The organism is Nitrobacter vulgaris, assembly GCF_002028545.1.
In the GTDB taxonomy this organism is placed as follows: domain Bacteria; phylum Pseudomonadota; class Alphaproteobacteria; order Rhizobiales; family Xanthobacteraceae; genus Nitrobacter; species Nitrobacter vulgaris.
Genome location: NZ_MWPQ01000037.1, coordinates 1 through 41,528, shown reverse-complemented (window position 1 = coordinate 41,528; position 41,528 = coordinate 1). Strand labels below are relative to the sequence as shown.

At 59.6% G+C, this 41,528-nt stretch carries 37 protein-coding genes; 20 read left to right on the top strand and 17 right to left on the bottom strand.

The window, feature by feature from the left end:
• Positions 1-344: 344 nt before the first annotated feature.
• Positions 345-719: a hypothetical protein gene (locus tag B2M20_RS08450; protein ID WP_079446608.1), complete on the bottom strand. Its 375-nt coding sequence runs from the start codon at positions 717-719 to the stop codon at positions 345-347.
• 464 nt (positions 720-1,183) lie between these two features.
• Here B2M20_RS08450 and B2M20_RS08445 point away from each other — a divergent pair, with 464 nt between their 5' ends.
• From B2M20_RS08445 to B2M20_RS08430, 4 genes are all read left to right on the top strand, one after another.
• Positions 1,184-2,995 (top strand): carbamoyltransferase family protein, encoded by a 1,812-nt coding sequence (locus B2M20_RS08445; RefSeq protein WP_079446607.1) that lies wholly within the window; start codon positions 1,184-1,186, stop codon positions 2,993-2,995.
• Positions 2,996-3,120: 125 nt separating this feature from the next.
• A complete protein-coding gene (locus tag B2M20_RS08440) occupies positions 3,121-3,426 on the top strand; it encodes an ETC complex I subunit (RefSeq protein WP_079446606.1) in 306 nt (101 codons plus the stop codon).
• Between the two features lie 103 nt (positions 3,427-3,529).
• Complete coding sequence (locus tag B2M20_RS08435; protein ID WP_079446605.1) at positions 3,530-5,134, top strand: carboxyl transferase domain-containing protein; 1,605 nt, start codon at positions 3,530-3,532, stop codon at positions 5,132-5,134.
• A 2-nt stretch (positions 5,135-5,136) separates the two neighbouring features.
• Complete coding sequence (locus tag B2M20_RS08430) at positions 5,137-7,137, top strand: acetyl/propionyl/methylcrotonyl-CoA carboxylase subunit alpha (protein WP_079446604.1); 2,001 nt, start codon at positions 5,137-5,139, stop codon at positions 7,135-7,137.
• A gap of 158 nt (positions 7,138-7,295) precedes the next feature.
• Here B2M20_RS08430 and B2M20_RS08425 read toward each other — a convergent pair whose 3' ends face one another.
• Complete coding sequence (locus B2M20_RS08425) at positions 7,296-7,643, bottom strand: DUF6481 family protein (RefSeq protein WP_079446603.1); 348 nt, start codon at positions 7,641-7,643, stop codon at positions 7,296-7,298.
• A 280-nt stretch (positions 7,644-7,923) separates the two neighbouring features.
• Between B2M20_RS08425 and ndk the strand changes: the two genes are divergently transcribed.
• Both ndk and B2M20_RS08415 read left to right on the top strand, forming a co-directional pair.
• Positions 7,924-8,346, top strand: a complete 423-nt coding sequence (gene ndk / locus B2M20_RS08420; RefSeq protein WP_079446602.1) for a nucleoside-diphosphate kinase — start codon at positions 7,924-7,926, stop codon at positions 8,344-8,346.
• Between the two features lie 38 nt (positions 8,347-8,384).
• Positions 8,385-9,212: a YjbE family putative metal transport protein gene (locus B2M20_RS08415; protein ID WP_079446601.1), complete on the top strand. Its 828-nt coding sequence runs from the start codon at positions 8,385-8,387 to the stop codon at positions 9,210-9,212.
• Between the two features lie 132 nt (positions 9,213-9,344).
• On the opposite strand, the gene purN is transcribed toward B2M20_RS08415, so the two are convergent.
• Both purN and purM read right to left on the bottom strand, forming a co-directional pair.
• Positions 9,345-9,998, bottom strand: coding sequence for a phosphoribosylglycinamide formyltransferase (purN, locus tag B2M20_RS08410; protein ID WP_079446600.1), 654 nt, complete (start codon positions 9,996-9,998; stop codon positions 9,345-9,347).
• A 24-nt stretch (positions 9,999-10,022) separates the two neighbouring features.
• Positions 10,023-11,096, bottom strand: a complete 1,074-nt coding sequence (purM, locus tag B2M20_RS08405; RefSeq protein WP_079446616.1) for a phosphoribosylformylglycinamidine cyclo-ligase — start codon at positions 11,094-11,096, stop codon at positions 10,023-10,025.
• A gap of 170 nt (positions 11,097-11,266) precedes the next feature.
• On the opposite strand from purM, the gene B2M20_RS08400 reads away from it, so the two are divergent.
• The 5 genes from B2M20_RS08400 to B2M20_RS08380 all read left to right on the top strand — a co-directional run bounded on the left by B2M20_RS08400 (position 11,267) and on the right by B2M20_RS08380 (position 17,835).
• Positions 11,267-11,809, top strand: a complete 543-nt coding sequence (locus B2M20_RS08400; protein ID WP_079446599.1) for a CDP-alcohol phosphatidyltransferase family protein — start codon at positions 11,267-11,269, stop codon at positions 11,807-11,809.
• Between the two features lie 64 nt (positions 11,810-11,873).
• Entirely contained in the window at positions 11,874-12,554 is a 681-nt protein-coding gene (locus tag B2M20_RS08395; protein WP_079446598.1) for a P-loop NTPase family protein, read from the top strand.
• A gap of 150 nt (positions 12,555-12,704) precedes the next feature.
• Positions 12,705-14,906 (top strand): RNA degradosome polyphosphate kinase, encoded by a 2,202-nt coding sequence (locus B2M20_RS08390; RefSeq protein WP_079446597.1) that lies wholly within the window; start codon positions 12,705-12,707, stop codon positions 14,904-14,906.
• A gap of 7 nt (positions 14,907-14,913) precedes the next feature.
• A complete protein-coding gene (gene ppx, locus B2M20_RS08385; RefSeq protein ID WP_079446596.1) occupies positions 14,914-16,425 on the top strand; it encodes an exopolyphosphatase in 1,512 nt (503 codons plus the stop codon).
• 99 nt (positions 16,426-16,524) lie between these two features.
• Positions 16,525-17,835: a hemolysin family protein gene (locus B2M20_RS08380; RefSeq protein ID WP_079446595.1), complete on the top strand. Its 1,311-nt coding sequence runs from the start codon at positions 16,525-16,527 to the stop codon at positions 17,833-17,835.
• Between the two features lie 40 nt (positions 17,836-17,875).
• Here B2M20_RS08380 and rnd read toward each other — a convergent pair whose 3' ends face one another.
• On the bottom strand, positions 17,876-19,024 hold the full coding sequence (gene rnd / locus B2M20_RS08375) for a ribonuclease D (protein ID WP_079446615.1): 1,149 nt from the start codon (positions 19,022-19,024) through the stop codon (positions 17,876-17,878).
• Positions 19,025-19,411: 387 nt separating this feature from the next.
• Between rnd and aspS the strand changes: the two genes are divergently transcribed.
• The 5 genes from aspS (at position 19,412) to B2M20_RS08350 (ending at position 25,277) form a co-directional block, all read left to right on the top strand.
• A complete protein-coding gene (gene aspS / locus B2M20_RS08370) occupies positions 19,412-21,184 on the top strand; it encodes an aspartate--tRNA ligase (RefSeq protein ID WP_079446594.1) in 1,773 nt (590 codons plus the stop codon).
• Between the two features lie 189 nt (positions 21,185-21,373).
• The gene (locus tag B2M20_RS08365; RefSeq protein WP_079446614.1) at positions 21,374-23,656 is read left to right on the top strand and encodes an NADP-dependent malic enzyme; all 2,283 of its coding nucleotides are present in this window, start codon (positions 21,374-21,376) and stop codon (positions 23,654-23,656) included.
• A 96-nt stretch (positions 23,657-23,752) separates the two neighbouring features.
• Positions 23,753-24,097 carry a hypothetical protein gene (locus tag B2M20_RS08360; protein ID WP_139372867.1) on the top strand — a complete coding sequence of 115 codons (345 nt, stop codon included), beginning with the start codon at positions 23,753-23,755 and terminating at the stop codon, positions 24,095-24,097.
• A gap of 76 nt (positions 24,098-24,173) precedes the next feature.
• Positions 24,174-24,800: a helix-turn-helix domain-containing protein gene (locus tag B2M20_RS08355; RefSeq protein ID WP_079446613.1), complete on the top strand. Its 627-nt coding sequence runs from the start codon at positions 24,174-24,176 to the stop codon at positions 24,798-24,800.
• A 120-nt stretch (positions 24,801-24,920) separates the two neighbouring features.
• Positions 24,921-25,277: a hypothetical protein gene (locus tag B2M20_RS08350; RefSeq protein WP_420799275.1), complete on the top strand. Its 357-nt coding sequence runs from the start codon at positions 24,921-24,923 to the stop codon at positions 25,275-25,277.
• Positions 25,278-25,452: 175 nt separating this feature from the next.
• Here B2M20_RS08350 and B2M20_RS08345 read toward each other — a convergent pair whose 3' ends face one another.
• The 3 genes from B2M20_RS08345 to B2M20_RS08335 all read right to left on the bottom strand — a co-directional run bounded on the left by B2M20_RS08345 (position 25,453) and on the right by B2M20_RS08335 (position 28,583).
• Entirely contained in the window at positions 25,453-26,001 is a 549-nt protein-coding gene (locus B2M20_RS08345; RefSeq protein WP_079446592.1) for a dihydrofolate reductase family protein, read from the bottom strand.
• A 23-nt stretch (positions 26,002-26,024) separates the two neighbouring features.
• A complete protein-coding gene (locus B2M20_RS08340; RefSeq protein ID WP_079446611.1) occupies positions 26,025-26,954 on the bottom strand; it encodes a polysaccharide deacetylase family protein in 930 nt (309 codons plus the stop codon).
• Positions 26,955-27,134: 180 nt separating this feature from the next.
• Positions 27,135-28,583 carry a L,D-transpeptidase gene (locus B2M20_RS08335; RefSeq protein ID WP_244553468.1) on the bottom strand — a complete coding sequence of 483 codons (1,449 nt, stop codon included), beginning with the start codon at positions 28,581-28,583 and terminating at the stop codon, positions 27,135-27,137.
• Positions 28,584-28,785: 202 nt separating this feature from the next.
• Here B2M20_RS08335 and B2M20_RS08330 point away from each other — a divergent pair, with 202 nt between their 5' ends.
• Positions 28,786-29,346, top strand: a complete 561-nt coding sequence (locus B2M20_RS08330) for a CreA family protein (RefSeq protein ID WP_079446591.1) — start codon at positions 28,786-28,788, stop codon at positions 29,344-29,346.
• Positions 29,347-29,388: 42 nt separating this feature from the next.
• On the opposite strand, the gene B2M20_RS08325 is transcribed toward B2M20_RS08330, so the two are convergent.
• The 6 genes from B2M20_RS08325 to yghU form a co-directional block, all read right to left on the bottom strand.
• The gene (locus B2M20_RS08325) at positions 29,389-29,634 is read right to left on the bottom strand and encodes a DUF6719 family protein (RefSeq protein ID WP_079446590.1); all 246 of its coding nucleotides are present in this window, start codon (positions 29,632-29,634) and stop codon (positions 29,389-29,391) included.
• A 127-nt stretch (positions 29,635-29,761) separates the two neighbouring features.
• On the bottom strand, positions 29,762-30,061 hold the full coding sequence (locus B2M20_RS08320) for a hypothetical protein (protein WP_079446589.1): 300 nt from the start codon (positions 30,059-30,061) through the stop codon (positions 29,762-29,764).
• A 336-nt stretch (positions 30,062-30,397) separates the two neighbouring features.
• Positions 30,398-31,075: a DUF2161 domain-containing phosphodiesterase gene (locus tag B2M20_RS08315; RefSeq protein ID WP_079446588.1), complete on the bottom strand. Its 678-nt coding sequence runs from the start codon at positions 31,073-31,075 to the stop codon at positions 30,398-30,400.
• A gap of 49 nt (positions 31,076-31,124) precedes the next feature.
• On the bottom strand, positions 31,125-31,652 hold the full coding sequence (gene fabA / locus B2M20_RS08310; protein WP_079446587.1) for a bifunctional 3-hydroxydecanoyl-ACP dehydratase/trans-2-decenoyl-ACP isomerase: 528 nt from the start codon (positions 31,650-31,652) through the stop codon (positions 31,125-31,127).
• Between the two features lie 163 nt (positions 31,653-31,815).
• Entirely contained in the window at positions 31,816-32,496 is a 681-nt protein-coding gene (fabG, locus tag B2M20_RS08305) for a 3-oxoacyl-ACP reductase FabG (protein WP_079446586.1), read from the bottom strand.
• Positions 32,497-32,544: 48 nt separating this feature from the next.
• Positions 32,545-33,417, bottom strand: coding sequence for a glutathione-dependent disulfide-bond oxidoreductase (yghU, locus tag B2M20_RS08300; RefSeq protein ID WP_079446585.1), 873 nt, complete (start codon positions 33,415-33,417; stop codon positions 32,545-32,547).
• Positions 33,418-33,590: 173 nt separating this feature from the next.
• On the opposite strand from yghU, the gene B2M20_RS08295 reads away from it, so the two are divergent.
• From B2M20_RS08295 to B2M20_RS19495, 3 genes are all read left to right on the top strand, one after another.
• A complete protein-coding gene (locus tag B2M20_RS08295) occupies positions 33,591-34,388 on the top strand; it encodes an HVA1 family protein (protein WP_079446584.1) in 798 nt (265 codons plus the stop codon).
• 31 nt (positions 34,389-34,419) lie between these two features.
• Positions 34,420-34,815 carry a hypothetical protein gene (locus B2M20_RS08290; protein WP_087881139.1) on the top strand — a complete coding sequence of 132 codons (396 nt, stop codon included), beginning with the start codon at positions 34,420-34,422 and terminating at the stop codon, positions 34,813-34,815.
• 162 nt (positions 34,816-34,977) lie between these two features.
• A complete protein-coding gene (locus tag B2M20_RS19495) occupies positions 34,978-35,133 on the top strand; it encodes a hypothetical protein (protein WP_158081515.1) in 156 nt (51 codons plus the stop codon).
• Positions 35,134-35,333: 200 nt separating this feature from the next.
• Here the strand turns inward: B2M20_RS19495 and B2M20_RS08285 are convergent, their stop codons facing one another.
• The 3 genes from B2M20_RS08285 to B2M20_RS08270 form a co-directional block, all read right to left on the bottom strand.
• Positions 35,334-36,212: a P63C domain-containing protein gene (locus B2M20_RS08285; protein ID WP_079446583.1), complete on the bottom strand. Its 879-nt coding sequence runs from the start codon at positions 36,210-36,212 to the stop codon at positions 35,334-35,336.
• A 634-nt stretch (positions 36,213-36,846) separates the two neighbouring features.
• Positions 36,847-40,590: a vitamin B12-dependent ribonucleotide reductase gene (locus B2M20_RS08275; RefSeq protein ID WP_079446581.1), complete on the bottom strand. Its 3,744-nt coding sequence runs from the start codon at positions 40,588-40,590 to the stop codon at positions 36,847-36,849.
• Between the two features lie 709 nt (positions 40,591-41,299).
• The coding region (locus B2M20_RS08270; RefSeq protein ID WP_139372866.1) for a BA14K family protein at positions 41,300-41,528 on the bottom strand (229 nt) is incomplete at its 5' end.

The following is a 41,528-nucleotide window of genomic DNA, read 5'->3' as shown; positions in this document are numbered from 1 at the left end:
TTAGCCAAAAGTAATCGCGACTCATGAGGGGCCTCCTGTCGGAGACCGTGAATCACAAACTCAGCGCAGAAGGAATCATTTTATGGGTCCAGACCCTAGTTCGCGAAGGTGTTGAATGAACCACCGGTGCGTGCAGATACCGGTTCGCGTGAAGAAAACGCGTCAGATTAAGATCTGAGAGCTTCGCCTCTGAATTTTCCATCAGAAGCGGAAAGGCTCCAAGGCAGCATGATCGCATTCATGCGTCAGACACAGGCGACGCATATTTTGTCTTGAAAGCATCCGCATTCAAAAAAAGGGGCACGCCAACCGGCGCACCCCCGTTGATACTTGCCGAGCGACGATCAGTATGGGCAGATCGTGCGGCCCCAGCGCGGGCTGAAGTAGCACCCGCCATAGCCCATACCAGCGCCGTAGCCTAAGCCGTAGCCCAAGCCGCCGTAGCCCCAGCCGCGACCGCGACCCCAGCCGCCGCCACGACCCCAGCCACCGCCGCGACCCCAGCCGCCGCCGCGACCACGGCCGCCGCCGCGACCCCAGCCGCCGCCACGGCCGCCGCCGCCGCGACCACCACCGCGCGCTTCCGCCGAAGTAGTCGATCCGGCGACCAGAACCGAGGACACGCCAGCAACGCTGATAAAATACACGCCAACCATCGCCGCTGCCGCCAGGACGCGAGTGATGATGCTACGTTGCGCGCTCGAACTTTTTTGAATCATCAAGTGAATCTCCAACTCTGTTTGGCACCGTCGTGAAGCAGACCTTGTATTCGGAACAATTATTGTCGCGAATCTAAGGCAATCAGTTTGCCTTGGTTTGGTGCATGATAAAATAACATTTCCAACGAACTTGAGCGTTGCCGCTAATCGAGACCAGGGTCGGCTTCCGCTCAGTCAAGGGTCGGCAGCTAACGTGTTAAGGTTCACGCAACGATGGCGAAAAAGACGCGATACTCACCATATAACAATCAATGGTTGTATATAACAACTTTTAGTTGCGTGCATTTTAAATCCAAGTTTTCTGGTCGAGCCGTCGTGAACTTCCTGTGCCGCAGAAGCGACGCAAAAGGGCAGGCATAAACGTGGCTCCCTTGATGGCGTCATGTTAGCCGCATCACCAGGTTGGGCTTCGCGAATACGAGGCGGCGCCCGAATCCTCCCTCGAGATTGCTCCGCAGAGGCTCATGTCAAAAAAGCACACCTATGTTCTCGGTCTCAACACCTATGATCACGACGTGAGCGCCTGCCTGCTTCGAGACGGCGCCGTTGCTTTCGCTATCGCCAAGGAACGGATCACGCGCGAAAAGCACGCCAGCGGATTCTTCAAGGAGGTCATTGACTACTGTCTCGGAGCCGAAGGCATCGCCATCGGCGACATCGATCTGGTGGTTCGCAATTGCTACATCCTTCCCGTTCCGGAAATGGAGGAGCGGCTGATCTATCAGGACATGCCGGGATTCCTTCCCCCCGAGGAGCGGCTGGACGCGCACGACCATCCGTATTTCCGCTCGCGTTCTGACAAGGTGGTGTCAATCTCACACCATCTGGCGCACGCCTATAGCGCCTTTGCGGCCTGCCCGTTCGATGAGGGCGCAATCATGATCGTCGACGGCGTCGGCAGCTATCGATCGGACGTGACCGAGCCCTATCCGGAAAGTGACACCGCATCGCCGCTCGCGCGCGAGTCGGAGAGCTACTACCAGTTCAGCGGCAAGTCGCTCGAATGCCTGAAGAAGGTTTGGATGGAGCCGGACCGCGGCTTTTTCAGCGACGAATTCTACAACATGCCAGGGCTCGGCGCGCTCTACAGCCGCGCTTCCACTTATGTATTCGGCGACTGGAATAAATGCGGCGAGCTGATGGGGCTCGCACCGTACGGACGCCGCGAGCAGATCAAGTCGCTGATGGACATCACCGACAATCGTCTCACGGTCCCGCGCTGGTCGGCCGAATTTAACCAGCCCTACATCGCTGAAGGTGGCGGAAAATGGGACAGCAGCCCCTCCATGCGGCATTGGGAGGATATGGCATGGCGGGTTCAGGACGACACAGAAAAGGTGCTGCTTGCCCGCGCCAATTGGCTTCGGGAAACCACGGGCGCGAAAAACCTCTGCATCGCCGGCGGCGTGGCGCTGAACTGCGTGGCCAATGGACGCGTCGCGCGGGAGGCCGGATTCGAAAACGTCTGGATTCAGCCAGCGGCGGGTGACGACGGCATCGCCATCGGCTGCGCTCTCTACGGTTGGCTCGAAGTGCAGAAGCAGCAGCGCGGCTTCGTGATGGAGCACGCCTATGTCGGTCGCGGTTATTCGGACGCCGAGGTCGAGGCCGCAACCCAGCGCTCGATCGTCAAGGTCCAGACGGCGGCGGTGAAAAGCTTAAATGTCTACGCCGAAACCGCGAAGCTTCTGGCGGATCAGAAGGTCATCGGCTGGTTTCAGGGGCGTTCCGAGTTCGGCCCGCGCGCGCTCGGCAATCGCAGCCTGATCGCCGATCCGCGCAAGGCCGATATGAAGGATATCCTCAACAGCCGGGTCAAGCACCGCCAGCCGTTCCGCCCTTTCGCGCCCATCGTGTTGGCCGAGCGCATGACCGATGTCTTCGAGGGCGACGAGGATTCACCGTTCATGCTGATCGCCAAGGCGGTTCGGCCGGAATGGCGCGACCGGATTCCGGCGGTGGTTCACGTCGACGGCACGGCGAGAGTGCAGACCGTACGCGAGAGCACGAACCCCGCACTCTATCGGCTGCTGAAGGAATTCGAGGAGCTGACCGGCGTTCCCGTGCTGATCAATACGTCATTCAACGTCAAGGGCGAACCGATCGTAGAGACGCCGCGCGATGCCATGCGCTGCTTCCTGACCACGGGCATCGATCATCTGGTGTTACATGACACGGTGGTTTCCAAGACAGGCTTGCACCGGATCATGGGACCGCTCGTCGGCGTCTACACCGACGTGGGCACCGTCGTCATGTCGAACCTCAGGCGAGCCTAAGGGGCCGCGGCGCCATTGCGCCGCGAAAACACCAGATTGTCAGGCCGCGACATAACGATTATATCCGATGGTGTCCGCCGGCTTTTCTGCCGGATCGGCCCGCTAGCAGCAGGTTATAGTGATCCATGACGGCACGTATCTTTAAGCCCGCCAAGAATGCGATGCAGTCGGGCGCTGCCAGAACGAAGGAATGGCAACTGGACTACGAGCCCGAGCAGGCAAGGGTGATCGAACCTCTGATGGGTTGGACCAGTTCCGGCGACATGAAGCAGCAAATCACGCTTCGCTTCGAGACCAAGGAGGATGCGATCGCCTATTGCGAGCGCAAAGGCATCCCCTATCAAGTGATAGAACCAAAGGTGAAGCCGGAGCGAAAAGCCGCCTACGCGGACAATTTTGCGTTTCGTCGCATCGAACCCTGGACCCATTAAGCGGGAGGATGGACCGAACCAAGGTTGACCTTACCCGGAAGGGCCGGGCACCCTGGCCGGATTAAGGCGCGCGTTTCACGCCTGCCAAGCATTCTGGACTGTCATGGCGCTCCGTTCCGGTGTCGATCCAACGTCGTCAGATTTCGCGCTCAACGTCGAGGCGATGAAAATTCTGGTCAACGAGTTGCGCGACAAGCTCGCGAGCGTCGCGGGCGGAGGCGGCGAGACCGCGCGCGCCCGCCACACCTCACGCGGCAAAATGTTGGCCCGCGATCGTGTCGACCTGCTGCTCGATCCCGGCACCGCGTTTCTCGAGCTGTCGCCGCTGGCGGCGAACGGCATGTACGGCGGCGACGTGCATTCTGCGAGCATTATCACCGGCGTCGGGCGCGTCTCGGGCCGCGAGTGCGTGATCGTCGCCAACGATGCGACCATCAAGGGTGGCACCTACTATCCGATGACCGTGAAGAAGCATCTGCGGGCGCAAGAGATCGCGCGGCAGAACAATCTGCCCTGCATCTACATGGTGGATTCCGGCGGCGCTTTCCTGCCGCAGCAGGACGAAATTTTTCCGGACGAGCGTCACTTCGGCCGCATCTTCTACAACCAGGCCAACATGTCGGCGACAGGCATTCCGCAGATCGCGATCGTGATGGGATCATGCACCGCGGGCGGCGCCTATGTGCCTGCGATGTCGGATGAGAGCATCATCGTCCGCAATCAGGGCACGATCTTTCTAGGCGGTCCGCCGCTTGTGAAAGCAGCCACGGGCGAGGTCGTTACCGCTGAAGAGCTGGGCGGTGCCGATGTGCATTCGCGCCAATCCGGCGTCACCGATCACTATGCGCAAAACGATGCCCATGCGATCGGGATTGCGCGCCGTATCGTTTCCACCCTGAAGCCACCGCAACACGCTGCGCTTAACATGCATGAACCGCGCGAGCCGCTGTTCGCACGGGAGGAAATCTACGGCGTGGTGCCGGCGGACGGTCGAAAGCCGTTCGATGTGCGCGACATCATCGCCCGCATCGTTGACGGTTCGGAGTTTGATGAATTTAAGAAGCTGTACGGCCAGACGCTGGTGTGCGGCTTCGCCCATATCTGGGGATATCCGGTCGGCATCGTCGCCAACAACGGCATCCTGTTCAGCGAAAGCTCGCTGAAGGGAACACATTTCATCGAGCTGTGCTGCCAGCGCGGCATTCCGCTGGTATTCCTGCAAAACATTACGGGCTTCATGGTCGGTAAGAAATACGAAGCGGGCGGCATCGCGCGCGACGGGGCCAAGCTTGTCACGGCGGTTGCGACCGCGGGCGTGCCGAAGTTCACGGTGGTGATCGGCGGCTCCTACGGCGCCGGCAATTACGGCATGTGCGGCCGCGCTTTCTCGCCCCGATTTTTGTGGATGTGGCCGAACGCGCGCATCTCGGTGATGGGCGGCGAACAGGCTGCGATGGTTCTCAGTACGCTGCGCCGGGAGAATATCGAAGCCAAAGGCGGCACCTGGTCTGCGGAGGAGGAGCGCGAATTCCAGGCACCGATCCGCGCGCAATACGAGAACCAGGGCAATCCTTATTACGCCACCGCGCGGCTATGGGACGACGGGGTGATCGATCCTGCCGACACGCGCCTCGTGCTGGGACTTGGATTGTCGGCGGCCGCGAACGCGCCGATCGAACCAACGACGTTTGGGCTGTTCAGGATGTGATCATGGCGAAGCGTCCGCATTATCGCCGTTTCAGCACGCTCCTGATCGCCAATCGCGGTGAGATTGCGTGCCGCGTAATCCGTTCCGCCCGAGCCATGGGTCTGCGCACCGTTGCCGTCTATTCGGAGGCGGATCGCGACGCGATGCATGTTGGCATGGCCGACGATGCCGTGTTGCTTGGACCCGCACCCGCCCGCGACAGCTATCTCGACATCGAGAAGGTGATCGACGCGGCCCGCAAGTCCGGCGCGGAAGGCGTCCATCCGGGCTACGGGTTTTTGTCGGAGAATGCCGGTTTCGCGCAAGCCTGCGCCGATGCCGGCCTCGTGTTCGTCGGACCGACAGCGGCGATGATGACCGCAATGGGGACGAAGTCGGACGCCAAGGCGCTGATGCAAAAGGCAGGCGTGCCGCTGGTGCCAGGCTATCACGGCGACGCGCAGGACGAAGCCACGCTGCAGGGCGCTGCGGACCGGATCGGCTATCCGGTTCTGGTGAAGGCGTCCGCTGGCGGCGGTGGCCGCGGTATGCGGATCGTGCGTTCGGCTGCGGAACTGACCCCGGCTATCGTCAGCGCCAGGCGGGAGGCCAAGGCGGCATTCGGTGACGACCGGATGCTAATCGAGAAATACGTTGAGAGCCCTCGGCATATCGAGGTGCAGGTGATCGGCGACAGCCATGGCAATCTGGTGTCTTTGTTCGAGCGTGAATGCACCTTACAGCGCAGGCACCAGAAGGTGATCGAGGAAGCGCCGTCGCCGACACTCGACGCCGCGCAGCGCGACAAGGTATGCGAAGCCGCGCGCAAGGCCGCCTCCGCGGTGAGTTATGTCGGCGCGGGCACCGTCGAGTTCGTATCTGACGGCAAGGACGTGTTCTTCATCGAAATGAACACCCGCCTACAAGTTGAGCATCCCGTGACCGAACTCATCACCGGAATCGACCTCGTGGAATGGCAACTTCGGGTCGCGTTCGGCGAAAAACTGCCGCTGACGCAGGACCAGATCAGACTGAATGGCCACGCCATCGAAGCGCGAGTCTACGCCGAGAACCCAAATAAGAGCTTCATGCCATCTGTCGGCCGCATCAAGACGTGGCATACGCCCCCGGAGGTGGATGGCCTGCGCATCGATGCCGGCTACCGTGAAGGCGATGCGGTTTCGCCGAATTACGATGCCATGCTCGCCAAAATAGTCGCATGGGCACCAACCCGCGAAGCCGCGATCTGCCGGCTCAACCGCGGCATCGAAGAAACCGATGTCCGCGGCGTCGTCACCAACATTCCGTTTCTATCCGCGCTGGTCACGCATGCGGACGTACGCGCCAACGCGGTCGACACGGGGGTTATCGAGCGTCATCTTCAAGACCTGACCCAGCCTTCAGCGGCACCGGGCGAGACCGAACTCGCGGCATCCGTCGCCGCTGTCCTACTGGCGGAAAGCAAGATGTCTCCAACGGACCAGGCATCGCCCTGGCGAACGGCGGGCTGGATGGTGGTCGGCCGACGTCGGCGGCGGTTCGTATTCCGTCAGGGTCAGGCCGAGCACGCGGTCACGTTCGTCTATGGCAATGGCCCGTACGAAATCCGGCTAGGAAAAAAGAATCTTGCATTCGCGTTTGCTGCGGACGACCGAGAAGGCATGATCCTCACGCTCGATGGAATACGAAGCCATGTTGTCTTCGTCGTCGACGGACGCGAACTCTACTTGCGGACACGCAATGGGCGGTTCGAGTTGCACTGGGTCGATCCCTTTGGCGAAGACGATGAGGAGCAGACCGGCGAAGATCGCATCGTCGCACCGCTTCCGGGCACAGTGGTCGCGTTGCTCGCGGAAGAGGGGGCGCTGTTGGAGAAGGGTGCACCCATCCTCACCCTCGAAGTCATGAAGATGGAGCAGACCTTGCGCGCGCCCTACGCCGGTAAGTTGAAGGAGCTTAAATGCAAGGTCGGCGATATCGTGCAGGAAGGCGCCGAACTCGCCGACATTGAGCCCGCGGCTTAGTCTGTCTCACGACCCGGAATTTCCATCCCCGTGACTTTTCCGTCAGGGTCTATTCTCAGGTAGAGACCAGACACGTCATCAGGCCGATTCGTCTCCGGCAGTTTGCCGCCGGCCGGTATACGGCAATGGTCCGGGACCAACGTCCGCTAAATTGCTGGCTACTTCTTCCGTCCCTTTCTGGCGGCATAGCGGGCATCGCGCGCCGCCTTGCGCTCGGCCTCAAGCGCCGCGGCGGCGGCGGCGGCTTCTTCTTTCTCCCGGGCGAGTTGCGCGGCGGCGACCGCAGCGGCCTCTGCCTCACGGGCTTTTTGCGCGGCCTTCTCGACTTCGCGGGCTTGCCGCGCCTTCTCGCGTGCAGCCGCCTGGGCCTCGCGCTCGGCCTGTCTTTGCTTTACGGCGGGATCGTCGGGACCGGGCTTGGCGCGAAACTTGTCGAGAATATTTTTCCGGGCCTCCAGCGCCGCCTTTTGGCGGTCCGCGAAGCCGGGTTCCTTGAATCCACTCATCTATCGAAAGCCTGTTCGTTCATCGCAATAGCAGGGTGTGCGGGGGTTTATAGCAGCTTCGCCATCGCATGCGTTGTGAAAAACGCCTGCGCGCTTTGTTATCCATTATTGTCGCTCATTTTCACGAAAATCGCGCGATTTTCAGTGCGCGCAATCCCCGACGCGGGTTGTTTTGCCGCATTACCAGCCCTCCGGCGGCCTGCCGAGCGCGCTTGCCGTGAATGATGCACGCCGATATAAGCGCCGCAATTCCCACGACCGCTGAATCAAGGACGATATCATGGCGATTGAACGCACCTTTTCGATTCTCAAGCCGGACGCGACCGCGCGAAACCTGACCGGCGCGATCAACGCCCTGATAGAAAAGGCTGGACTGCGAGTTGTGGCCCAAAAGCGCATCCGCATGACCCGTGAGCAGGCCGAGACGTTTTACGCCGTGCACAAGACGCGTCCCTTCTTCGGAGAACTCGTCGACTTCATGATTTCCGGGCCAGTGGTCGTGCAAGTGCTCGAGGGCGACAATGCGGTCCTCAGGCATCGCGAGATCATGGGTGCAACCGACCCGTCCAAGGCGGCCGATGGCACCATCCGCAAGCTCCATGCGAAATCGGTCGGTGAAAACTCCGTTCATGGATCGGACGCCGCCGAGACAGCCGCGATCGAGATTGCCCAGTTCTTCTCCGGCAACGAGATAGTCGGCTAGGCCAGATCTGGCGGCGCTCGATCGAAGGGAAGCTGACGTTGGATTCGCTTCTGCACGTCTTCGATCTAACGACGATCGCATCGGCCTTCGAGCAGTTTCGAAACGATGTAGATGATCCGGCATTCTGGCTCGCCGTCGGCAAGATCATTTGGATCGATGTTGTCCTGTCCGGCGACAACGCGCTGGTGATCGCGCTTGCCTGTCGCGGGCTGCCTCCCCAACTGCGTTTTTGGGGAGTGGTGCTTGGCGCCGGCGCTGCGGTCGGCCTTCGCATCATCTTCGCCGGGATCATCACGACCTTGATGGGGTTGCCCTACCTCAAGTTGGCAGGAGGGCTCGCGCTGCTGGTGATTGCCGCCAAATTGCTGGTGCCGGAGAAAGAGAGCGAAGAGGGAATCCCGGCGACCAGCCATCTCTGGGCTGCCGTTCGGGTGGTGGTGGTCGCCGACTTCGTCATGAGTCTCGACAATGTGATTGCGATCGCGGCGGCGGCGAATGGCAGCGTGCCGCTGCTGATCATCGGGCTGGCAGTCAGCGTGCCTCTGATCGTGACGGGCGCCGCGCTGATCATGATGCTTCTGACGCATTTGCCCTTTCTGGTCTGGGCCGGATCGGCGTTGCTGGGCTGGATCGCGGGCGAGGTCATCGCAACCGATCCGGCGGTTGCGCCACAGCTGCATCAATTCTTCGACACGGGCGCGGGTACCTTTCTGGATACAGTCTTGGGGTGGTTCGGCATCGCACCGCAATTTGCCTCCGGCGGACCCGGAGGCGAGGTATTGTGTGGCGTACTAGGAGTTATGATCGTACTGATCGCCGGGGCGATCTGGCGCAATCGCACGTGGGCCGCCGATAAGCGCTTCTAAAGCGTGGATAGATTTGGTGGCGACACGTGGGCCGGTCTCCGGCGTAGTTGGGCGCGATCCCGCGGTCGGCTCGGCAATGTGCTCCCCGGTCGCGAGAGGCGTGTTGGACTCGTTTGATCCGACAGAACTTGGTCAGATCACCAACGGCGAGATCAGGCTATCGTCCAGACTGGCCTTTGCCGACGTATTACAGATGTCGCCATCCAGTCGCGTGCCACCACCCGCGACCAGCCGCAGCGCATCCGGGTAGATACGATGCTCGATCTCCAGCACGCGTGCGGCCAGTATCTCAGCTGTATCGTCGTCGCGGACGGTCACCGCGCCCTGCATGATGATGGGGCCGGCATCTGTTTCCGCAACAACGAAATGAACCGTGGCGCCAGAGATCTTCACGCCTGCGCGCAGGGCCTGACCGTGGGGGTCGAGTCCTCGGAATGATGGAAGCAGCGAGGGATGGATGTTGAGCATTCGCCCATGCCAACGTTGGACGAACTCAGCAGTGAACAGCCGCATGAAACCGCCGAGGCAGATGAATTCGATGCGCTTGTCGTCCAGAGCGGATTGCAGTTTGGCCTCGAACGCCACGCGATCCTTGCCAAATGGCTTGCTTTCAATGACGAGGGTCTCGATGCCGACTGCTCCAGCTCTGGCGAGGCCCGCCGCGTCGGCCTTATTGGAAATGACGACCGCGATCTCAGCCGGAAAGTTCGCGGCTTTCGCGGCTTCCACCAGCGCCATCATATTCGATCCGCGTCCGGAAATCAGGATGGCGACACGGCGTTTCATGCTCTCATTCCCTGCGGGGGCGTTCTACATCGCGAGATCGAGGTGGCCCTCGTAAATGACACGGCCTTCATCGCCCGCGACGATCACGTCACCGAGCAACGAAACGCGTTCACCGGCCTGCGCCAACACGTCCACGACTTGCTGAACCGCATCACGGCGCACGATCGCGATCATTCCGATACCGCAATTGAAGGTTCGAAGCATTTCGCGTTCGGCTATGCTGCCCTGATGCGCCAGCCATTTGAACACCGGAAGTACCGTCAACCTGGCGAGATCGATCCGCACACCGAGTCCTTCGGGCAGTACGCGAGGAATATTGTCGGTGAAGCCGCCTCCGGTGATGTGGGCAAGCCCTTTCACCGCGCCGGTTTCGCGGATCGCGCGCAGGCAGGATTTGACGTAAAGCCGGGTAGGGGTTAGCAGCGCGCCTCCCAAGGTCGTAACCGGGGCAAAAGGCGCTGGAGCGGCGAGGGCGGTTCCCGAAACTTCGACAATCTTGCGGACCAGCGAATAGCCATTGGAATGCACGCCGGACGACGCAAGTCCGATCACCGCATCTCCGGCAGCGATATCGCGGCCTGGCAACAGGGCGCCGCGTTCCGCCGCGCCGACTGCGAAGCCGGCAAGATCATAGTCACCCTCCTTGTAGAGGCCCGGCATTTCAGCCGTTTCGCCGCCGATCAGAGCGCAACCCGCCTCCCGGCACCCTTCCGCGATCCCGGCCACGATCGCCGCGGCCGTTTCGGGATCAAGCTTGCCGCAGGCAAAATAATCAAGGAAGAACAACGGCTCCGCACCTTGCACGACGAGATCGTTGACGGACATGGCGACGAGATCGATGCCGATGGTGTCGTGAATACCGGTTTCGATTGCGATCTTGACCTTGGTTCCAACCCCGTCGTTGGCCGCGACCAAAATCGGGTCCGTAAATCCCGCGGCCTTGAGATCAAACAGCCCGCCGAACCCACCGATCTCAGCATCCGCGCCGGCGCGAGCGGTCGCGCGAACCATCGGCTTGATGAGGTCAACCAGCCGGTTGCCGGCGTCGATATCGACACCTGCCCCGGCATAGGTAAGGCCATCGTTCTTGTCGGTCATGCAGCAGCGCTCGAAGACATTTTCCGGCTGGTTACGTCGGATTGCGGACTTGCGCAATGGCTCGCACGGGCTGTCCGCATATACTATGTAGACAAGGGCCGATCCCTGCGGCAAAGCCTTGTCTCCCGAAGGTTTTGTGCGGAAACCATCCGGAGCCTGGGAAACGTCGCGTGAGTATTCCAAATATCATTACGCTCGGCCGCATTCTGCTCGTGCCAGTCATTATCTGGGCTATCGCCTCCAATCAGATGGAAATCGCGTTTGCCATCTTTGTGGTTGCCGGCGTCAGCGATGCGGTGGACGGGTTTTTAGCCAAGCGCTTCAATATGGCAAGTGAACTGGGCGCGCTTCTGGATCCACTGGCCGACAAGGCGCTGCTGGTCTCGATCTTCGTGACGCTCGGCATCCTGGGGGCCGTTCCCATTTGGCTCGTTATCCTGGTGGTCTCGCGCGACATCATGATCGTCGGGGCCGTGATCGTGTCGTGGCTGTTCAACAAGCCGGTGCCCATGAAGCCGCTGCTGGTTTCGAAGCTCAATACGGGGGCACAGGTCGGGTTCGCGGCGTTGGTGCTGGCGGCGCTGGGATTCGGATTTGATTCCTCGCCCTATGATACCCTTCTGATGGTCGCCATTGCGGTCTTGACCCTGGTTTCCGTCTCTTTCTATCTCGTTGAGTGGGTGCGTCACATGAGCACCATCGATCCGAAATGAGATGGCACGGTGCGCGCAAGTTGGTGCTGGTGGTCCGGTGTAGAGTTTGTAGTGGAGTAGATGCGTGGCAGACCGCTCCCCCTCCCGTCAGCTCGCATTCGCGCTGCCGCACGCTGAAAGCTTTTCGCGGGACGACTTTCTGGAAGGTCACGCGAACGCGGCGGCGCTATCGCTGATTGAGAGCTGGCCGGAGTGGCCGAACAGGATCATGTTGCTGGCCGGGCCCGAAGGTTGCGGCAAAAGCCATCTCGCGACGATCTGGGCGGAGCAGGCGGGCGCGCGCTCCATAAGCGCGCGAAGCCTGACTGCGGCGACAGTACCAGCTGCTTTGGCGACAGGGGCGCTCGTCGTAGAGGACATTAATCCGCAAGCCTTCGACGAGCTTGCAATGTTTCACCTGATAAATCTCGCCCGTGAAGAGGCCGCGTTCGTGCTGATCACGGCGCGAGTCACTCCGGCCGCGATGGAGATCAGGTTGCGTGATCTCCGTTCGCGACTCCGCGCGGTGCCGGTCGTGACGTTGATGCCGCCTGACGATCAGCTATTCCGGGCGCTGATCGTGAAGTTCTCCGCGGACCGCCAAATGAACATCGACGAAGCGGTCGTCAATTATATCGCAACCCGGACCGAACGATCATTTGCTGCCGCTCGCCTCGCCGTCGAACAACTCGATACCGAATCGTTACGGCTTGGCAGACCTGTGACTCGCGCGCTCGCCGCCGAACTGCTGCGTAATCAGGACTGAAGCCATACGGCTCCGCATCCCTCCGGCTCACCCTTGACGTCACGACCTTCCGTAACATCAAATGTCATGGAAAGGTCATTGAGCTGGCCCATGGTTTGCAGCTGCGCCGCCGTGCCCGCACGACCAACGAGATACGGAACCGTCATATCAATGGATTCAGCTCAAACTATTGCTACCGAAGAAAAAAGGCGGGAGCCGCAACTGGACTCCGCAATCCGCACCAGCCCGGAACGGTTCATCAATCGGGAGCTGTCCTGGCTGCATTTCAATCGTCGCGTACTTGAAGAATCCGTCAATCCCGGCCACCCCGCGCTCGAACGCGTCCGCTTTCTGTCGATTTCCGCCAATAACCTTGACGAGTTCTTCATGGTTCGCGTTGCCGGTATCAAGGCGCAGGTCCGGGAAGGGATTACCGAGCGCAGCCCGGACGGGCTGCCGCCGTCGGAGCAACTTGTTCTCATCAACGAGACGGTCTCAAGGCTCGCGAGCGATCAACAGGCGATCTGGCGAGATCTCCGTAATGTGCTGACCGAAGTCGGGATCGTCCTGATCGATGGCAAGGACGTCACCAAAGCCGAGCGAAGCTGGATTGCGGATCACTTCCTGCACAATATTTTCCCCTTGCTGACGCCGCTCGCTATCGATCCGGCCCACCCCTTTCCATTCATTCCAAGTCTCGGCTTCACCATCGCGCTACAGCTCGCGCGCACCTCTGACGGTAAGCCGATGAATGCGTTGATCCGTATGCCGGGCAAGATCGACCGGTTTCTGAGGCTACCGCCGGCCAGCAAGGACGACCCCGTCAGATTGATCACGCTTGAAGGCGCCACCAGCCTGTTCATCAACCGACTGTTTCCAGGTTACACCGTCAAGGGACAGGGCGCGTTTCGCATCATCCGGGATTCCGAACTGGAGATCGAGGAGGAGGCGGAGGATCTGGTTCGCCTGTTCGAGACCGCATTGAAACGCCGCCGCCGCGGCTCCGTCATCCGGCTCGAGATCGAAGCCGCAATGCCGGCTGAGCTACGGGCATTCGTTCAGCGAGCGTTATCGGCGGCCGACGACGAAGTATTGTTGGTGGATGGCGTCCTGGCCATGAACGAGCTGTCGCAACTCACACGGCTCGATCGGTCAGACCTTGAATTCGTGCCGTACGTCCCGCGCCACCCGGAACGGGTGCGCGATCACGGCGGCGACGTGTTCGCTGCAATCCGGCAGAAAGACCTGATTGTTCATCATCCTTATGAATCGTTTGACGTCGTCGTGCAGTTCTTGCAGCAGGCTGCGCGCGACCCTGACGTGGTCGCGATCAAGCAGACGCTCTACCGCACCTCCAACAACTCGCCGATCGTGCGGGCGCTGGTGGAGGCCGCGGAGGCTGGTAAGTCGGTTACGGCGCTCATTGAACTCAAAGCGCGTTTTGACGAAGAGGCCAACATCCGATGGGCGCGCGATCTCGAGCGCGCCGGCGCCCAAGTGGTTTACGGCTTCCTTGAGCTGAAGACGCACGCCAAGCTGTCGCTGGTTGTACGCCGGGAAGGCGGTAGTCTCGCGACTTACGTCCACACCGGCACTGGAAACTATCACCCCGTGACCGCGCGCATTTACACCGACCTGTCTTATTTTACATCGGATCCGATTATCGGCCGTGATGCGGCGCGCGTATTCAATTACATCACGGGCTACGCCGAGCCGAGCGATATCGAAAAAATGGCCGTATCGCCTCTGACATTGCGAAACCGGATTCTCGATCATATTCGAGGCGAAACCACGTTTGCCCGTAACGGCAAACCGGCCGCGATCTGGATGAAGATGAACGCGCTGGTCGATCCCGATATCATCGACGCCCTGTATGAAGCATCCCTGGCCGGCGTTTCTGTCGAGTTGATCGTGCGCGGCATATGCTGCCTTCGACCCGGAGTTCCCGGATTGTCGGAAAACATTCGCGTCAAATCAATCATCGGCAGGTTTCTTGAACACGGACGAATTTACTGTTTTGGAATGGGGCAACCGATGCCCGGCCCAAAGGCTGCTGTGTATATCTCGTCTGCGGACATGATGCCGCGCAACCTCGACCGCCGCGTCGAAGTACTATGCCCCTTACAAAATGCGACGGTGCATCAGCAGGTTCTCGAGCAGATCATGGTCGCGAACCTGAAGGATACTGAACAGAGTTGGCAGTTGTTGCCGGATGGATCATCAACGCGTATGAAGGCCGCGAAGGGCGAGGAGCCCTTCAACCTGCATAACTATTTCATGACGAATCCGAGTCTGTCCGGCCGTGGAAAGTCGCTCAAGGAATCTTCGCCGCGCCGCCTCACGCGTCGCGCAGAGCGGCAGTCACCCGCATAGGAGGCCTGTGCGAGAATATCCGCGCCCAAGCAAGCCTGGCTCCAGCGTCGCTGTTATCGATATCGGCTCCAATTCCGTACGTCTCGTCGTCTATGAAGCGTTGCAGCGGAGCCTCGTTTCGATTTTCAACGAGAAAGCATCGTGCGGGCTCGGGCGCGAGGTGCAATCCACCGGGTTGCTCGCGCAGGATCCGATCAACAAGGCGCTGACCTCGCTGCGGCGTTTTCACGCCCTGTGCAGGGTCATGAAGGTCGGTCGCGTCTACGCCATCGCAACCGCCGCTTGCCGCGATGCCACAAATGGTCCTGATTTCATAGCCAAGGCTGAACGCATCTGCCGTGTGCCGATTGAAATCCTGTCGGGATCGCGGGAGGCTTATTTCGCAGCGCTAGGCGTGGTTTCCAGCGTCCACAAACCGAACGGGATCGTGGGGGATCTCGGTGGCGGTTCGTTGGAATTGACCGACGTGCGCGGTCATCGCATCGGTCGTGGAATAACGCTCCCGCTGGGCAGTCTCGCATTGCAGGATGCGTCGAAGAAATCGTTGAAGCGCGCAGACCGAATCGTAAAAGCCGCGCTTGCCGGCGCGGTGCCGCTAAAGACCGGACAGGGCCGTACCTTTTACGCGATCGGCGGGACGTGGCGAGCGTTAGCTCGCATTCACATCATCCAGAGCGGTTATCCACTTCGCGTCATGCACGGCTATTCCATTCCCGCAGCAGACGCGCTCGATTTCGTCCGGCGGCTGCGTCGTCTAGCGGCTTCCCAGACGCTGGCAGATATCGAGGCCGTTGCCGAGGCGCGCCAGCCGCTGCTGACTTATGCCGCTCTCGTCCTGGAACATATCATCCGGATTGCGAAGCCAAAAACCATCGTGTTCTCGACCTATGGTGTCCGCGAAGGTCTGCTTTATTCGATGCTGCCGGCCGCTGACCGCTCGCGGGATGGATTAATCTGCGCCGCGCAGTCGCTGAACGGCTTGCTCTCACGTTCCGCACGCCATGCCGAGGAACTGATCCAATGGACTGATCGACTGTTCCAGATTGCGAAACTTCATGAGACCGAAGACGATCGCCGGCTGCGTCACGCCGCTTGCCTGCTTTCCGATATCGGCTGGCGCATACATCCGGACTACCGCAGCGAGCAGACGCTCGATTCGATCATGCACGGCAATTTTGGCAGCATCGACCATCAAGGACGAGCGTTCGTCGCGCTGTCAGTATATTATCGCTATGCCGGGTTAAATGAGGTGAACGAACCATCCCCGGTGATATGCGAATTGGTAACTCCGCCTATGGATGAGAGAGCGCGCATTCTGGGCGCAGCCTTTCGGGTCGCACATATGATTTCGGCGGCTCGGCCAGGTGTGTTGTCCGCCACCCATTTTAAAAGCAGCGGCCGCAAGCTGACGCTTGTGTTCGAGCACCGGCTGATCGATCTGGTCGCGGATCGTGTGGGCGGCCGGTTCAAACAGCTGGCGCGCCTTGTTGGCCGCTCGGGCTCGATCGTCCTCCGCTAGCCCGTTCGTGGGGACACCGTCTGCGGCGTTTTCTCTGCGCGCATCGGCCATCCGCCTCGTAATACTATCGTGCTGGAACACTCATAAGGAGATGTCGCTGTGGGTGATGGCAATTCAGCCAGTCTAGCCGGAGTTCTCTCAGTCATCATTCTTGTCGTGGCGAATGGTTTTTTCGTCGCATCCGAATTTTCGCTGGTGGCCATGCGTCGCAGCCGCGTCGCGCAACTGGTTGCTGCAGGACGTGTAAACGCCCGTGCGTTACAGAAGGCGGTCGAACACCTGGATTATAATCTCGCAGCATGCCAGCTCGGGATTACGCTGTCATCATTGGCCCTCGGTTGGATCGGGGAGCCCGCGTTGGCGCACCTGATCGAGCCGCTGTTGATACTGCCATTCGGCACCGGAGCCGAAATCGGCGCTCACGCCATCGCTATTATCGTCGCCTTCGCGATCATTACGATTTTGCATATCGTGCTTGGCGAGCTCGCTCCCAAAAGCCTGGCCTTGCAGCGAACCGAGACCACTGCGTTGATTATCGTGCGTCCGCTCTCCCTGTTCGGGTTTTTGTTGAAGCCGGCAATCGTGTCATTGAACGGGCTCGGCAACGGTGTCTTGCGCTTGTTCGGCCTCAGCGCAGCCAGCGAAAAGGAATCGCTTCATTCGCCTGACGAGATCAGACTTCTCGTTGCAGAGACTGAGCGAGCTGGCTTGCTTGCTCGAACCCAGCGGGAAGTCGTCGAGCGGGTCATCAGTCTCACGAGTCGCGATGTGAGCGACATCATGACGCCGCGGACGAGTGTGGTTTGGGCGGACGCAAATGACAACCGGGACGAAATTCTCAATGTGGTCCGTGACTGCCCGTATGAGCACGTCGTGATCGGGCAGGGGAGCATCGACGAGATCGTCGGCGTGCTGCGAAAACAGGACTTGCTCGATCAGGCGCTTGAAGGCGCTGAAGTTGATCCGCTCGTGGTTCTGCAACAACCACTAGTATTCGCGGAGTTCACGCCGATCCTGCAGGCTATCGAGCGTTTCAAGGCGCAACCCGTTCGCGTTGGCATTGTCGTTGATGAGTACGGCACATTGCAGGGAATTATTACTCGTACCGATCTTCTGGAGTCCATTGCGGGAGAATTGCCGGACGCCGGCGAGGAGGCGGACATACAGGAAGGCGACAACGGCCAGCTTATCATCAATGGAAAAATGCCGATTGACGAAGCGATGATGCACTTGAACATCGCTCGCAAGCCCGATGGAGACTTTCATACCGTGGCAGGCTGCGCGATTGAGCTGCTAGGTCGAATACCAGCTATCGGTGACGAGTTTACCTGGGAGGGATGGTTGTTCCGGATCATGGAAATGGACGGTCCGCGGATCAGCAAACTGGTAGCCCGGAGGTCGGTCCCGTGATGTGCGTTCTGAACTTGTTGTGCGAAACTCGAGGTACGCTCTAAGTTCGCTCCACAAGCAACACCCGGCCCTTTTCGATCGCCAGAGCCAGCCTGCCGTGCTTTAGCGCGAGGGCGGTCTCGCCGAACAGTTCGCGCCGCCAGCCGTGCAGCGCACCGACATCGGCCTCGTCATCGGCTGCGATCCGTTCCAGGTCGTCCACGGTCGCGATCACCTTGCTCGCAACGGCATGGCGCTCGGACGTCATGCGCAGGAGAACCTTGAGAAGCTCCACCGTAGCAGCGCCGTTCGAATTGTTGCGCGGTTTCTCGATCTTCGGCAGCGCGTGCGGGTCTCGTGCGAGCCCGCGCTGGACGGCCGCGACGATATCGACGCCCCACTGGGATTTTTCAAAACCTTTTGGCAGCGAGCGCAGCGTCGCCAGCCGCTCCGGGTTGGCGGGAGCGTGGGTCGCGATATCACCGACGGCGTCGTCTTTCAGCACCCGCGACCGCGGAATGTTCCGACTCTGGGCTTCCTGTTCGCGCCATGCTGCCACTTCCATCAAAATGGCGAGGTCCTTCGGCTTGCGAACGCGGGTCTTCAATCGCTCCCATGCACGTTCGGGGTGGAAGTCATAGGTTTTTGGCGAAGTCAAAACCTCCATCTCCTCGCTGACCCAATCACTGCGGCCACGCTTCTTGAGATCGGCATCGAGAGCGGCAAAGACGTCGCGGAGATGGGTGACGTCCGCTACAGCGTATTCGAGTTGTTCCGCCGTCAGGGGCCGGCGCGACCAGTCGGTGAATCGATGGGTCTTGTCCGGACGATGCCCCGTGACGCGTTCGACCAGCGCGTCATAGGCGATGGAATCGCCGTATCCGAGCACCATGGCAGCTACCTGTGTGTCGAAGACGGGATGGGGAATGATGCCGGCCTGGTGCCAGATAATTTCGATGTCTTGTCGTGCGGCGTGGAAGACCTTCAGGACGCTTTCGTTCGACATCAACGTGAAAAAAGGCTTCAGGTCGATTCCCGTTGCTAGAGTGTCGATCGCAACGGCCTCGTCGGAGCTCGCCAGCTGAATAACGCAGAGCAGGGGATAATAGGTGGTCTCGCGGAGGAATTCCGTATCGACGGTGATAACCGGGTACTTGGCGAAGCGAGCGCAGACGGAGGTCAGTTCCGCAGTGGTCGTAATCAGGTCCATGAACGCTCCATAGCCCGTCTCTTTGCCCTTGTCGCCCCGCTTTCCGCGCGCACTGCGTTTGGTTTTGCAGACTTCTGCGGTCAAAAAATGCTTTTAGTAGAGTGAATTTGACATTCGCAAGCCACTTGAACGTGCGCCCTGACGCGAACGTCAAACTCAAAAACTCCCCTAACATCTTATGTTTGCTAACGGTCTTTCGATTCTAACGTTCGCAAGAAGCCGCGTCCAAAAAAGGGGGGCGAATGTTAGAATCGGACCACTAGCCGCTCTTTCAGGTTCCGCCATCCGGTTGCCGCGCTCCTTCCGCTCGGGTAAACCCCTGACGCTCAACCGTTCGGCCCGGTCCGGCCTCCGATTCCGCCTCTGAAGCATTCCTGCAGGATTTCCATGCATCGCTATCGGTCCCATACCTGCGGCGCGCTCCGCGACAGCCACATCGACCAGACGGTCCGCCTGTCCGGCTGGTGCCATCGCATTCGCGACCACGGCGGGGTGCTGTTCATCGACCTGCGCGATCATTACGGGCTGACCCAGTGCGTAGCCGATCCGGACTCGCCGGCTTTCGCCGACGCTGAAAAGCTACGCTCCGAATGGGTGGTCCGGATCGACGGCAAGGCGCGCCGCCGTCCGGCAGGCACCGAAAATCCGGAACTGCCGACCGGTAGCGTTGAAATCTATATTACGGAAATCGAGGTGCTCGGCCCTGCCGCCGAATTGCCGCTGCCGGTATTCGGCGAGCAGGAATACCCCGAAGACATAAGGCTTAAGTACCGTTTTCTCGACCTTCGTCGCGAGAAGCTGCATCAGAACATCATGACCCGCGGCGCCATCGTCGATTCGATGCGCAGGCGCATGAAGGAACAGGGTTTCTTCGAGTTCCAGACCCCGATCCTGACGGCCTCCTCGCCGGAAGGCGCACGCGACTTCCTGGTGCCGAGCCGCATTCATCCTGGCAAGTTCTACGCGCTGCCGCAGGCGCCGCAGCAGTATAAGCAGCTTTTGATGATGTCCGGCTTCGACCGCTACTTTCAGATCGCGCCGTGCTTCCGAGACGAAGACCCGCGCGCCGACCGCCTGCCGGGCGAGTTCTACCAGCTCGATCTTGAAATGAGCTTCATCGAGCAAGACGATGTTTTTGCTGCGGTTGAGCCGGTTGTCACCGGCGTGTTCGAGGAGTTCGCCAAGGGCAAGCCGGTCACAAAGAACTGGCCGCGGATTCCGTTTGCTGAAAGCCTACGCAAGTACGGCACCGACAAGCCCGACCTGCGCAATCCGCTGGAAATGCAGGACGTATCCGAGCATTTCCGCGGCTCGGGCTTCAAGGTGTTCGCTCGGATGCTGGAGGATTCGAAGAACCAGGTCTGGGCGCTTCCGGGGCCGGGCGGCGGCAGCCGGGCGTTCTGCGACCGCATGAATTCGTGGGCGCAGGGCGAGGGTCAGCCGGGCCTCGGCTACATCATGTGGCGCGAGGACGGCGAGGGCGCAGGCCCGCTCGCCAACAATATCGGGCCTGAGCGCACCGGGACCATTCGCGCGGCACTTAAATTGAAAGCCGGCGATGCGGCCTTCTTCGTTGCTGGCGATCCGGCAAAATTCTGGAAGTTCGCAGGGCTCGCGCGCACCAAACTCGGCGAGGAACTGAACCTGATCGACAAGGACAGGTTCGAGCTGGCCTGGATCGTCGACTTCCCGATGTATGAGTACAACGAAGAAGATAAAAAGGTCGACTTCTCGCACAATCCATTCTCGATGCCGCAGGGCGGGCTCGACGCGCTCAACACCCAGGACCCGCTGACGATCAAGGCGTTCCAGTACGACATCGCCTGCAACGGCTACGAGATCGCCTCCGGCGGCATTCGTAATCACAGGCCGGAAGCGATGGTGAAGGCGTTCGAGATCGCCGGTTATGGTGAGACCGAGGTCGTCGAGCGCTTCGGCGGCATGTACCGCGCGTTTCAATACGGCGCACCGCCGCATGGCGGCATGGCGGCCGGCGTCGACCGCATCGTCATGCTGCTCTGCGGCACCACCAACCTGCGCGAAATCTCCCTGTTTCCGATGAACCAGCAGGCCGAGGATCTGCTGATGAGCGCGCCATCAGACGTCGCTCCGAAGCAGTTGCGCGAGCTTCATATCCGGCTCAATCTGCCAAAAGACTAGCGGTTCGATTCTAGCTTCGGCATCTCTTTTCCGCAGGCATCTCTGCGAGAGTAGCATCGAGCAATCGCAGGCAAATTGCTGACGAAGCTTGGATTTTGACATTCGTGTTTGGGACTGGCAGCCGGTAGCGCGCTATTGTCAGATCCGCTCCGCCAACCGGCCGACCGAAGCTTCCGGGGAGCGTTTACCGTGTCGTATTCAGAAGATCTCCGCTCCGCCGCGCTGTCGTTCCACCGCAACCCGCGTCCCGGCAAGCTCGAAATTCAGCCAACAAAACCGCTCGCCAACCAGCGCGACCTCGCGCTTGCCTATTCACCGGGCGTTGCGGCAGCCTGCGAGGAGATCGTCGCCGATCCCGCGGAAGCCGCAACGCTGACCGGCCGGGCCAATCTAGTCGCCGTGGTATCGAACGGCACAGCCGTGCTCGGTCTTGGTAATATTGGGCCGCTCGCCTCCAAGCCCGTCATGGAAGGCAAGGCGGTCCTGTTCAAGAAGTTTGCCGGCATCGACGTGTTCGATATCGAGATCGCTGCCGATACCATCGAGCGCGTGGTGGAGACGGTCGCGGCGCTGGAGCCGACCTTCGGCGGAATCAACCTTGAGGACATCAAGGGGCCCGAGTGCTTCGAAATCGAGGAGCGGCTGAAGGCCCGGATGAAGATTCCGGTCTTTCATGACGACCAGCACGGCACCGCGATCATCGTCGCTGCCGCCATCACCAACGCGCTGTTGCTGAATGGCAAGGCGCTCGAAGAGGTCAAGATCGTCGCGTCAGGCGCGGGGGCGGCCGCTATCGCCTGTCTCAATCTGCTGGTGTCGATGGGCGCGCAGCGCAAAAACATCTGGGTTTGCGATATCGACGGCGTTGTTTACGACGGCCGCAATACCCGAATGGACAAGTGGAAAGCGGTTTATTCGCAGAAGACCGACAAGCGCAAGCTGGCGGAAGCGATTGCGGGCGCGGATGTGTTTCTGGGCGTCTCGGCCGGCGGCGTGTTGACGCCGGAGATGGTCGCGCAGATGGCGGATAAGCCCCTGGTGCTGGCGCTCGCCAATCCTGTTCCGGAAATCATGCCGGACGAGGCGCGCAAGGCGCGGCCGGATGCCATGATCTGCACTGGACGTTCCGACTTTCCTAATCAGGTGAACAACGTCCTGTGCTTTCCCTTTATCTTCCGCGGCGCTCTCGACGTCGGCGCCACCGCGATCAACGAGGATATGAAGCTAGCCGCTGTCGATGCCATCGCCCGGCTAGCCCGCGAACCGCCGTCCGACGCCGCTATCCGATTTGACAGCGAAACTCATGGTTTCGGACCGGGCTCTTTGATTCCCAGTCCATTCGACCCCCGCCTGATCCTGCGCATCGCGCCCGCCGTCGCGAGGGCTGCCATGGCTTCGGGAGTTGCGACGCGGCCGATCACGAATTTCGACGAGTACCACGCGCGGCTTGAACGCTTTGCCTTCCGGTCCGGCCTCGTCATGAAACCAGTATTTGCGAAGGCAAAGAAGCAGCCGTTTCGGGTGATCTACGCCGAGGGCGAGGATCTGCGTGTGCTGCGAGCCACTCAAGAGGTGCTTGAGGAGCAACTGGCCCGCCCGATCCTGGTCGGTCGCCCGTCCGTGGTGGAGACGCGTCTCAGGCGTCTCGGTCTCGCGATCAAGGCGGGCAGGGATTTCGATCTGATCAACCCCGAGGACGATCCCCGCTACCGAGCATATGTGCAGTCCTACATCGATGTTGCCGGCCGGCACGGCGCGACGCCGGACGTCGCACGGACGACGATCCGCACCAATGCGACCGTAATAGCGGCGCTCGCGGTGGTGCGAGGCGAAGCCGATGCGATGCTGTGCGGCGTTGAAGGCAGCTATATGCGGCACCTCCGGCACATTCGGGAGATCATCGGGTATCTGCCCGGGGCAAGCGACTTCGCCGCGCTATCGCTGATGATCACCGGCAAGGGCGCCTATTTCATCGCGGATACGCAGGTGCGCCCAAACCCGTCCGCTGACGAACTCGCGGACATCGCATCCCAGGCTGCCGTCCATGTGCAGCGCTTCAACATCACGCCGAAGATCGCTTTCGTGTCGCATTCCGATTTCGGCAGCTACGATACGGAATCCTCGCGCAAGGCGCGTCGAGCGACCGAACTGTTCATCGCCCGTCATCCCGATATCGAGGCTGACGGTGAAATGCAGGGCGATACCGCCTTGTCGGAGTCCGCACGACAACTGATCTTGCCGCATTCTCGGTTAACCGGCGTCGCCAACGTTCTAATTCTGCCCAACCTCGATGCAGCGAACGCCGCCTATCAGATGATCAAGGTGCTCGGCAGCGGCCTGCTTGTCGGACCTATCCTGATCGGTCCCGCGCATCCCGCCCACATTTTGACCCCGTCAGTGACGGCGCGCGGGATCCTCAACATGACAGCCATTGCGGTGGTCGAGGCGCAAGAGCGCGCGATCCGCTCTTAGGTGCGTGCGTTAAGCGGTTTAATCCGAGGAGGATGAGGTTGCGAAGCTTCAGTATTCCCGGAGAGGCCAGATGACCGCCACACGAATGCGAGCGGAATGCTCATTTGTGCCGCCCGTTCGTGTGTGCTGACGTGGGTGATATTAACTTCTACGGTTGCATTGCTCAGAATGACTCTGTCGCAAGACGGCGCATTCTGCGAAGTTTATCGTTTTCTTTTGCTGCCGATTGTGAGGATCACTCCGCTTCGCCAACATATGGTGAAACGACTCTCGATCAATGCATTTGAAATGGTGAAGCCGTGGGAAAAAGCAGTGCCGCTATCATTGATTTTCAACCTTATCTGGAGCGGCGCAGGCGCGCAGCGAAATCCGGAGAGGCTTGTGGTCTGTCATCGGCCAGCCAATTCAACATCCCGTTCGTTCTTCCGTTTATGTGGCTGACGGTGCCTGTCGTCTTCGTTGGGTTCCAAACATGGATATCAAGGCCCAGATCTACGGAGTCCAGCCCGATCATCGCATGAGCAAACTAGACACGAGCCAGATTTACCATCAAGGCGATGGAGGCGGTCTGGATTGCATTGAACTGCCGGTGATTGTCGGAAAGAATTTGCGCCGCATCCGGTTACGGCAAGGCTTGTCGCTTGAGCGGTTGGCCAAGCAATCGGGCGTGAGCCGCGCTATGCTTGGCCAGATCGAAACGGGCAAGAGCACGCCGACCATCGGTCTGCTTTGGAAAATATGCACCTCGCTCACCGTTCCGTTCGCTAGCCTGATCGCCATTGGCAATCCCGAAGGAATCATCGTTCTGCGGCGCGATGGATCGAAACTGTTGTCATCCAATCAGGGACAGTTCACCTCCCGGGCTCTGTTTCCGTTCGATAGCGAACGACGAACTGAGTTCTATGAACTCCGGCTCGCTCCACTCTATTGCGAAAACGCCGAAGCTCATGCGGCAGGGACACGCGAGAATCTGGTCGTTGCCAAAGGGTCTGTCGAAATCGCCGTCGGATCGGCGCGGCCAACGACTCTGAGAGAGGGAGACGCCATGCTGTTCGAGGCGGACGTTCCGCACGCATACCGCAATCTCGGCACAGACGAGGCAGTTCTGTATCTCGTGATGACCTATGCGCAGATGATCGGCTGACGCTGGCACAACCCCGCGATATTTACGGCCACCACTCGCCCAGCCTGAAACAAAAACAAGGGCAGGATCAGCCAGCCCTTGTTCGAACTCAACCGGACCGTTCGATATCGTCAGGCTGCCTTGGCCGGCATGACGCACATCATCGCCATCCCGCCGCAACACATCATCATGGGCATGCCGTTGTTCGCCATGTTCATCATGTTTTGGCAGCACTGCATGAACATGTCCTTCATCGACGCGTCCATGGGTGTCATCTCGCAAGTCATGCCATTGGCCGTCATTGTGCAAGTCATCTGGCACATCATGGTCGGCATCGCCATCATACCGTTCATTGGCATCATGCCGCCCATCGGCATCATGCCATTCATCATCATGGGCGCCGCGCCGCCCATCATGGGCATCATCATCTGCATGGCTGGATTCATTTTCTATCCCTTCAAGAGGCGAATGATCTCTAACTATCGAGCCAGATGGTAGATAATCCTAACTTGAGCCTCAATTAGAGATTGTTCGCGCTGTTCGCTTTCCTCCAATAAGGTGCCGGACTCTCCAATACAGTAGCCGGGTCCGCTATGATAACGGCAGCTCCTCCGTAATGTTAGACAAGCCCGGCCACTGAGAGGATGAAGCGTCTTGCGGGAAATCTACTCTGTCAAACGCGGCGCCATGCTGTAACGCGAACGTCGTTCTCCGCATCGAGAATCCGGACCTCGCTAGGCTGAAGTCCATGTGCCGCCAACACAGCTTGAGGAGAACTATCGGGGACGCCGGGAAAGCAGCCTTCGCCTCCGGGTAACCTCACGTGCGGAGCTTCCGACAGCCAGAACGTATCATAACGATCGAGAAACATTTCGAATACTGAAGGTCCACCGATGATCGCGGCCACTCCGTCGCGCACTCCGGCATGAGCGCAGGCGTCCTCGAACGACGCGCCAGCGGGATTCCATAAGGTAGCCTTTTCGTTTTCGGGATCACGTTCAAGAGCGGCTACGCGGCGGGTTAGTCTAACCCTTTTGCGCAGCGGCGAGTTGGGCTGATCCTCGAACGAATTGCGTCCATGAACGACGACGTCCGCATGATCCAGTCCTGCGGTGAAAAACTCAAGATCGCCCCTGAATTTCAGCGCTTGCGGCATCACATGGCTCGCATCGGCGAGCATTCCGTCCGCCGACACGATGACATAGCCCTCGATGCGAAGCATAAGCCTTTCCGGATCGTCGCGCGTTATTCGGAGATCGTCTGGACGACGCTGTTGACCGGCCGGGAACTCACGGTCGGCAGCTTGGTATCCTTCTTCAGTTCCTCGTCGTATTGCGCGAGCGTCTCGATCGGCGCCTTTGCCTTCATCTGCACGACTTTGTATCCACCGGCCTTCAGCCTGCGCAAAACCTCCGGCAGCGCCTCGGCGGTATGCTTCTGGAAGTCGTGCATCAAAATGATACCCTTGCCGACCTTGTCGAGCTTCTTGAAGATGTTGTCGACCACCTGTTGAGCCTTGTGCGACTTGAAGTCGAATGAGTCGACGTCGCAGGAAAAGATCGCGATATTGCGCTCGCCAAGGTAGGTCACCATCTCTGGCGGATGCTGTAGCGCAGGGAAACGGAAAAACGGGGCAGGAGCAGCCTCAAGCGCCCATTTGACGGCGCTGAATCCCTTCTCGATCTCGTCCTTGCGCTGCGCCTCGGACAGCTTCTTGTTGTTGAGATTAGCGTGCGACCATGTGTGCGAGCCGACCGTGTGTCCGGCGGCGGCGACATTCCGCAGGATCTCGGGATGGTAGGTCGCGTGCTTGCCGATCGAGAAGAAGATTCCGGTGGTGCACTGATCGGCAAGCGCCTTCAGCACGGCAGGCGTATTTCCGGGCCACGGACCATCATCAAACGTCAGCACCACTTCCTTGTCGCGCAGGAAGTCGAGTTGCTTGAAATGCTCGAATCCGAAGCCAGGACCACCGGTCGTATCAATTTGGACCACGCGGGCAACACCGAGTGCGTCGGGGCTTCCGTTACAGGCGACCTGCACTCCGCTTGCCCGCGCGGGAACCGGCGCGGCCGCATTCTGGACTCCCTTGGGTGCGGGCGTCTGCGACCAGGCGACCGTGGTCGCACACAACGAAACCGCGCCTGCAAAGATCAGCCCTGTCGTCATGCGCATCTCGATCACCTCAAAGGTTATCGCGGTTGAATCGCCCGCTTTCTCATTCTAGCGCAGCTACAGACGACCCCTTCCACGGAAACGGCATTTATCCCCAGTTGGGCTGCTTCCTCTGATACCGCCGTGTACGCGACCATGGCAATAGCGCCGAGCGAAAGCCCGAGCAATTGAACCGCCACTTTATCGCAGCCCGACGATGAAGTCGGTGCCTTCACCGGTTTCGCTGCCTGCAATACTCTGATCGGAGACAATGATGGAGTCTCCCGTTGAAAAGGCAATAGCGATTTGCGCCATGACGTTCTCAGGGATGGAGATGCGGTTCAACGCGTCGGTGGCGCTATCCGGAACAGGGGTCGGCCTGACCGTTGCGTTGACCACGGTCGTTTTCTGGCCGGACCGACCTTTGAGAACGTGAACTCGGTCGGCGCGACGCTCCAGCGCCGGGAGCGACACGACCGACCAGCGGAAGTCAGCCTTGCTGTCCTTGGCGACTTCCGCGGTGAACACGTGTGTTCCCAAAGGCCGATCGCTCGCGGCGATCGTGATGGGAGCATCGAATATCGGCGTAAAGTTCTGCCGCACATAGATCTTGCTGTCCTTGCCGCTGACAAAGACCGCGATCCGTCCGCTCCGCTTCAGTGCGGAGATCGCCGCGAGTTCAGCCTTCTCCGCACTCGCAGGAGAGGTTTGCGGTTGATCCTCCGACCCTGCGGGGATTTCGGCGGGGGAAACCACCGTATCGCTGACAGGGTTGGCCGCCGCCGTTACCGTGACGTCGGTGTCCCCCGTGTTGCCTGAATCTCCCTTGATCGGCTCGGCGGCCGCCGCCTCAGGCGTCGCAGTGATGGATCCACCGGTCGCAGGCAAACCGGATGTAAGCGATGAAACTTTGACTTGCGACATCGCGGCGTTGGCGTCGGCTTTCACCTCGGCCGGCACGGGCTCTGGCCGACGGCTTATCAGCACAGGGTGCGAAAAATCAGCGGGCGTCACCTCGTCAGGAGTGATGATGACTCGAGCGCCGATCCTGGTCCAATTCCACATCTTCACTGCGAAGTCCAAGGGCATTCGGATGCATCCGTGCGACGCAGGATAACCTGGAAGCGCGCCCGCGTGCATCGCGATGCCAGACCAGGTGATGCGTTGCATGTAGGGCATTGGCGCGCCGCTGTAGATATTCGAGCGATGCCATTTTTGCTTTTGAATGACGCTGAAAACACCCATTGGAGTTCCGTGGCCGCTCATTCCAGTCGACACCGGGGTTTCGGCGAAAAAGCCGTTGGCGTCATAGATCTTGAGCATTTGCCGCCGGATTGAAATGGCAATGATGATGGGGCCATTTGGCTTCCGCGTGACTTTAGCCGCCGATTCTGGCTTTGGGAGCCGGCGATGTTTAGCTCCATGCGCCTGCGGCCTCGTGACGGGCGGCGGGGGAGATCCTTCGTTAAAAAAGTCCGGATAATCGTCCTGCCAGAAGATCTGGCTGCGCGCGGGTGATACAAGTCCGGTCAGGACGGCGATCAGCAGTCCAATCCCGAGGCGTACCGACCAAGGATATGTACCCACGCAAACCGAGGGAACATTGGCGGTCCACCGCATCGTGCGCAGGAAGGACAGATATTCACTCACGCCTTTGTCCTCGAATCATGGTTCAGATTTAGCGCTTCCGACTTCACTTCCTACCGGTCTGTGTCGGTTTTCCGGCTGGCTTCCTTTAAATAATGCAAAATCCTTCACACGAATCTAATTCTCGGCTCGCTCGGCGGTCGAGATCTTTTCTCGGGAACTTGAAGAACTTACATAGGTCGGACTCAGCAAACGGAGCTACCTGATGACATTTCGAGCTCAGATTCATGATGAGAAGCGCCGAACGGCTCGGACCTTTTTGGCCTTCATCGTCCTTACGGTGGCGGTGTTCGCCGGAACATACGCCCATGCAGCAGACGAGCCCGATCTGATCTTTCGTCGCTCGACGGTTTTCAAGCTGCTGACACCGAATGACAAGCTTGCGACGTATGGCGTCGATGATCCTGAGATCGAAGGCGTTGCTTGCCATTTCACGTTACCCGAGAAGGGCGGCATCAAGGGGTGGCTTGGAGTGGCGGAGGAAGTCTCGGATATTTCGCTGTCGTGTCGCCAGATGGGGCCGATTCGCTTCAAGGAAAAGATGAAGCAGGGCGAAGACATGTTCCGGCAGCGGCGCTCGCTGCTGTTCAAGAAGATGCAGATCGTGCGGGGCTGTGACGCAAAACGAAACGTGCTGGTCTATATGGTTTATTCCGACCGAGTGATCGAGGGCTCGCCACAGAATTCGACGTCCTCAGTACCGATCATGCCCTGGGGCGCTTCGGACACCACCATCCAGAAATGCGGGGATTTCATTTCCGATTAGAGTCACGTTCGAAGGCGATGTTAATGCGACGGAGGTACGCATTCACCGCTTTGAGCCGACCCGCGATATGCACTTGCGTGCCGGAACAACGCCGGCCGGGGTCAGTTTCGTACCGGAGATTTCCTTAATCTGCCCCGCCGGACAAGATCCATCATCGACAAGAATGCGTTCGCCCAGCCGCAGATTGACGACGTCGGTCTCTCGCGCAACTTGCGAAGCGTGTGCGGCGGGCGCCGCAATGCTCAGTGTGACAACTATCAAAAAAAGCAGGTCGCAACTTTTCGGCATCTGGTATCCTTCTTAGCAGCGACAATTCGCATTCTCGTAACACGATTTTCAGCGCTGCGAAGAACGTCAGCAGGCAGTCGGAAGAATAGTGCGGTTTGCAGCTAAGCTAATCTCGACTCGACTCGCGTCATAATCGCCTGTCGTTGGCAAATCTGCGAACTACGCGGCGCTCGACCACGACCGAGCGCAACGCGCCCTGCTCACCCGCAATCACGCGCGTCGTAGGCGACCGCGTAACAGCACGAGCGGTCTTCTTGACCTCTGCGTGAACGACATCGAACGGCATTCCAATCAGCGATGCCGCAATCTCCGCCTGCGAGTCGAGATCGTCGGTGATCCCCATGGCCGCGAAGATGGCTTCCTCCAACGTGGGAGGATCGTGGCGAACCCGCCGGATGCCAAATTTTGTATGCCAGCCTTCGCTCATCGTTCGCCTCAATGGTTGGGCAAACTCAGCCCATGAAAATTGACGTGAAACGCCTCAACGCGACATGACCGTGGTCGTTCAAAGAACGACGGTTCTTCGAACCATTGTCTCCGGCATCCGCACTTTTCGATTCAAAAAGAAGCGGAAAGTACAATCAAACCTCATCCTGCTTTAGGTCAGGAGACTCGGTATGCACTCATACGGGATCTAAAGTGGCAAAACAGCTATGCATTTTGACGCGCTTTGCACATTGCCAAGTTGCGCATAAAGCAACATGCGACATGCAGCCGCGCTTTGCCTTAAAGACCCTGCATGGGGTTCTGACTTGCCCGGGGGTTATTCGGCGATCGGTACTACTTCGGATGGCCCCTGAGGCCATCGCTTCAGCGCGGTTCTGCCGGCGTCGGTCAAGGCATAAATTCCACGCTCAATGCGGTCGAACCATCCATAGACATTGTGAAGGAGGATTTTTCCGGCATCCGGAGCTTCCACTCTGAGATCCCGCACGCGGCATGGACCGGTAGCCATTGCGGCTGCGCAAACCAGTGCCTGCTGGCGATACGCTGTCATGATCGGCGTCCGCGTGCTGCCGCCGGCAACTGGATCGCCCTTGCGGCGTTGGTGCTCTATGACCAGCCGAGAGCGCTTCTTGGGATTGCGGCGCGGACTGACAGCGGAGGGCGCCACCAGCACTTCAACGCTCCCTTGGTGTGTCACCCCGAGCATTCCGAACCCTAGCCGCCGGCACAGGTTCCGATAGCGCGCGTCGCTCTCGCGTCCCTTGCCGTTCATCGACAGCCTGGCGGCAAGCCAGACCTCATCGCATGCGCCTGCGCGCTCGACGCCTTGAAGAATGAGTTCCAGATTGAAACTCAGTTTCAGCTCGCCGATCACGACGATCGGCGGATCATCGCCGCTGAGCGCAACCAGATCGCAGCCGCCGACTTCGCCCTTAACAGTGAAGCCAAGGCTTTCAAGATGACGTTTGACCGGAAGATAAAGCGAGGTTTCCACGTTGCACGCTCAGGCCGACTCAACGGCCCGGATCTTATCAGTCGGTCGGCTAAGTCGGCGACCCTGGAAGGCTTTTGAACAGGCCGAGCCGAAGATCTTTGGCACAATAGATCATATCGCCGTCAACGCTTACCGTGCCGTCGGCAATTGCCATCACCAGCCTCGAACGCCTCACCCGTTTGATGTCCACCGTGTAGGAAAGCCTGCGCGCATGCGGCAGAATCTGACCTGCAAATTTCAAATCGCCGAGACCGAGGGCACGAGCTTTCACATTCCGGTCGCGGCCAAGCCAGACCAGATAAAATCCCACCATCTGCCAAAGCCCATCGAGACCAAGACAGCCGGGCATCACCGGATCGTTCTGAAAGTGGCATTGGAAGAACCAGAGGTCCGGTTTGATATCGAGCTCAGCGCGCACCAGTCCGCGCCTGTATTTTCCGCCGCCTTCCGTGATTTCCGTGATGCGATCGAACATCAGCATCGGCGGTAATGGCAGTTTGGGTTCGCCAGGACCGAACATCTCGCCACGGCCGCAAGCCAGCAAATCCTCGTAGGAATAGCTGCTGCGGCCAGGCATCTGCTGATCCCTGTAGAAAACCCTAGGGCTGGGAACTTCTTATCGTCGCTACCATAGATAGCATAACTGCCATAATTACACGCCACAAGAGAAATGCAAGAGTCGAAGAACCGTAGGTTACTAAAAACCCGGTTAGACCGTTTGCAAGAGGAGAAGGTCGCGTTCAGACGCGTCCACGCACCGGTAGTAGCGCGCCGGTGACTCCGCTTGCCGCATCGCTTGCCAGAAACAGAATGACATTCGCTAGTTCCTGCGCCGTCACCCACGTCGCGAAATCCGCTTTGGGCATGTCCCTGCGGTTGGCTGGCGTGTCGATCGTCGAGGGCAGGACGGCATTGACGGTCACCTTGCCTTTCAACTCGGAGGCAAGCGCTTCGGTCAGCCGATGCACGGCCGCTTTCGACGCAGCATAGGCGCCCATGCCAGCGCCGGCCTGTAATGCTCCGGTCGCGCCGATGTTGACGATACGTCCGGCGCCGGATGCAACCAGATGCGGGATCGCGGCCCGCGAGGTGTTCAGCGCGGTCGTCACGTTGATCGCGTAGAGGTGCTGCCATGTTTTGGAGTCGCCGTCCGCGATAGTTTCGAACGCGAATGCACCGGCGATATTGACGAGGGCATCTAGCCGGCCGAAATGCGCAGCCGCCGCATCCACGGCCCGCAAGGCTTGTTCTGGGTCGGTCAGATCGACGCCGTCGAACTCGATCCGGTCAGCGGTAGCACCGCCGTTTACAGCAGCGCGGTCGATGCCGGCCACCTTGGAGCCGCGCGCGATGGCGGCGTCCGCGACGACCTTGCCAAGTGCGCCGGAGCATCCAGTGATGACGATGACCTTTCCATGCATTGAAGGAGCCTCCAGCTCGGATTGGCTGTAGATGAGGAGGGCAGGGCGTCAACCCTGCTTCACGAGCTTGTCCTGCGTCCGGGTGGTGAAGTCGGAGGCGTCGTGACGCTCGTGAAGCTGGCTTGCGGGATCACCGGATGTGCGGTTGACGATGCGGCCGCGCTTCACCGCAGGCCGAGCGGCGATCTGCGCGGTCCAGCGTTGCACGTTCTTGTAGCTTTGGACGTCGAGGAAGGTGGCACTGTCGCCGTAGAGCCTGCCCTCGGCCAGGCCGCCATACCATGGCCACACCGCGATGTCGGCGATGGTATATTCAGTACCGGCAAGATATTCATTGTCCTTGAGCCGCCGGTCCAGCACGTCCATTTGCCGCTTCGTTTCCATCGCGAAGCGATTGATGGCGTATTCGATTTTCTCCGGCGCATAGTTGTAGAAATGCCCGAAGCCGCCGCCGAGATAGGGCGCGCTGCCCATCTGCCAGAATAGCCAGGACAGGCATTCCGCGCGCGCCGCCGTTGCCCTCGGAATGAAATCGCGGAACTTTTCCGCAAGATGCAGGAGGATCGCGCCGGACTCGAACACGCGGAGCGGCTCGGGTCTCGAGCGGTCAATCAGGGCCGGTATCTTCGAATTCGGATTGACCTCGACAAAGCCCGAGCCGAACTGCTCGCCGTCGATCTGGATCAGCCACGCGTCATACTCCGCGCCTGGATGCCCGCGCGCGAGCAGCTCCTCGAACATGATCGTGACCTTCTGGCCGTTCGGCGTTCCTCGCGAATAAAGTTGAAAGGGGTGTTTGCCGACGGGCAGCACCTTTTCGTGAGTCGCGCCTGCGGTCGGACGGTTGACGGACGCGAATCTGCCGCCATTCTCCTTGTCAAAGGTCCAGACTTTGGGCGGCGTGTAGGGGGCGTCGGTCATCAAGAGGCACTCCGGAAGAGCGAGTATGCTAAGGAAAAAAGGCAGGATACCGCAGCTAGTTAGGCCTGAATGCGAACGGCCGCAAGCGGTGGACGCAACTGGAAAGCTCTGTCGCATTTGATCGGCATCCTGGAAGGAACGCTGGCGTGCATCAGGTGTTTTGAGGACGAACAATGAAATCAGCACGCTCCAGCCAGATGAACCGAGCCATTCTCGCGATCGACATCGGGGGGTCCCACGTCAAAATGATGACCAGCAAGGACCGCATCAAACGCGAATTCGAATCTGGCCCCGATCTCACGGCAAAGCAGATGGTGCGCAAGGTCAAGGCGCTGACGAAGGATTGGTCCTACGACGTCATTTCGATCGGCTATCCCGGCCCGATCTGCGGCAATCGCCCGCTGCGCGAGCCCTTCAATCTCGGCGAGGGGTGGAAGGGCTTCGACTTTCAAAAGGCGTTCGGCAAACCGGCCAAGGTCGTCAACGACGCGCTGATGCAGGCGCTCGGCGGATATCGCGGCGGGCGGATGCTGTTTCTGGGGCTCGGCACCGGGCTTGGCTCGGCGATGATTGTAGATGGCGAACTGGAGCCGATGGAATTGGGCCACCTGCCATATCGCAAAGGAAAGACCTACGAGGACTACGCGGGTGAGGCCGGACGGCAACGCCGCGGCAACAAGAAATGGCGCAAGCACGTCACCGATATCGTGATGCAACTCACGGCCGCGCTCGAACCGGACGAGGTGCTGATCGGCGGCGGCAATGTCGCGCATCTCGACAAGCTGCCGCCGAAATCGCGCCGTGGCGATAATGCCGATGCGTTCGAGGGCGGGTTCAGGCTGTGGGGAGAGGATGACAAGGGCCACACCCGCCGCGCATCCGAAGACGATCCGCAATATAAAATCAAAAGCAACAAGACCGGTCGCATCGCAGCCCGCAAGGGCAGCGCGCTTGAGCACGCGGGCAGGTGAGGACACAACGGCGCGGCGTTCGAGGATTTGAATGGTTACGCCGCCGCCGAATGCTTATGATCGGCTCATGTCGCGCCTCCTGTGTTTATCGATTGTCATCCTCCTTCTGCCGCTGCCGTGGGTTTCCGCGGAGGCGGCGCACCGACATGGAAAACACCCGCATCCCCCGCACACCTACGGCTTTCTGCCGGGGTATCATCAGCCGCTGAACAACGCGGCTCCGCTGTTCAAGCAGGAGGCATCGGTGCTACGCAATGCGCGCCGTGAGCAGCGTCATTGGTATATCGGGCCGACGCCGCACTATTACTGGTATGGCACACCGTATTATTTCGGCCGGCCCGGATTCTATCGCGGCCGCTACAACGGCGGCAGCATCGGCCCGTGCTGGACGCAGACGCCGATCGGACCGGTGTGGACCTGCGGGTGAGTGTGCGCTAGAGCATGATCCCGAAAAGTGGAAACCGGTTTTCGGAAAAGATCATGCTCAAACAAAAGGATAAGCGACGAGTCTGATTCAACGCAGTTGAAACAGACTCTAGGCGCTGACGATGCACGGGGCTTACGGGCCGAGACAACAAAGGTACGAACAATGAATGATTTTCGGGAATGGCGCAGCTCGACGCGAGAATACAACGGGGCGCCGAATATGAGCAAACGCCGCAAGAACATCTACGTGATAGGCGGCGCAGTCCTGCTGGTTGCTTTCTTCGCCGGGTTGGTGGTTATCAAACAGCTCGGCATTTGATGAGGCTGCTGGGCTTGTGAGGTTGTCTGCGCACCGACGCGCCTTTGCCATGGTTGGACGTGAGCCAATCAAGCTTGGAATGGGTTTGCCCAAGGGCAGTTGTCCAACCGCAGGGCGAGTCAGCCGGAGGCGTAACCCGCCATCACGCCATCGAGGAAGAAGTGCGGCGGACTACGTTGCGCTACTCCGCCTGATGCTGGCTAGCCATCGCCGAGATCAAGATCGAGTTGGCCGCCGTAGGCTCGCAAATAAAGTCGATTAAATTCGTTACGATTGTTGGACGCGCGTAAGAGTGCCATGACTCCGCTCATTTGAGAACGAAAGTGCTCTAAGCCAAATCCTTCAGTTAGAAGTTGGTGATGCCGGTATTTGCGCTGGTAGTTGGGCAAGGAGGGATTCATCTCATCAAGCTTGGGCAGGACAGGTTTTGGTAGATGACGATAGATTAGATTGCGGACAAGCTTGCCTGCGTACCTTGGACCGCGATTGCCTGCCTTATGTTGCCAGCCGAACACCCTAAACATCTCTTGGAAAAATTCGACAGGCACGGCCTTCATCCAAGGACGGTGTTCCGGTAAAATATATGCGTCTAGAATCTTCTGAAGAGCCTGCTCTTCGCGATATCTTTGATACCCAGTCGCTTCATCAACAAGCGCGATAATGCCAACGCGAGACAATCCACTCAGCAGCACCTCACATTGATGAGCAATAAAGAGCTGTTGCTCTTGCAGAACTCCCATGCGTGCTGCTGCCACAACAGCTTCGCACAATGCGGGTAGGACCTCCGCAGGAAGAGCATAGGCTTTTGCTCCACTTGGCTTTTTGATTTCAATCGGAGATTCGAGCTTAAGTTGTATATGTCGCGGAATGTTCTGAGCAATACGGTTGCGGGACGCAAACAACTCAAGTCGATTTTTCCCCGCGACCATTGAGCCGCCACTGGCAAACCCCATCGCGCTCTGAATGTCTGAATATAGAAGAACTCTTTCTCCGTCTTCGAGTACGTAACATTCGATGGTGATATCGCCAAGCTTAAGTGGATTGTCGGGAGAACCATACTTCACAGAAACAGATTCCATGTGGTCAATCCTTTAAGATTAGCATCTTGCCTTCAGTGACAGGTTAAATTTGAAAGGGACGGCTTGCAGCCGTCCCCAATACTATTTGCGGTTATACGGGGATTGGTTCGTTGGTTTGAGTGAAATCCCGTTCTCCGAAGCTTTCGCTCGCACAGCGGTCTCCGTGCGACCGAGGTGCAGCCCGATCACGCGCGTTGGCGTATTACCTTTTGCTTCTTGGCGGAGTTGTTTTACCTCGCCGGCCGTCCAAGCTTTGCCTGAGTTCCTGTCGTATTTAGCCATTTGTCTCGTTTTCTGCCCATTGGGCGTTGGAAAACGTTGAGGCTCCGCTGGACGCCGGACTGCAGAATCGCTTAACTGCTCTTGCTACTGAGAGGAAGCTTCTGCTTTCTCGATGCCCCCGTAAGTACCTCAACAGTGCTTCACGGATACCAATGCCGAGGTTTACCTCGGCATTGGTATTTCGAGCGAACGAATCAATTCTACCCATTCTTAGAATATATCGACGGATTCGGCCTTATCGCAGCCCACTTATCCCCATCTTCAATCGACCTATGATGGAGGGCCGCTCTCACTAGCGACCCTTATTTTTTTATCGTCCGCATCACCGCCGACGACAACCGATGCCCTTCGTTCACGAACACCCCGTCGTGCTTCCGCACGTATCGCACTTCATGCAGGTGCCGTTGCGCACCAAGGTGAAGTTGCCGCACTCCGAGCACATCTCACCCTCATAGCCTCTTGCTTTCGCTTCGGCGCGGCGCTCGGCCTTGGTCGGTGCGGTTGCATGCGCGGCGGCGGCCTTGCTTCTTTGCTGCTGTTCCAGCCGCTCGGTCGGCGAGAGGTCGTGCTCGGTCTCCTGCTTCAGCGCGGTTGCACCTTCGAGCGTGTCGCCCACGCGCGAGGAGGAGAGGGCGGTGACGTTGGCCCCTCCGCTCCGACTCTCTCCCGCGAGGGAGGAGGGTGAACCGCCGCGCATGACGACAAGATTATCGGTCCGCGAGCGGGTCAGGCCCTTCGACACGTAGCGGGTGGCATGCTGGCCTTCCGGCGTCTTGCCTTCGGCCACACCCTTGCCGAGTGCGTCAAAGCCGGTCTCCGACGGATCGACGTGGGCGAGGTCGTAGCGGCTCATGTAGCTGACCGCGAGTTCGCGGAACACGTAGTCGAGGATCGAGGTCGCGTACTTGATCGAGTCGTTGCCCTGCACTGGTCCCGCCGGCTCGAAGCGAGTGAAAGTGAAGGCGTCGACATATTCCTCCAGCGGAACGCCGTATTGCAGGCCGAGCGAAACCGCGATGGCGAAGTTATTGATGAAGGAGCGTAGCGCCGCGCCTTCCTTGTGCATGTCGATGAAGATTTCGCCCAGGCGGCCGTCGTCATATTCGCCGGTGCGCAAATAGACCTTATGCCCGCCGACGACAGCCTTCTGGGTGTAGCCCTTGCGGCGGTCCGGCATCTTCTCGCGCTCGCGCAGTACGACGATGCGCTCCACCAATTTCTCGACGACCTTCTCCGCCACCTGCGTGGCGCGCGCGGCCATCGGCTTGTCCATCAGCGCCTCGATCGCGTCGTCGTCACCGTCATCATCGGCGATGAGCTGCGAGTTGAGCGGCTGGGACAGTTTCGATCCGTCGCGATAGAGCGCATTGGCCTTCAGCGCGAGCTTCCACGACAGCAGGTAGGCCGACTTGCAGTCCTCTACCGTGGCGTCGTTCGGCATGTTGATGGTTTTCGAGATCGCGCCCGAGATGAACGGTTGCGAGGCCGCCATCATGCGGATGTGGCTTTCGACCGAGAGATAGCGCTTGCCGATCTTGCCGCAGGGGTTGGCGCAGTCGAACACCGGATAGTGTTCGGCCCTGAGGTGCGGCGCGCCTTCCACCGTCATCGCGCCGCAGATGTGCACGTTGGCGGCTTCAATTTCGCGCCTGCTGAAACCGATCGCCGTGAGCAGGTCGAAGGTCGGCGAGGCGAGGGCGTCGGTATCAACGCCGAGCGTGTCACGGATGAAGTCTTCGCCAAACGTCCATTTATTAAAGGCGAACTTGATGTCGAACGCGGTCGGCAGCGCCTTCTCCACCTTGGCAATGGCCTCGTCGGTGAAACCCTTGGCCTTCAGGGTGGAGACGTTGATACCCGGCGCGTTGGACAGCGAGCCGTGACCAACCGCATAGGCCTCGATCTCGGCGATCTCGCTCTCGCGATAGCCGAGCGCGCGCAGCGCCTCCGGCACCGCGCGATTGATGATCTTCCAGTAGCCGCCGCCGGCAAGCTTCTTGAATTTCACCAGCGCGAAGTCGGGCTCAATGCCGGTGGTATCGCAGTCCATGACCAGACCGATCGTGCCGGTCGGCGCCACCACGGTGACCTGCGCGTTGCGGTAGCCGTGCTGCTCGCCGAGCGCGAGCGCATCGTCCCACGCCCTGGTCGCGTGGGCGATCAGGTCCGCTTGCGGGCAGGAGGCATGGTCGAGCGGCACCGGATTCACCGCGAGCGCTTCATAGCCGTTGGATTGACCGTGCGCGGCGCGGCGGTGATTGCGGATCACGCGCAGCATGTGGCCAGCGTTCTTCTTGTGGCCGGGAAAGACGCCGAGCTCGCCGGCCATCTCGGCGGAGGTCTTGTAGGCGATACCGGTCATGATCGCGGTCAGCGCGCCGCACAGTGCGCGGCCTTCCTTCGAGTCATAGGACAGGCCCATGGTCATCAGGAGGCCGCCGATGTTGGCGAAGCCGAGACCCAGCGTGCGGAATTCGTAAGACAGCTCCGCGATCGCCTTGGACGGGAACTGCGCCATCAGCACCGAGATTTCCAGCACGACGATCCAGAGACGAACGGTGTGCTCATAGGCATCGACATCGAACTGCTTCGAGGCGGTGTCGTGGAACGTCATCAGGTTGGCGGAGGCGAGGTTGCAGGCGGTATCGTCGAGAAACATGTATTCCGAGCACGGATTCGATGCACGGATATCGCCGGATGCCTTGCAGGTGTGCCAGTCGTTCATCGTGGTGTTGAAGTGCAGGCCGGGATCGGCCGAGGCCCATGCGGCGAAGCCGATCTTCTCCCAGAGGTCGCGCGCCTTCAGCGTCTTCGTCACTTTTCCGGTGGTGCGGCCGATCAGATTCCAGTCGCCGTCGGTCTCGACCGCGCGCAGGAAGTTGTCCTTCAGCGACACCGAGTTGTTGGAATTCTGGCCGGAGACGGTGAGATAAGCCTCCGAATCCCAGTCGGTGTCAAAGACCGGGAAGTCGATCTCCTTGTAGCCTTGTCGCGCGAACTGAATGACGCGCTTGATGTAATTGTCAGGGACCAACGCACGGCGGGCGAGCTTGATCTCACGGCGCAGCGCCGGGTTCTTCTCCGGCACAAAGCAATCGTCACCCGAGCCCTCGCAGTTGACGCAGGCGCGCATCACCGCCTTGAGGTGCTTCTGGTTGATCCTGGAGCCGGTGACGAGAGCGGCGACCTTCTGCTCCTCTTTCACCTTCCAATCGATATACTGCTCGATGTCCGGATGATCGGCGTCGACCACCACCATCTTGGCGGCGCGGCGCGTGGTGCCGCCGCTCTTGATGGCGCCCGCGGCGCGGTCGCCGATCTTGAGGAAACTCATCAGGCCGCTGGAACGGCCGCCGCCCGAGAGACGTTCGCCTTCGCCGCGCAGGCGCGAGAAGTTGGAGCCGGTGCCGGAGCCGTATTTGAACAGGCGCGCCTCGCGCACCCACAGGTCCATAATGCCGCCTTCGTTGACGAGGTCATCCTCGATGCCCTGGATGAAGCAGGCATGCGGCTGCGGGTGCTCGTATGACGACTTCGACTTGGTCAGCTTGCCGGTCTTGAAGTCGACGTAGTAGTGGCCCTGGCCGGGGCCGTCGATGCCATACGCCCAGTGCAGGCCGGTGTTGAACCACTGCGGCGAGTTCGGCGCCACCATCTGGCGCGCCAGCATGTAGCGCAGTTCGTCGTTGAAAGCCCGCGCGTCCTCTTCAGAGGTGAAGTAACCGCCCTTCCAGCCCCAATAGGTCCAGCATCCACTGAGCCGATCGAACACCTGCTTGGCCGAGGTTTCACCGACGATGCGTTCGTTCTCGGGGAGGGCGCCGAGCGCGTCGGTATCAGGGACCGAACGCCACAGCCATGAAGGGACCGTTTCCTCCTCGACCTTCTTGAGGCGCGCCGCGACGCCGGCTTTCCTGAAATATTTCTGCGCCAGCACATCGGAAGCGACCTGCGACCACGGTTCCGGCACCTCCACATTCTCGAGGCGAAACACCACGGAGCCATCCGGATTACGGATCTCGCTCGTGGTCAGCCGGAAATCGATCCCGGCATAGGGTGATTGACCGTCCCTGGTATAGCGCCGTTCGAATCGCATTGTTTCGTGCCCCGTAACTGTCCGTCACCGCTTCGGCGGCGTTGGCGGTTTCCATTCGCGGACTCTTGCGCCCGCAGTTCGGCCAGTGGTTCCGGCCCTGTTTGGAAGTCCGATTCCGACCAGAGGACCTGCGGCCCGTGGCTATCTCGGACTCAACGCCTCACATCCCCATTTGCGCCAGTTTCGATCTGGTTTTTGGTGTTCCTGACACCTCGGCTCAGCGCAGACACGTCCGCGCTCCGCTGCCCAAACCGGCGGACGAAGTGCCCATTCTGGAACCTTTCAGGAGCGACCGGCGGAACCCGAAACATACTCGCGCCAACCGAAATCTAAGCTAGGACGACTCCCTTGCGCACGTCAAGGACTAGTGCAGATTCTTGAATCAAATACTAAATATGGTGGAAAGAAGGGAAAACCAAGGGTCGAATCGCGCCTTGGATGACTTCAAGTATCGGTGAGTGTTCACGGATTCCGAAACGGAAAAAGTCTCTGATGTCGTCCCACCGACGAATTTCGCCCGCTGTTCACAAGACAGCTATTTATTGCACGCGAGGGGTTGCTTCAGAGACGCGACTCGCTACGCGCGACCAACCGTTCAGCGGATAAATAGCTAAGGTGTGCCGGGAACGGCAAAGCGAAGAAGATAAAAGAAAAAGGAGCGGTGCTTTTGGCACCGCTCCTGACGGGGCCCATGAAGGGGGCAAGCTAGTTACGGACAGCGATGGCGTTTGCCGTCGTGGCCCAAATAGGTTCCGGAACGCACATCGTATGATTTGAACCGTTGCTGGCAGTAGGAGGCATCCCTGCCAGAGCCGTTGCTTTGGACCGCGGTGGGACCATCATCGTAATAATCGTCATCGCCGTAATATGGGGAGCCGTAGTAGGGGGAAGAGTACGAGTAATAAGGCGATCCCCAACCACCGCCCCAACCCCAACCT

Bases quoted from the DNA above. Each gene is read 5' to 3' on its own strand.
- B2M20_RS08450 (WP_079446608.1), bottom strand. From the start codon at position 719: ATGATTCAAAAAAGTTCGAGCGCGCAACGTAGCATCATCACTCGCGTC.
- B2M20_RS08445 (WP_079446607.1), top strand. From the start codon at position 1,184: ATGTCAAAAAAGCACACCTATGTTCTCGGTCTCAACACCTATGATCAC.
- B2M20_RS08440 (WP_079446606.1), top strand. From the start codon at position 3,121: ATGACGGCACGTATCTTTAAGCCCGCCAAGAATGCGATGCAGTCGGGC.
- B2M20_RS08435 (WP_079446605.1), top strand. From the start codon at position 3,530: ATGGCGCTCCGTTCCGGTGTCGATCCAACGTCGTCAGATTTCGCGCTC.
- B2M20_RS08430 (WP_079446604.1), top strand. From the start codon at position 5,137: ATGGCGAAGCGTCCGCATTATCGCCGTTTCAGCACGCTCCTGATCGCC.
- B2M20_RS08425 (WP_079446603.1), bottom strand. From the start codon at position 7,643: ATGAGTGGATTCAAGGAACCCGGCTTCGCGGACCGCCAAAAGGCGGCG.
- ndk (WP_079446602.1), top strand. From the start codon at position 7,924: ATGGCGATTGAACGCACCTTTTCGATTCTCAAGCCGGACGCGACCGCG.
- purN (WP_079446600.1), bottom strand. From the start codon at position 9,998: ATGAAACGCCGTGTCGCCATCCTGATTTCCGGACGCGGATCGAATATG.
- purM (WP_079446616.1), bottom strand. From the start codon at position 11,096: ATGACCGACAAGAACGATGGCCTTACCTATGCCGGGGCAGGTGTCGAT.
- B2M20_RS08390 (WP_079446597.1), top strand. From the start codon at position 12,705: ATGGATTCAGCTCAAACTATTGCTACCGAAGAAAAAAGGCGGGAGCCG.
- rnd (WP_079446615.1), bottom strand. From the start codon at position 19,024: ATGGACCTGATTACGACCACTGCGGAACTGACCTCCGTCTGCGCTCGC.
- aspS (WP_079446594.1), top strand. From the start codon at position 19,412: ATGCATCGCTATCGGTCCCATACCTGCGGCGCGCTCCGCGACAGCCAC.
- B2M20_RS08360 (WP_139372867.1), top strand. From the start codon at position 23,753: ATGCTCATTTGTGCCGCCCGTTCGTGTGTGCTGACGTGGGTGATATTA.
- B2M20_RS08355 (WP_079446613.1), top strand. From the start codon at position 24,174: ATGAGCAAACTAGACACGAGCCAGATTTACCATCAAGGCGATGGAGGC.
- B2M20_RS08345 (WP_079446592.1), bottom strand. From the start codon at position 26,001: ATGCTTCGCATCGAGGGCTATGTCATCGTGTCGGCGGACGGAATGCTC.
- B2M20_RS08340 (WP_079446611.1), bottom strand. From the start codon at position 26,954: ATGCGCATGACGACAGGGCTGATCTTTGCAGGCGCGGTTTCGTTGTGT.
- B2M20_RS08330 (WP_079446591.1), top strand. From the start codon at position 28,786: ATGACATTTCGAGCTCAGATTCATGATGAGAAGCGCCGAACGGCTCGG.
- B2M20_RS08325 (WP_079446590.1), bottom strand. From the start codon at position 29,634: ATGCCGAAAAGTTGCGACCTGCTTTTTTTGATAGTTGTCACACTGAGC.
- B2M20_RS08320 (WP_079446589.1), bottom strand. From the start codon at position 30,061: ATGAGCGAAGGCTGGCATACAAAATTTGGCATCCGGCGGGTTCGCCAC.
- fabA (WP_079446587.1), bottom strand. From the start codon at position 31,652: ATGCCTGGCCGCAGCAGCTATTCCTACGAGGATTTGCTGGCTTGCGGC.
- fabG (WP_079446586.1), bottom strand. From the start codon at position 32,496: ATGCATGGAAAGGTCATCGTCATCACTGGATGCTCCGGCGCACTTGGC.
- yghU (WP_079446585.1), bottom strand. From the start codon at position 33,417: ATGACCGACGCCCCCTACACGCCGCCCAAAGTCTGGACCTTTGACAAG.
- B2M20_RS08295 (WP_079446584.1), top strand. From the start codon at position 33,591: ATGAAATCAGCACGCTCCAGCCAGATGAACCGAGCCATTCTCGCGATC.
- B2M20_RS08290 (WP_087881139.1), top strand. From the start codon at position 34,420: ATGGTTACGCCGCCGCCGAATGCTTATGATCGGCTCATGTCGCGCCTC.
- B2M20_RS19495 (WP_158081515.1), top strand. From the start codon at position 34,978: ATGAATGATTTTCGGGAATGGCGCAGCTCGACGCGAGAATACAACGGG.
- B2M20_RS08285 (WP_079446583.1), bottom strand. From the start codon at position 36,212: ATGGAATCTGTTTCTGTGAAGTATGGTTCTCCCGACAATCCACTTAAG.
- B2M20_RS08275 (WP_079446581.1), bottom strand. From the start codon at position 40,590: ATGCGATTCGAACGGCGCTATACCAGGGACGGTCAATCACCCTATGCC.